The sequence below is a fragment of the Buttiauxella sp. JUb87 genome (assembly GCF_004361975.1).
In the GTDB taxonomy this organism is placed as follows: domain Bacteria; phylum Pseudomonadota; class Gammaproteobacteria; order Enterobacterales; family Enterobacteriaceae; genus Buttiauxella; species Buttiauxella ferragutiae.
Genome location: NZ_SNVY01000001.1, coordinates 980415 through 1038085 on the forward strand (window position 1 = coordinate 980415; position 57671 = coordinate 1038085).

Annotated in this window: 64 protein-coding genes, 1 tRNA gene and 1 pseudogene (2 of these 66 cut by a window edge); 17 read left to right on the top strand and 49 right to left on the bottom strand. The window is 49.3% G+C overall.

Translation table 11 applies throughout. From position 1 onward, the window contains the following. Both ttrR and ttrS read right to left on the bottom strand, forming a co-directional pair. Positions 1–506, bottom strand: partial view of a tetrathionate respiration response regulator TtrR gene (gene ttrR / locus EC843_RS04520; protein ID WP_064545596.1) — the 5' portion only. It extends 112 nt beyond the left edge of the window; only the first 506 of its 618 coding nucleotides appear in the window; the start codon lies at positions 504–506; its stop codon lies off the left edge, out of view. Between the two features lie 7 nt (positions 507–513). Further along, positions 514–2262, bottom strand: a complete 1749-nt coding sequence (ttrS, locus tag EC843_RS04525; protein WP_166642037.1) for a tetrathionate respiration histidine kinase TtrS — start codon at positions 2260–2262, stop codon at positions 514–516. A 178-nt stretch (positions 2263–2440) separates the two neighbouring features. Here ttrS and ttrB point away from each other — a divergent pair, with 178 nt between their 5' ends. From ttrB to EC843_RS04560, 7 genes are all read left to right on the top strand, one after another. After that, a complete protein-coding gene (ttrB, locus tag EC843_RS04530) occupies positions 2441–3175 on the top strand; it encodes a tetrathionate reductase subunit TtrB (protein ID WP_166642038.1) in 735 nt (244 codons plus the stop codon). Continuing rightward, on the top strand, positions 3176–4198 hold the full coding sequence (gene ttrC, locus EC843_RS04535; protein WP_133521731.1) for a tetrathionate reductase subunit TtrC: 1023 nt from the start codon (positions 3176–3178) through the stop codon (positions 4196–4198). Continuing rightward, positions 4191–7256 (top strand): tetrathionate reductase subunit TtrA, encoded by a 3066-nt coding sequence (gene ttrA / locus EC843_RS04540; protein ID WP_133521732.1) that lies wholly within the window; start codon positions 4191–4193, stop codon positions 7254–7256. Before ttrC ends, ttrA begins: the two co-directional genes overlap by 8 nt. A 577-nt stretch (positions 7257–7833) precedes the next feature. Beyond that, positions 7834–9294 carry an AMP nucleosidase gene (locus tag EC843_RS04545; protein WP_064545581.1) on the top strand — a complete coding sequence of 487 codons (1461 nt, stop codon included), beginning with the start codon at positions 7834–7836 and terminating at the stop codon, positions 9292–9294. Positions 9295–9304: 10 nt separating this feature from the next. Then, positions 9305–11083 carry an aminopeptidase P family protein gene (locus EC843_RS04550; protein ID WP_133521733.1) on the top strand — a complete coding sequence of 593 codons (1779 nt, stop codon included), beginning with the start codon at positions 9305–9307 and terminating at the stop codon, positions 11081–11083. A 132-nt stretch (positions 11084–11215) separates the two neighbouring features. Next, positions 11216–11291: transfer RNA gene (locus EC843_RS04555), tRNA-Asn, on the top strand. Between the two features lie 198 nt (positions 11292–11489). Further along, on the top strand, positions 11490–12206 hold the full coding sequence (locus tag EC843_RS04560) for a sulfite exporter TauE/SafE family protein (protein ID WP_208111305.1): 717 nt from the start codon (positions 11490–11492) through the stop codon (positions 12204–12206). Positions 12207–12209: 3 nt separating this feature from the next. Here EC843_RS04560 and EC843_RS04565 read toward each other — a convergent pair whose 3' ends face one another. The 4 genes from EC843_RS04565 to uvrY all read right to left on the bottom strand — a co-directional run bounded on the left by EC843_RS04565 (position 12210) and on the right by uvrY (position 16385). Next, positions 12210–13106: a LysR substrate-binding domain-containing protein gene (locus tag EC843_RS04565; RefSeq protein WP_133521734.1), complete on the bottom strand. Its 897-nt coding sequence runs from the start codon at positions 13104–13106 to the stop codon at positions 12210–12212. Between the two features lie 179 nt (positions 13107–13285). Then, complete coding sequence (gene pgsA / locus EC843_RS04570) at positions 13286–13843, bottom strand: CDP-diacylglycerol--glycerol-3-phosphate 3-phosphatidyltransferase (RefSeq protein ID WP_064545575.1); 558 nt, start codon at positions 13841–13843, stop codon at positions 13286–13288. Between the two features lie 57 nt (positions 13844–13900). Beyond that, positions 13901–15733 (bottom strand): excinuclease ABC subunit UvrC, encoded by a 1833-nt coding sequence (gene uvrC, locus EC843_RS04575; protein ID WP_133521735.1) that lies wholly within the window; start codon positions 15731–15733, stop codon positions 13901–13903. Continuing rightward, positions 15726–16385 carry a UvrY/SirA/GacA family response regulator transcription factor gene (gene uvrY / locus EC843_RS04580; protein ID WP_064545571.1) on the bottom strand — a complete coding sequence of 220 codons (660 nt, stop codon included), beginning with the start codon at positions 16383–16385 and terminating at the stop codon, positions 15726–15728. The genes uvrC and uvrY overlap by 8 nt, the downstream gene beginning before the upstream one ends. A gap of 420 nt (positions 16386–16805) precedes the next feature. On the opposite strand from uvrY, the gene EC843_RS04585 reads away from it, so the two are divergent. Next, positions 16806–17030 (top strand): DUF2594 family protein, encoded by a 225-nt coding sequence (locus EC843_RS04585; protein ID WP_133521736.1) that lies wholly within the window; start codon positions 16806–16808, stop codon positions 17028–17030. Between the two features lie 72 nt (positions 17031–17102). Here EC843_RS04585 and sdiA read toward each other — a convergent pair whose 3' ends face one another. The 8 genes from sdiA to EC843_RS04625 form a co-directional block, all read right to left on the bottom strand. Continuing rightward, entirely contained in the window at positions 17103–17825 is a 723-nt protein-coding gene (gene sdiA, locus EC843_RS04590) for a transcriptional regulator SdiA (RefSeq protein ID WP_064545566.1), read from the bottom strand. A gap of 116 nt (positions 17826–17941) precedes the next feature. Beyond that, on the bottom strand, positions 17942–18694 hold the full coding sequence (tcyN, locus tag EC843_RS04595) for an L-cystine ABC transporter ATP-binding protein TcyN (protein ID WP_064545564.1): 753 nt from the start codon (positions 18692–18694) through the stop codon (positions 17942–17944). Then, positions 18691–19359, bottom strand: coding sequence for a cystine ABC transporter permease (tcyL, locus tag EC843_RS04600; RefSeq protein ID WP_064545562.1), 669 nt, complete (start codon positions 19357–19359; stop codon positions 18691–18693). The genes tcyN and tcyL overlap by 4 nt, the downstream gene beginning before the upstream one ends. Before the next feature lie 72 nt (positions 19360–19431). Further along, positions 19432–20418 (bottom strand): D-cysteine desulfhydrase, encoded by a 987-nt coding sequence (gene dcyD, locus EC843_RS04605; RefSeq protein WP_133521737.1) that lies wholly within the window; start codon positions 20416–20418, stop codon positions 19432–19434. A 131-nt stretch (positions 20419–20549) separates the two neighbouring features. Continuing rightward, positions 20550–21350, bottom strand: a complete 801-nt coding sequence (gene tcyJ, locus EC843_RS04610; protein ID WP_064545558.1) for a cystine ABC transporter substrate-binding protein — start codon at positions 21348–21350, stop codon at positions 20550–20552. An 85-nt stretch (positions 21351–21435) separates the two neighbouring features. Beyond that, positions 21436–21987 (bottom strand): flagella biosynthesis regulatory protein FliZ, encoded by a 552-nt coding sequence (fliZ, locus tag EC843_RS04615; protein WP_064545556.1) that lies wholly within the window; start codon positions 21985–21987, stop codon positions 21436–21438. A gap of 32 nt (positions 21988–22019) precedes the next feature. Further along, on the bottom strand, positions 22020–22739 hold the full coding sequence (locus EC843_RS04620) for an RNA polymerase sigma factor FliA (protein ID WP_064545552.1): 720 nt from the start codon (positions 22737–22739) through the stop codon (positions 22020–22022). 163 nt (positions 22740–22902) lie between these two features. Then, positions 22903–24120 (bottom strand): FliC/FljB family flagellin, encoded by a 1218-nt coding sequence (locus EC843_RS04625; protein ID WP_121813814.1) that lies wholly within the window; start codon positions 24118–24120, stop codon positions 22903–22905. A 266-nt stretch (positions 24121–24386) separates the two neighbouring features. On the opposite strand from EC843_RS04625, the gene fliD reads away from it, so the two are divergent. From fliD to amyA, 4 genes are all read left to right on the top strand, one after another. Next, entirely contained in the window at positions 24387–25799 is a 1413-nt protein-coding gene (gene fliD, locus EC843_RS04630) for a flagellar filament capping protein FliD (RefSeq protein WP_133521738.1), read from the top strand. A 17-nt stretch (positions 25800–25816) separates the two neighbouring features. Further along, positions 25817–26227, top strand: a complete 411-nt coding sequence (fliS, locus tag EC843_RS04635) for a flagellar export chaperone FliS (protein ID WP_133521739.1) — start codon at positions 25817–25819, stop codon at positions 26225–26227. After that, positions 26227–26601 (top strand): flagella biosynthesis regulatory protein FliT, encoded by a 375-nt coding sequence (gene fliT, locus EC843_RS04640; protein WP_133521740.1) that lies wholly within the window; start codon positions 26227–26229, stop codon positions 26599–26601. Before fliS ends, fliT begins: the two co-directional genes overlap by 1 nt. Before the next feature lie 96 nt (positions 26602–26697). After that, complete coding sequence (amyA, locus tag EC843_RS04645) at positions 26698–28185, top strand: alpha-amylase (protein ID WP_133521741.1); 1488 nt, start codon at positions 26698–26700, stop codon at positions 28183–28185. 49 nt (positions 28186–28234) lie between these two features. Here amyA and yedD read toward each other — a convergent pair whose 3' ends face one another. Then, positions 28235–28657 (bottom strand): lipoprotein YedD, encoded by a 423-nt coding sequence (gene yedD, locus EC843_RS04650; RefSeq protein WP_133521742.1) that lies wholly within the window; start codon positions 28655–28657, stop codon positions 28235–28237. Positions 28658–29130: 473 nt separating this feature from the next. On the opposite strand from yedD, the gene EC843_RS04655 reads away from it, so the two are divergent. The 4 genes from EC843_RS04655 (at position 29131) to EC843_RS04670 (ending at position 31730) form a co-directional block, all read left to right on the top strand. Beyond that, the gene (locus EC843_RS04655) at positions 29131–29382 is read left to right on the top strand and encodes a hypothetical protein (protein ID WP_064545537.1); all 252 of its coding nucleotides are present in this window, start codon (positions 29131–29133) and stop codon (positions 29380–29382) included. Positions 29383–29626: 244 nt separating this feature from the next. Then, a complete protein-coding gene (yedE, locus tag EC843_RS04660; RefSeq protein ID WP_133521743.1) occupies positions 29627–30841 on the top strand; it encodes a selenium metabolism membrane protein YedE/FdhT in 1215 nt (404 codons plus the stop codon). Further along, on the top strand, positions 30838–31074 hold the full coding sequence (gene yedF, locus EC843_RS04665) for a sulfurtransferase-like selenium metabolism protein YedF (RefSeq protein ID WP_064545534.1): 237 nt from the start codon (positions 30838–30840) through the stop codon (positions 31072–31074). The genes yedE and yedF overlap by 4 nt, the downstream gene beginning before the upstream one ends. Positions 31075–31217: 143 nt before the next feature. After that, positions 31218–31730, top strand: a complete 513-nt coding sequence (locus tag EC843_RS04670) for a serine acetyltransferase (protein ID WP_064545532.1) — start codon at positions 31218–31220, stop codon at positions 31728–31730. 412 nt (positions 31731–32142) lie between these two features. Here EC843_RS04670 and EC843_RS04675 read toward each other — a convergent pair whose 3' ends face one another. From EC843_RS04675 to EC843_RS24785, 12 genes and pseudogenes are all read right to left on the bottom strand, one after another. After that, the gene (locus tag EC843_RS04675) at positions 32143–32523 is read right to left on the bottom strand and encodes a S24 family peptidase (protein ID WP_133521744.1); all 381 of its coding nucleotides are present in this window, start codon (positions 32521–32523) and stop codon (positions 32143–32145) included. Positions 32524–32607: 84 nt separating this feature from the next. After that, a complete protein-coding gene (locus EC843_RS04680) occupies positions 32608–33036 on the bottom strand; it encodes a tail fiber assembly protein (protein WP_133521745.1) in 429 nt (142 codons plus the stop codon). Between the two features lies 1 nt (position 33037). Next, positions 33038–33904, bottom strand: coding sequence for a phage tail protein (locus tag EC843_RS24775; protein WP_243739116.1), 867 nt, complete (start codon positions 33902–33904; stop codon positions 33038–33040). Between the two features lie 2 nt (positions 33905–33906). Continuing rightward, positions 33907–34545, bottom strand: a complete 639-nt coding sequence (locus tag EC843_RS04690) for a DUF2612 domain-containing protein (RefSeq protein WP_133521746.1) — start codon at positions 34543–34545, stop codon at positions 33907–33909. Positions 34546–34555: 10 nt separating this feature from the next. Next, positions 34556–35785, bottom strand: a complete 1230-nt coding sequence (locus tag EC843_RS04695; RefSeq protein WP_133521747.1) for a baseplate J/gp47 family protein — start codon at positions 35783–35785, stop codon at positions 34556–34558. Continuing rightward, positions 35782–36141, bottom strand: coding sequence for a hypothetical protein (locus EC843_RS04700; protein ID WP_121813315.1), 360 nt, complete (start codon positions 36139–36141; stop codon positions 35782–35784). The genes EC843_RS04695 and EC843_RS04700 overlap by 4 nt, the downstream gene beginning before the upstream one ends. Next, entirely contained in the window at positions 36138–36848 is a 711-nt protein-coding gene (locus tag EC843_RS04705; RefSeq protein WP_133521748.1) for a phage baseplate protein, read from the bottom strand. Before EC843_RS04705 ends, EC843_RS04700 begins: the two co-directional genes overlap by 4 nt. Then, a complete protein-coding gene (locus EC843_RS04710) occupies positions 36841–37725 on the bottom strand; it encodes a hypothetical protein (protein ID WP_133521749.1) in 885 nt (294 codons plus the stop codon). Before EC843_RS04710 ends, EC843_RS04705 begins: the two co-directional genes overlap by 8 nt. Further along, the gene (locus tag EC843_RS04715) at positions 37718–38020 is read right to left on the bottom strand and encodes a hypothetical protein (RefSeq protein ID WP_133521750.1); all 303 of its coding nucleotides are present in this window, start codon (positions 38018–38020) and stop codon (positions 37718–37720) included. The genes EC843_RS04710 and EC843_RS04715 overlap by 8 nt, the downstream gene beginning before the upstream one ends. 2 nt (positions 38021–38022) lie before the next feature. Continuing rightward, the gene (locus EC843_RS04720) at positions 38023–38853 is read right to left on the bottom strand and encodes a hypothetical protein (protein ID WP_133521751.1); all 831 of its coding nucleotides are present in this window, start codon (positions 38851–38853) and stop codon (positions 38023–38025) included. 54 nt (positions 38854–38907) lie between these two features. After that, positions 38908–39897 carry a phage antirepressor N-terminal domain-containing protein gene (locus EC843_RS24780; protein WP_133522060.1) on the bottom strand — a complete coding sequence of 330 codons (990 nt, stop codon included), beginning with the start codon at positions 39895–39897 and terminating at the stop codon, positions 38908–38910. A 405-nt stretch (positions 39898–40302) separates the two neighbouring features. Continuing rightward, positions 40303–40602: pseudogene (locus EC843_RS24785) on the bottom strand (HNH endonuclease); the annotation flags it as partial. Between the two features lie 44 nt (positions 40603–40646). Between EC843_RS24785 and EC843_RS04730 the strand changes: the two are divergent. After that, complete coding sequence (locus EC843_RS04730; protein WP_133521752.1) at positions 40647–41075, top strand: helix-turn-helix transcriptional regulator; 429 nt, start codon at positions 40647–40649, stop codon at positions 41073–41075. A gap of 70 nt (positions 41076–41145) precedes the next feature. Here EC843_RS04730 and EC843_RS04735 read toward each other — a convergent pair whose 3' ends face one another. The 22 genes from EC843_RS04735 to EC843_RS04840 all read right to left on the bottom strand — a co-directional run. Next, a complete protein-coding gene (locus tag EC843_RS04735) occupies positions 41146–41577 on the bottom strand; it encodes a type II toxin-antitoxin system YafO family toxin (RefSeq protein ID WP_243739117.1) in 432 nt (143 codons plus the stop codon). A gap of 20 nt (positions 41578–41597) precedes the next feature. Beyond that, the gene (locus EC843_RS04740) at positions 41598–42170 is read right to left on the bottom strand and encodes a hypothetical protein (RefSeq protein WP_133521754.1); all 573 of its coding nucleotides are present in this window, start codon (positions 42168–42170) and stop codon (positions 41598–41600) included. Positions 42171–42613: 443 nt separating this feature from the next. Further along, positions 42614–44476 carry a lytic transglycosylase domain-containing protein gene (locus tag EC843_RS04745; protein ID WP_133521755.1) on the bottom strand — a complete coding sequence of 621 codons (1863 nt, stop codon included), beginning with the start codon at positions 44474–44476 and terminating at the stop codon, positions 42614–42616. A 211-nt stretch (positions 44477–44687) separates the two neighbouring features. Next, positions 44688–45098: a hypothetical protein gene (locus EC843_RS04750; protein WP_121813306.1), complete on the bottom strand. Its 411-nt coding sequence runs from the start codon at positions 45096–45098 to the stop codon at positions 44688–44690. Beyond that, positions 45098–45532, bottom strand: coding sequence for a hypothetical protein (locus tag EC843_RS04755; protein ID WP_121813305.1), 435 nt, complete (start codon positions 45530–45532; stop codon positions 45098–45100). The genes EC843_RS04750 and EC843_RS04755 overlap by 1 nt, the downstream gene beginning before the upstream one ends. 11 nt (positions 45533–45543) lie before the next feature. Beyond that, complete coding sequence (locus EC843_RS04760; RefSeq protein WP_133521756.1) at positions 45544–47034, bottom strand: DUF3383 domain-containing protein; 1491 nt, start codon at positions 47032–47034, stop codon at positions 45544–45546. Then, positions 47031–47546, bottom strand: coding sequence for a hypothetical protein (locus EC843_RS24790; protein WP_243739118.1), 516 nt, complete (start codon positions 47544–47546; stop codon positions 47031–47033). Before EC843_RS24790 ends, EC843_RS04760 begins: the two co-directional genes overlap by 4 nt. Next, positions 47543–47914, bottom strand: coding sequence for a hypothetical protein (locus EC843_RS04770; RefSeq protein ID WP_133521757.1), 372 nt, complete (start codon positions 47912–47914; stop codon positions 47543–47545). Before EC843_RS04770 ends, EC843_RS24790 begins: the two co-directional genes overlap by 4 nt. Beyond that, positions 47889–48362 carry a hypothetical protein gene (locus EC843_RS04775; protein WP_133521758.1) on the bottom strand — a complete coding sequence of 158 codons (474 nt, stop codon included), beginning with the start codon at positions 48360–48362 and terminating at the stop codon, positions 47889–47891. Before EC843_RS04775 ends, EC843_RS04770 begins: the two co-directional genes overlap by 26 nt. A gap of 2 nt (positions 48363–48364) precedes the next feature. Beyond that, positions 48365–48748: a DUF4054 domain-containing protein gene (locus EC843_RS04780; RefSeq protein WP_243739119.1), complete on the bottom strand. Its 384-nt coding sequence runs from the start codon at positions 48746–48748 to the stop codon at positions 48365–48367. Positions 48749–48763: 15 nt separating this feature from the next. Continuing rightward, on the bottom strand, positions 48764–49090 hold the full coding sequence (locus EC843_RS24795) for a hypothetical protein (RefSeq protein WP_243739121.1): 327 nt from the start codon (positions 49088–49090) through the stop codon (positions 48764–48766). 3 nt (positions 49091–49093) lie between these two features. Further along, a complete protein-coding gene (locus EC843_RS04790; RefSeq protein WP_133521760.1) occupies positions 49094–50119 on the bottom strand; it encodes a hypothetical protein in 1026 nt (341 codons plus the stop codon). Continuing rightward, on the bottom strand, positions 50119–50607 hold the full coding sequence (locus EC843_RS04795) for a hypothetical protein (protein WP_133521761.1): 489 nt from the start codon (positions 50605–50607) through the stop codon (positions 50119–50121). Before EC843_RS04795 ends, EC843_RS04790 begins: the two co-directional genes overlap by 1 nt. A gap of 1 nt (position 50608) precedes the next feature. Further along, positions 50609–51718, bottom strand: coding sequence for a DUF2213 domain-containing protein (locus EC843_RS04800; protein ID WP_133521762.1), 1110 nt, complete (start codon positions 51716–51718; stop codon positions 50609–50611). 64 nt (positions 51719–51782) lie between these two features. Continuing rightward, positions 51783–52580 carry a phage minor head protein gene (locus EC843_RS04805; protein ID WP_243739123.1) on the bottom strand — a complete coding sequence of 266 codons (798 nt, stop codon included), beginning with the start codon at positions 52578–52580 and terminating at the stop codon, positions 51783–51785. Then, a complete protein-coding gene (locus tag EC843_RS04810; protein WP_133521763.1) occupies positions 52555–53958 on the bottom strand; it encodes a DUF1073 domain-containing protein in 1404 nt (467 codons plus the stop codon). The genes EC843_RS04805 and EC843_RS04810 overlap by 26 nt, the downstream gene beginning before the upstream one ends. Beyond that, a complete protein-coding gene (terL, locus tag EC843_RS04815) occupies positions 53955–55475 on the bottom strand; it encodes a phage terminase large subunit (protein ID WP_133521764.1) in 1521 nt (506 codons plus the stop codon). The genes EC843_RS04810 and terL overlap by 4 nt, the downstream gene beginning before the upstream one ends. Further along, positions 55429–55938 carry a DUF2280 domain-containing protein gene (locus EC843_RS04820; RefSeq protein ID WP_133521765.1) on the bottom strand — a complete coding sequence of 170 codons (510 nt, stop codon included), beginning with the start codon at positions 55936–55938 and terminating at the stop codon, positions 55429–55431. Before EC843_RS04820 ends, terL begins: the two co-directional genes overlap by 47 nt. A 31-nt stretch (positions 55939–55969) precedes the next feature. Next, positions 55970–56626, bottom strand: a complete 657-nt coding sequence (locus tag EC843_RS04825) for a putative metallopeptidase (protein WP_133521766.1) — start codon at positions 56624–56626, stop codon at positions 55970–55972. 170 nt (positions 56627–56796) lie between these two features. Beyond that, positions 56797–57024, bottom strand: a complete 228-nt coding sequence (locus EC843_RS04830; RefSeq protein WP_121813291.1) for a head fiber protein — start codon at positions 57022–57024, stop codon at positions 56797–56799. 117 nt (positions 57025–57141) lie between these two features. Then, positions 57142–57348, bottom strand: a complete 207-nt coding sequence (locus tag EC843_RS04835) for a hypothetical protein (protein ID WP_133521767.1) — start codon at positions 57346–57348, stop codon at positions 57142–57144. Positions 57349–57508: 160 nt separating this feature from the next. Beyond that, positions 57509–57671 carry the 3' portion of a KilA-N domain-containing protein gene (locus tag EC843_RS04840; protein WP_133522064.1) on the bottom strand. It continues 365 nt past the right edge of the window, so 163 of the gene's 528 nt are visible here — the last part of the coding sequence; the start codon falls outside the window, past its right edge; its stop codon occupies positions 57509–57511.

The following is a 57671-nucleotide window of genomic DNA, read 5'->3' on the forward strand; positions in this document are numbered from 1 at the left end:
ACTTCCACCGTGCGTACCGCAATATTCATGGTGCTGGCAATCTCACGGTTGATTAACCCATCTGCCACCAGCCCCGCCAGCTCCCGCTCTTTAGGTGTCAGTTGCTGATAACAGGCGACAATTTTTTGCCGTTCAAATGTCTGCTCAGAAACCAGTAATGCATGTTCCAGCGCCAACTGAAGGGGCTTTGCCGATACGGGCTTTTGCAGGAAATCGACCGCACCGCGTTTCATTTGTTCTACCGCCATCGGAACATCACCATGGCCGGTGAGGAACACCACCGCCAGCGTACTGCCGCGTCGCAACATTTCCTCATGCACGGCCTGGCCATCCATAACCGGCATACGCATATCCAACAACAGCACACCCGTCTGGTATAACTCTGCCTGCGAAAAAAACATTGCCCCTTCATGCCAGCAGTGAACTTCATATCCCAGGCTTTCAAGCAAAAAAGCACAGGCTTGAGTCACTGCCATATCGTCATCTAACAGATGAATTATCGCCATTGCTGTTTCATTCCTCCTTGCGCGTAAAATCTAACACCACCACCACACCCAACTGACCATCCGCGGCTTTTTGATTCTGGATACTGATCTCTCCCTGGCCATAACGGACTAAACGCTGGCATATCACCAGTCCGAGTCCCATTCCCTCGTCGCGGGTGGTCATAAAAGGCTGGAAAGCCTGGCGCAGTAACGCCTCATCAATGCCTCCGGCATTATCTTGTAGGGTAATTCGCGTGCCGCTGTCTTTATCGTCCACCATTAACCAGATCGTTGTGGCTCCCGCCTGAGCCGCATTCAGGGTCAGGTTGGTCAGCACTTGTTCAAGCAGCATTGGCGGCAGCTGCAAAGTCTGTGCGGAATTGACCTCCATTTGCAGTGTTAATGCCGGGAAATGCTGCTCCATGCGCAATAATCGCCAGACATGTAACATCGCATCGCGAATGCTGACTTGCCCCCACTCCTCGCTCATCACTGGGTTACCCTGCGCCTGGCTGACCCAGTGGCGCAGGTTACGCAAAGTGTCGGCTCCACGTTGTGCCTGCCGGTCAATTTCTTGCAGCGCCGCCTGCAGTGGATGTTGCTCATTCTGAGCCTCAAGGCGAATCAGGCATCCCTCGGCATAATGCCGAATGGCCGAGAGCGGTTGATTCAGCTCGTGGGCGAAACCAGATGTCATCTCTCCCAGTACGCTCATTTGTCTTGCCGTTTCCAGCGCCTGCTCCTGCTGACGCAGCAGCACATTATTGCGCTCTAGCTGCTGGCCACGCCGCCGTACCTGTAGCATCACCCAGATGTAATTTAGCGTGAGCAGTAGCAGGACCAACGCCACGGTGCCCATTGCCAGCTGATGTTGAATCAACCAGCTTTTGATATCCAGCCACAAACGTCGCTGTTGCGGATGCTGGCGTATGTCTTGCAACAGTGTTTCGACCTGGTTGGTCGAGGCCGGAGCCCCCCAACGAAAAGACGCGCTTTCTGGGGAATTAAGCAAAACCTTCGTGACCCGATCCGCCAGTTCATCACTGACCATCGGCATTGCGGCAAAAGACCAGTTGGGATAAAGCGGCGTGCTGGTTAAGCAGGGAATAGAGGCCGAATGGTTTAACAGCGCGATAAAATCTTGCTTATGGATAAGTCCCTCTTCCTCCATATTCTCCAGCAGGCAGACCGGCACAATCGCCGCCTGAATGGCTTTTTCCCGTAACAAATAGAGCAAAGCATCAGCCGGGAAACCGGTGAAACGCAAATTCAGGTCACGTTCCGGGCGAATACCGCTATCAATGAGCGCTTTATACCCCAGTAAATAGCCGCCAAAAGCCTGCGCATCAATGGCGCCAACCGTTTTGCCAATCAGCTCGTGTACCGAGGCAATACCACTATCACGACGGGCGAGGATCACACTGCCGATTACATTGCTCTCCGTTTTGCCACCACGAACAGAACGCAAAGAAGCCAGCCAACGCAGCGGTGAATGGCTATTGAGTTGCACAAACTGCGCCGGATTGGTCACCACAAACTGTACCGTTTTACGGTTAACAGCCTCCTGCATTTGAGGCAGATCGAGCGGTTGAATATGAAACGACTCGCCGGGAAGTTGTTGGTTAAGCGTGGTTTCCAGCGCTTGCCAGTGGCTGCGGGTCAACACCTCTCCACGCATCGCCAGAACACCAATGTTCCACGATTCCGCCCACGCAACACCGCTCATCATGATGGCTGACATGAATAACGCCAGACATCTCATCTGTGTCCCAATCACCGAATTATCCCTGTTGATTATGTTGTTTTAGATCAACAACAAGCTGGTTATGTGGTTAACCACAATAGAGCTGCCACTCCCTGATTTTTACACTGTAAATCATAGACATTTTTTATACATCACTAGCCGAACAATGACGTGACCAATGTTTTGTTGTTGCATCATGACGGGAGAAAATATGGACAGCAGTAAACGGCAGTTTCTCCAGCAACTGGGCATCCTGAGTGCAGGAGCCTCTTTAGTGCCACTGGCTCAGGCAAAATTCCCCTTCTCTCCTGAGCGACGTGAAGGTTCCGCACGCCACCGTTATGCCATGCTTATCGACCTGCGCCGCTGTATTGGTTGCCAGGCCTGCACAGTGAGTTGCGCTATCGAAAACCAGACCCCACAGGGTGAATTTCGCACCCATGTAAACCAATATCAGGTGCAAGTTGAAGGCGAGGAGAGCGTCACCAACGTGCTGCTTCCTCGCCTGTGTAACCATTGCGATAACCCTCCCTGCGTGCCGGTTTGCCCGGTTCAGGCTACGTTCCAGCGGGAAGACGGCATTGTCGTGGTCGACAACACACGGTGCGTCGGTTGCGCTTATTGCGTTCAGGCTTGCCCCTATGACGCACGCTTTATCAATCACGAAACCCAAACTGCCGATAAATGCACCTTCTGCGTCCACAGACTGGAGGTCGGATTGCTCCCCGCCTGTGTGGAGTCTTGCGTTGGTGGCGCACGTATTATCGGCGACCTGCAAGACCCAAATAGCCGCATCGCGCAGATGCTCCACGCCCACCACGCAGCCATCAAAGTATTGAAACCGGAGAACGGCACCCAACCCCATGTTTTCTATTTAGGTCTGGACGAGACGTTCACCACCCCGTTGATGGGGCGCGCTCAGCCCGCACTCTGGCAGGAGGTTTAAATGACCCATTCTCTGTTAGTCGAAGAAGTACTTACCCGGCCGCAGGAAATTAGCTGGCTTCCCTGGGCGGTGCAGTACTTCTTTTTCATCGGCATTGCCGCCTGTGCCGCTCTGTTTGCCTGCGTGCTTCACTGGCGTAAAAGCGATTCGGCAAAACTGGAAAACCTGACGCTGCTGATTGCCTTAACCTGTGCCATCACCGCGCCTCTGGCACTTACGGCGGATCTGCATCAAACCGCCCGCTTCTGGCATTTCTACGCTTATCCAACGCCGTGGTCGTGGATGCCATGGGGCGCACTATTTTTGCCGCTGTTCACCGCTTTTTTAGGCTTATGGTTTCTGGCGTTGCAGCTCAAACGCTTTACCAAAAAAAGCTACCGGGCGACCAAATGGCTGGCACTGGCAAGTGCACTGACCGCAGCAGGATTGCTGCTGTATACCGGACGTGAAGTCTCTATCGTACAGGCGCGCCCCATCTGGTTTAGCTATACATTTCCGGTGGCTATGTTTCTCAGTGCTTTTCATACATTTTTCGCGCTGCTTATCGTGTCGCTGCGCGGTGAACCGGCGTTACAGCGCAAACTGGCTCTGTGGCAACTCTGGACTTTAGGTGGACTTGCCTTCGTCGTGGTGTTTTGGGTCAACGGCGACACGCTCTCCGGCGTAGCTATTCGCGACTGGCTTACGGTGTCTGCATCGGCCAGGCACTACGCAGCTGGTTGGGCTGTACTTTGGTTTATCTCGCTGGGTCTTGGTGGTGTGGCGTTATTCCAGCCGCTAACGATGCCGTTACGCATTTTGCAGGCGTTAAGCGCCATGGCGTTGTGCTGGCTAATGCGCTGGACCTTACTGATTCAGGTGCAAACTGTGCCGAAATTCAACGCTCAATTTAACCCTTACACCCTGCCCGCGGGGACTGATGGCTGGCTTGCCATCCTCGGTACCTTTGGTTTGTGGATAGCGCTGCTCATTATTATCCGTGAAACCGTGAACGGATTCGCAAGGAGAATACAACATGGCTAATTTAACCCGTCGTCAGTGGCTTAAAGTCGGCCTTGCCGTGGGCGGAATGGTAACCTTTGGGCTGAGTTACCGGGATGTCGCAAAGCGGGCGATTGACGGCTTGCAAAACGGAACCTCCGGCAAGATAACCCGCGACCGCATCTTCGCAAATGCGCTCATTCCCGAGGCTCACGCACAACCGCAATGGCAACAAAACCCGCAGCAGGTGATCTCCATGACGCAGTGCTTCGGCTGCTGGACGCAGTGCGGTGTGCGGGTGAGGGTCGATTGCGAAAAGGGGAGAGTACTGCGCATTGCCGGTAACCCTTATCACCCGTTATCCCATGAACATCACATCAATTCCGCCGTGCCGTTTGCAGAAGCGATGGCGCAACTTGCCGGAGAAAGCGGCCTCGATTCCCGCTCCACCGCTTGCGCACGTGGCGCGACCTTGATGGAAGGCCTGTACAGCCCGCTGCGTATTCTGGAACCGATGAAACGCGTGGGTAAACGTGGCGAGGGGAAATGGCAACGCATCAGTTTTGAACAACTTATTGAAGAAGTCGTGGAAGGTGGCGACCTGTTTGGCGAGGGGAATGTAGAAGGTCTGCGCGCCCTTTATGCACCAACGACGCTTATCGACCCGGCGCATCCAGGGTTTGGCCCGAAGACCAACCAGTTACTGGTCACCAATACCAGTGATGACGGGCGCGATACCTTCCTGCGCCGTTTTGCGCTCAACAGTTTCGGCAGCAAAAACTTCGGTGCACACGGTGCCTATTGCGGCCTTGCCTACCGGGCAGGCTCCGGCGCACTGATGGGCGATCTTGAAAAGAACTCGCATGTTAAACCTGACTGGGATCACGTTGAATTCGCGCTGTTTATCGGCACATCTCCCGCGCAATCCGGCAACCCTTTTAAGCGCCAGGCCCGGCAACTTTCCAGCGCCCGTCTGCGCGATAATTTTCAGTATGTTGTGGTTGCTCCGGCGTTGCCGTTAACCACGGTTCTGGCTGACGATCGCGGCCACTGGCTGCCGGTTATTCCTGGCAGTGATTCGGCGTTGGCGATGGGCATGATTCGCTGGATTATCGAAAAACAACGTTATAACGCCGACTATCTGGCCATCCCCGACGCACAAGCGATGCAGCAAGCCGGCGAAAAAAGCTGGACCAACGCCTCGCATCTGGTGATCAGCGATGAACTGCCGCAACTTGCCGGTCAGCATTTGACGCTGGCGCATCTGAGTGAGGATGGCGCAAACGAACCGGTGGTGATGAACGAAAACCAGCAGATGGTTTCTGCCAGCCGTTGCCAGCGCGCACAATTGTTTGTCTCACAACAGGTCACGCTGGCGGACGGACAAGCCGTCACCGTGAAAAGTGGCTTCCAGTTGCTAAAAGAGTCGGCCAATAAACTGACGCTTACGCAATACAGCCAGCAGTGTGGCGTGCCGGAGGGGAAAATTGCTGCGCTGGCGGAGGCTTTCACCCAGCACGGGCGCAAAGCCGCCGTGATCGCCCACGGCGGGATGATGGCAGGCAACGGGTTTTACAACGCCTGGGCTGTTATGATGCTCAACGCGCTGATCGGCAATCTTAGTCTGGAAGGCGGTGTGTTTGTCGGCGGCGGGAAGTTCAACGGTGCGACCGATGGCCCGCGCTATAACATGGACAGCTTCCCAGGTAAGGTCAAACCGCAAGGGTTGAGTATCGCGCGCAGCAAAACGGCGTATGAGTCTTCAGAAGAGTATCGCAATAAAGTGGCCGCAGGGGTTTCCCCCTTCCCTGCCAAAGCACCGTGGTATCCGTTTGTGGCAGGGCAACTGACTGAACTACTTACCTCCGCACTGGAGGGTTACCCTTATCCACTGAAAGCGTGGATCTCCAATATGACCAATCCGTTCTACGGCATTCCGGGGTTGCGGGCCGTGGCGGAAGATAAGCTCAAAGACCCTAAACGCCTGCCGCTGTTTATCGCCATTGACGCCTTTATGAATGAAACTACGGCGCTGGCAGACTACATCGTTCCGGACACCCATAACTTCGAAAGCTGGGGATTTAGTGCGCCGTGGGCAGGGGTTGCCAGTAAAGCCACCACCGCCCGCTGGCCGATCGTTGCTTCAGCAACAAGCCAGACCGCAGACGGGCAACCGGTGTCAATGGAAGCCTTCTGCATCGCCGTAGCAAAGCGCCTGCAACTGCCTGGTTTTGGCGACCATGCGATTACCGATGTGCAAGGCAACAGCTACCCGCTCAATCGCGCGGAAGATTACTATCTGCGCATTGCCGCCAATATCGCATATATGGGCAAAGCGCCCGTCACGCCAGCGAATCATCAGGATGTGACGTTAAGCGGCGTGCGACGAATTCTGCCAGTGATTCAGCAGACGCTAAAACCGGACGAAGTGGAACGTGTGGCGTTCATCTATTCCCGTGGCGGGCGTTTTGCGCCGGACAGCAGCGGGCGCGCCGACAACAGTGTGGGCAATGTCTGGCAAAAACCGCTGCAAATCTGGAATGCCGATGTTGCTGTACATCGCCATGCGATAACCGGTGAACGCTACAGCGGCTGTCCGGCCTGGTATCCTTCACGGTTGTCTGACGGGCGCTCAGTTGACGACATATTCCCAGTGCAGCAGTGGCCACTGAAGCTCATTTCTTTTAAATCTAATACCATGGCCAGCGCCTCTACGGTGATCCCGCGCTTACATCATCTCAAACCCACTAACCTGGTGGCGCTGAATCCTGAGGACGGTAAACGTTACGGTTTGACCCACGGTGATACTGCGCGCATCACCACACCTGGCGGGCACGTTGAGGCACAAATCAGTTTGCTCCACGGCGTGATGCCTGGCGTCATCGCCATTGAGCACGGTTACGGGCACCGGGAAATAGGTGCCGCGCAACATTATCTCGACGGAGAAGCTATGGCGGTGGATACGCAGATAAAAGCGGGAGTTAACCTGAATGATTTAGGGTTTGCTGACCCAACGCGTAAGGTCACCAATACCTGGCTGGACTGGGTTTCCGGAGCGTCAGTCAGACAGGGGCTTCCGGCAAAAATCGAACGGGTGTAGTTCAAGAGCCTGCTAATTTAAGCAGGCTTGAGACTGATGACAAACTTATTCATAGGTCAGATAAGCGCAGCGTCATCCGACACAACGGCGTAAATGGTGGATGACGCTAGCGCTTATCCACCCTACAAAAACAAATCCTTATGAAACCTCGTAGGTCGGATAAGCGCAGCGTCATCCGACACAACGGCGTAAATGGTGGATGACGCTAGCGCTTATCCACCCTACAAAAACAAATCCTTATGAAACCTCGTAGGTCAGATAAGCGCAGCGTCATCCGACACAACGGCGTAAATGGTGGATGACGCTAACGCTTATCCACCCTACAAAAACAAATCCTTATGAAACCTCATAGGTCAGATAAGCGCAGCGTCATCCGACACAACGGGCGTAAATGGTGGATGACGCTAACGCTTATCCACCCTACAAAACACATTTATCACCCTTTGTCAGCAATCTGAAGCCTGCTAATTTAAGCAGGCTTTTTGCTTTACAGGCTCTGCCGCCCCCTTCCGTTCTCTCCCTCCGATGACATACTATCGAAACAGCCCTGCGTAAATCTGCAGGATAAGGAGATAAGATGACGCATCAGACAGCCGACACTGCCCTTACCCCGAACCAGGCCCTCGATAAATTAGAGGAGCTGTACGATGCTTCGGTCAACGCATTGCGTGACGCCATTGCCCAGTACGTTGAAAACGGCACCTTACCCGAAATACAAAAGCGTGCCGCAGGATTATTTGTCTACCCGGAGTTACGCGTCAGTTGGGATGGCACCATCAAACACCCCAACAAAACACGCGCCTATGCTCGCTTCACTCATTCCGGCAGCTATACCACCACCGTTACCCGCCCTGCACTGTTTCGCCATTATCTCGCCGAACAATTAACACTACTTTATGAAGATTATGGTGCGCAGATTGAAGTCGGTTTATCGCTGCATGAAATCCCGTATCCGTATGTGATTGATGGTTCGAGTTTGTCGCTCGACCGTTCGATGAGTGCCGGTTTACCACGCCATTTCCCAACCACTGAATTGGCACAAATTGGCGATGAAACAGCGGATGGCCTGTTCCACCCGACTGAGTACTACCCGCTTTCCCATTTTGACGCGCGTCGTGTGGATTTCTCGCTCGCTCGCCTGCGCCATTACACCGGTACGCCGGTTGAGCACTTCCAGCCCTTCGTGTTGTTTACCAACTACACCCGTTATGTCGATGAGTTTGTACGCTGGGGCTGCCAGCAAATTCTTGACCCGGAAAGTCCTTATGTTGCGCTGTCTTGTGCCGGTGGCGTGTGGTTAACCGCCGATAGCCAGGCTCCTGAAGAAGCCATTTCCGATCTCGCCTGGAAAAAACATCAAATGCCAGCCTGGCATTTGATTGATGCCAACGGCACCGGGATCACGCTGATTAACATTGGCGTTGGGCCATCAAATGCCAAAAATATTTGTGACCATCTGGCGGTATTACGCCCGGCGGCCTGGCTGATGATTGGCCACTGCGGTGGTCTGCGTGAAAGCCAGTCGATTGGCGACTATGTGCTGGCTCACGCTTATCTGCGCGACGATCATGTGCTGGATGCCGTGCTGCCGCCGGACATTCCGATTCCAAGTATCGCCGAAGTTCAGCGCGCTTTGTACGACGCGACTAAACTGGTCAGTGGCATGCCGGGCGAGGAAGTTAAACAGCGCTTGCGTACCGGAACTGTCGTCACAACTGACGATCGTAACTGGGAACTGCGTTATTCGGCTTCAGCCCTGCGTTTCAACCTGAGCCGCGCGGTGGCAATTGATATGGAAAGTGCCACCATCGCCGCGCAAGGTTATCGCTTCCGCGTGCCATATGGCACTTTGCTGTGCGTATCCGATAAACCGCTGCACGGTGAAATAAAGCTGCCCGGTCAGGCAAACCGCTTCTATGAAGGGGCAATTTCGGAGCATTTGCAAATTGGCATCTGCGCCATTGACCTGCTGCGAGCTGAAGGTGAACGCCTGCACTCGCGCAAATTAAGAACATTTAATGAGCCACCTTTCCGATAAGAGAAAAATAATGCAACCCACATCACCTCTGGCTGCGTTACGCAGCCTGCTAAAAGAACGTGAACTTGATGGCATGCTTATCCCTCGAGCCGATGCGCATCAAAGTGAGTACTGTGCCCCCTATGACACCAAGCTTGAATTTATCAGTGGTTTTGATGGCTCAGCGGGCCTGGCTCTGATTTTAGCCGACCGCGCGCTACTGTTTGTTGACGGGCGCTACCAGGTTCAGGCGCGTCAGCAAGTCAACCTCAGCGAGTTTGAAATTCATCACCTGCACGACGAACCAATCCACCTCTGGATACACGAGAATCTGCCTGCTGGTAAACGCATCGCGTTTGAGCCGATGCTGTTCGTAAACAGCCAATATGAACAACTGCGTACCAGCGGTTGTGATCTGGTTGCCGTCAATGATGATCCGATTAACGACATCTGGACAAATCGCCCGGCGGCACCTCGCGGGGTTATTCACCACATGCCGGATGACATTAGCGGTGAATCCACCGCATCAAAACGCGCGCGCGTTGCAGAAGCCTTGAAGCGTGAGGGCGTGGACTATCTGGCCCTGACTTTGCCAGACAACATCGCCTGGCTGCTTAATGTTCGCGGTTCCGATATTTCCATGAGCCCAGTCCCCCTCTCTTTTGCTTTGGTCAAAAATGACGGTGACGTGGAATGGTTTGTTGATGAAGCCAAACTGCCAAAGCTTGATAACACCTTGCTCGGCTCGCTTAAGATCCACCCTGCTGATGCGTTTCTCGCGCGTTGTGCGCAGCTTGCGGCGGGAAAACGCTTCTTGCTCGATGGTGACAATGCCGGGGTTGCCGTGCGCTTTGCGGTTGAACAAGGTGGCGGGGAAATCAAGTGGCAGGCGGATCCTGTTACGCTGATGAAAGCGAACAAAAACAGCACTGAGCTGGAGGGCTTCCGTGCAAGCCACGTGCAAGATGGCGCAGCATGGGTGAATTTCCTCGCCTGGCTGAGCCATGAAGTCCCGTTGCGTGAAGCGGCAGGTAAGCCGATTACCGAACTTGAAGCCCAGGAAAAGCAACTCGCTTTCCGTCAGGAATGTAACAACTTCTGGGAGCAAAGTTTTGGCACTATTTCCGCGTCTGCGAGTAACGCGGCAATGTGCCACTACCACAGTGCGCCGGAAACCAACTTTGCGATCACCAGTAAAGAGTTTTATCTCAACGATTCCGGCGGCCAGTATTACAACGGCACCACGGATGCCACGCGGACCATGAACTTTGGGCAACTGGACGCTCAACGCCGCCTGCATTACACCGCGGTGTTAAAAGGGTTCCTGTCGCTGATTACACTGCAATTCCCGCAAGGCACCCAGGGGCACCAAATCGATGCGTTTGCACGTCGTCCATTGTGGGAACTGGGTCTGGATTATGACCACGGTACCGGTCACGGTGTCGGCCACTGCATGCTGATTCACGAAAACCCGCATCGTATGGCGAAGAAAGTGAACCCATGGCCAATGTTGCCGGGTAATGTTCTGACCATCGAACCGGGATATTACCTCGCAGGAAGTCACGGCATTCGCATTGAGAACCAGGTTGAAGTCATCGCTTCACGTCCGGGTTTCTGTCAGTTCGCCTCGCTAACGCTTATCCCAATAGATTTAAGCGCGGTTGACTTGTCACTGCTGAACGAGCAAGAGATTGCCTGGCTTGATGAGTACCATCAGCAAGTACGCGAAACATTATCGCCACTGGTTTCTGGCGAAGCGCGACCATGGTTGATTGAAGCCACTGCGCCAGTCAGAACGCAACGCCTGTAAAAACGCCAAAGAGCCGTGTTTTTGCGGCTCTTTTCTTCTTTTTGCTGATTAAACCAGCAATCAATCATGTTTCATCTAAACAGCCTTTGACAACCCTGCGGCCGCTCGTTACTATGCGCCCCGTTAACCGATTCCTCTGTAGTTCAGTCGGTAGAACGGCGGACTGTTAATCCGTATGTCACTGGTTCGAGTCCAGTCAGAGGAGCCAAATTTAAGAAGCCCGCTTAGGAAACTAAGCGGGCTTTTTGCTTTATAGATCCGCGCTAAATCCTTCCGTTCCCTCAGGTCTGCATCTTCTTGTTAAATAAGTTTTTCCCTGATACATCCTCAGCTAAATACTCATATACAGAAATTACCGCTCAATTTAATATTTTGTTATCCAGTTTGTTATAACCGAGGGATTAAATTGATTACTATCATTTGTGTATTCCTGCTGGCTGGCATTGTAAAAGGTGTTATTGGTTTGGGTTTACCCACAATAGCAATGGGATTATTAACTGTCGTCATGACGCCCGCCAGCGCTGCGGGCTTGCTAATTTTACCCTCTCTGGTTACAAATATATGGCAGTTATTTACCGGGCCAACATTCATCAATTTAATTAAAAGATTATGGGGATTTATAGCAGGCATTTTCATTGGTACATTATTTAGCCTCTTACCTGGATTAACGTCTGCATCATCGTGGACAGAAACGGCATTGGGTATTGTGCTTATTATGTACGGTCTTTGGGGGCTTATCGCTAAAAGGTTGCCATCATCAGTTCAATCAGAAAAATGGCTATCACCTGTAGCAGGCTATATTACCGGTACCATTACCGCAGCAACCGGTGTTTTTGTGATTCCGGCAGTACCCTATTTACAATCGCTCCAGTTAAATAAAAATGATCTTATCCAGGCTCTCGGATTAGCCTTCACAGCATCAACGATTGCCTTAGCCATTCATCTGTCATTGGACAGTAAACTGGCTCACGTTGATTATTATCTGTCTGCCGTTGCGTTGATTCCTGCAATCGCAGGAATGTATGCAGGCCAGTACTTGCGTAAAGTGATCAGTGAACTCGCCTTCCGCCGCTGTTTTTTTATCGGGCTTATCGCACTTGGAATTTATATGACGATAAAATAACAGTTATGAATCATTCTGACGTTGTGTCAGGAAATCAACGAATTCTTTCGCGTATCCAGGCAGTTCAGTAAAATCCCGGGCACAAATGATGAGTTTGCGGTCAGCCCAGCTATCGGTTAAACGGATAATTTTGCTGCCATTCATGGAATTAAATCGCTCGGCGGCACGCCTCGGGATAATAGCAATGCCGACGCCACTGTCGACAATTTGCATCACGGCATCGAATGTTGTCATACGAACGCGATAGCTAATACGATATCCCAGCTTTTTGGCATGCCCTTCAATGTGATCCTGAAGCGCACTCCCCTCAGATAATCCCGTAAATTCAGCAGTGACAATATCCCGGAAAGCAATACTCTCGCTATCATGCCAATCGCTTTTGGCGGGCACAAACACCACTAATTCATCATCACGGAACGGTAATGATACCAGGCCGTTCAGCTCTGTTGAGTCAGCAACAATGCCTAAATTGGCCATTTGATTTTTAATAGCGGCGACTATGTCATAGCTGAGCATTTCTTTAACAGAAACAGAAATATTGGGTTTAAGGCTTAAATAAGAACCCAGCAACTGGGGTAAAAATTCGTTCTGCGCCGATGAATTGCACAGCAGGTTGATATGCCCGCGTAACCCTTTGCCGTATTGATGTAATTCACTGCGCATGTGCTCAACTTGTTGCAACACAATATTGGCATGGTTGACCAACGAAAACCCAGCGTCAGATAGCTTGACCCCTTTTCTGGAGCGGCTAAACAGCTCGACACCCAACTCCCCCTCCATACCACGGATACGCTCGCTTGCCGACTGCAACGTCAGGTTCGACAGCACAGCACCACCGGTGATGCTTCCCGCTTTATAAACGTTCAGAAACAGCCGTAAGTCGATAATATCAAACCGCATAAGAACACCTGCACCTTGTTTATTCTGACCTAAGCGAGATTATAGTCGGTAGTGTTGAGCGTGAATCATGCAGGACCGGGAGAAGGCACCAAAGGTTACCGTAGAGCGGAGTACGAGAGTTACCGTCAGGATAGATAACTCTCGTTAATTTGAAATGTGAGACTGGTTGCTGGAAAAGATTAAACGCCAGAGTTATCGAGCAAGTCTTTACTTGCCGCTTTCAGGTACTGGAACATTGACCAGAATGTTAACACTGCTGCGATAAAGAACAGACCAATCCCCGCGTATTCGATCCACATGTTTGGACGCCATAGCATACCAATCAGCGCCAGCATTTGCGCCATGGTCTTGGATTTACCAATCCAGGAAACGGCAACACTGCTGCGTTTGCCGATTTCAGCCATCCATTCGCGCAAAGCAGAAATAATGATTTCACGAGCAATCATGGTTGCCGCAGGCAGCGTCACCCACCAGGCATGGTAATGTTCAGCCACCAGCACCAGAGCGACGACCACCATGACTTTATCGGCTACCGGGTCAAGGAAGGCACCAAAACGTGTGCTTTGGTTCCAGCGACGCGCCAGAAAACCATCAAACCAGTCAGTGATTGCGGCAAACCAGAAGATAAACGCACACAGGAATGGCGCCCAGCTAAACGGCAGATAAAAAGCCAGCACAAAGAATGGGATAAGGATGATACGAAACAGAGTAAGCAATGTTGGGATATTAAATTGCATAGTGCTGGTTAACTGTCTGTCGTAAGTGGAAATTGTCTCTATGTTGCTACAGAGGCCTTAATGTTTCAACGAGTAGAAGATCTTTTCTGCCAACGCTTGCGAGATACCCGGCACTTTTGCGATTTCTTCTACGGATGCGTTCTTTAATGGTTGCAATCCACCCATATATTTCAACAACATCTGGCGACGTTTTGGGCCAACGCCTTCGATGGTCTCCAGCGCACTGGTATTTTTTACTTTTGCACGTTTTTTGCGATGCCCGGAAATAGCGTGATCGTGTGATTCATCACGAATGTGCTGGATGACATGCAGCGCGGGTGAATCTGGCGGCAGTGAAAACCCTTCCCCTTCCGGTTCAAAGAACAAGGTTTCAAGCCCCGCTTTGCGATCGGCGCCTTTTGCCACGCCCAGTAACAGCGGATGGTTTTTATCCCACGGAACATCGAGTTCTGCAAACACGGTTTTTGCCTGCCCCAACTGCCCTTTGCCACCATCAATCAGAATGACATCAGGCACTTTGCTCTCATCAATCGCCTTACCATAGCGACGGCGCAACACCTGGTTCATCGCCGCATAATCATCGCCTGGTGTAATGCCTTCAATGTTGTAGCGTCGATATTCAGCGCGCAATGGACCGTTGGCATCAAAAACCACACAGGAAGCCACGGTCTGCTCGCCCATAGTGTGGCTGATGTCGAAGCACTCCATGCGTTTGATTGCGGGCAACTCCAGTACGCTGGCTAAGGCTGCTAAGCGTTGATGAATGGTGGATTGCTGCGCCAGACGAGTCACAAGCGCCGTGGCCGCATTAGTACGGGCCAGTTTGAGATACCGCGCGCGGTCGCCGCGTGGTTTGGTCTGCACATTAATACGCCGCCCCGCCAGTTCCGTCAAAGAATCTGACAGCAAGGTTTTATCCGGCAAATTGAAATCAAGCAGGATTTCAGAAGGCAAGGTACGCATCTGGCTGCCTTGCAAATAGAACTGACCAACAAAAGTTTCGACGACTTCAGCGAGTTCTGTGCCGTTTGGCACTTTAGGGAAATAACTTCGGCTACCTAAAACTTTACCCTGGCGGATAAAGAGCACATGCACACATGCCATGCCGGCATCGAACGACACGCCAATCACATCCAGGTCATCGCCAGTATTGGAAACAAACTGTTTTTCAGTCACGCGACGTACCGCCTGAATTTGGTCGCGTATTCTCGCGGCCTCTTCAAACGCCAGGTTTTTGCTTGCCTCTTCCATTTTAGCGATCAGCTGATTCAGAACTTGATCGTCTTTACCGGACAGGAACAAACGGACATATTCCACCTGCTGGGCATACTCTTCTTCACTGACTAAGCCCGCCACACAAGGCCCCAGGCAGCGCCCAATTTGGTATTGCAAGCATGGGCGCGAGCGATTGCGATAAACATTGTTTTCGCACTGGCGAATCGGGAAGATTTTCTGCAATAGCGCCAGTGTTTCGCGGACAGCATAGCCATTAGGGAATGGCCCGAAATATTCCCCTTTGGCGTGTTTCGCTCCACGATGCATCGCAAGCCGCGGGTGAGTATCGCCACTAAGGAAAATAAAGGGATAGGATTTGTCATCACGCAACAGCACATTGTAACGCGGCTGATACAGCTTGATGTAATTGTGTTCCAGCAACAACGCTTCTGTTTCGGTGTGAGTCACCGTCACGTCAATATGCTGAATTAAGGCCACCAGCGCTTCTGTTTTACGGCTGGCAAGATTGCTCCTGAAGTAGCTCGACAGGCGTTTCTTCAGATCCTTGGCTTTACCGACGTAAATGACCGTATCACTGGCGTCATACATACGATAGACACCAGGTTTACTGGTTACGGTTTTAAGAAACGCTCGCGGGTCAAAGATTTCACTCACTACTTATTAATGTCTCCGCACTAAATAAACCATGACGAATGGCCAGGTGTGTCAGTTCAACATCGCCACTGATATTCAGTTTACTAAACATGCGGTAACGGTAACTGTTAACCGTTTTAGGGCTAAGATTAAGCTGCTCTGAGATCTCATTGACCTTTTGGCCTTTGGTTATCATCAACATAATCTGTAATTCACGCTCAGACAAACTCGCAAATGGCGTGTCTGTTTTCTCCGGTTCAATCTGGCTTAATGCCATTTGTTGGGCGATATCTGACGCAATGTAGCGCTGCCCGGCATTGACCGAACGAATCGCATTAACCACATCTTGTGGCGCTGCACCTTTACTTAAATATCCAGCGGCACCCGCCTGCATCACTTTTGCAGGTAGTGGATTCTCGGTGTGTATTGTCAACATAATCACTTTGATATCGTTTGAATATCGCGCGATTTTACGCGTGGCTTCCAGGCCACCAATTCCCGGCATATTCATGTCCATCAGGACAACATCAACCGGATGACTACGGCACCATTTTACGGCATCCTCGCCGCAATTTGCCTCACCTGATATCTTGATCCCTTTGATATCTTCAAGAATGCGTCGTATCCCTGCGCGCACCAGTTCGTGGTCATCAACAAGAAGTACGTTGATCAAGGGGACCTCTCCAGAATAGGGATTACGCTGCTAAAATTACTGAGCCATATTAACGGGTTTTCAGGTAACTTTAAATTATAAAAACAGATTTTCGGAATCTCATGCCGTGCTGGAAATTTAAATGTACAGTGGATACTGGACAGAAAACAGACTCATTTCATAGTTATAAATAGTAAAAACGCTTTTCATATTTAAAAAAACTATAATTCACGCCCATTAAAAGGATTAAATAAAGATCGTGGAAGTATTTTTTTTAACCAAAAATAAACAAAATTAAAACAAATACACACTTTGCACCGTAAGCATGTTACGGCCTTCACGTAACCACTAATAAAATGGTTTACGACTGTGTTATACTCCGCCGCCTTAAGAAACCGTTACACGAAACAACGGTGTACCAACCAAGACCGAGGAACACAAATGAGCACTCCTGATTTTTCCACCGCAGACAACAGTAGTGAACTGGCTATTGAAGTCACCTGCTTGAAAGCTATGCTGACTCAGATGCTGAAAGCCATGGGTCAGGCCGATGCAGGCAAAGTTATCATTAAAATGGAAAAGCAAATCGCTCAAATGGAAGACCCGGCACACGCAGACGTTTTTGGTAATACTGTTAAGCAAATTAAACAGGCTTACCGTCAGTAATCGAATCGCGACGGCTGGATGAATTCAGTTTCTCCAGCCGCTTCGTTGACTTCCCTCGTTAAAACTCGTCCTTCAAATTATCCCAATCGCTGCAGCATAACAGGCAATTTGCGTTTTATTTGGCGCATTAAATTTCTTCTGCATATTTTTCTGGTGAAAATTCACAGTATTTTCTGATATCGATAAAATAATGGCGATCTCTGATGACGTTTTCCCCTCGCCCGTCCATTGCAATATTTCTCGCTCACGTTTGCTAAGCTTTAATGGCATGGCGGCCATGGATGAATCATTAAGCCGCGTTAAAGTCATTAAACTCAGTTCGGCTAAATATTGCAGACGTAGTTGCAATTCATCGTCAGGCATAATTTTGCCTTTCCCCGCTGTACGCGAGACTGAATAAAACCCCAATGCACGATTAGGCGCCATCACGCACTGGCTTATACCACGCCGTAAGCCGTGATCCCGTGCCGCATCCCAGAAATCCTGAGTACCACTAAAAAGCTCGTCATTCCAGCGCAGATGCCCACGCATGAAATTTTCAGGACGCAAAACCGGGTCAATCGCAAAATAATTTGCAGCATGATAATGATCGAGCCACGGCTGAGGATATGTCGACCTTAATGACGTTTTGGGACGAGTAAATGGCACTGGGTGACGAATACACAGAGAGTAATAGTCAAATTCCAGCGACTCCGTTTGCTGATGTAGGATTTTAGTTATTTCGTCAGCCTGCGTAACAGACTGGAAGATATTCAGCGCATCCTGCCGCCAGCTAAAAAAGTTGCGATCATCCATTATGTCTGGCATTTCTCCTGACACTAATATCATTTCCAAATGTAATGCCAAACGCTATCACATTTATCAATATTATAAATATTTTAATAATGGCCCCAAAAGTGGGGCCATACGAATTACTGGGTGAGGAATTTTTCCAGGAATTGCTGAGTGCGTGGTTGTTGAGGATTAGCAAACAATTCACGTGCAGGCCCCTGCTCAACAATACGGCCTTGATCCATAAATATGGCACGGTCTGCAACATCACGCGCAAAGCTCATTTCATGCGTCACGATCACCATGGTGCGTTTTTCTTGCGCAAGCTGGCGAATCGTGCTCAACACTTCACCCACCAGCTCAGGGTCAAGCGCTGATGTCGGTTCATCAAACAGAATCACTTCCGGGCGCATCGCCAATGCGCGCGCAATGGCTACACGCTGCTGCTGGCCGCCGGAAAGACGACGCGGATAGCTGGTTTCTTTACCGCTTAGGCCAACTTTCGCCAGCAACTCACGCGCCCGCACTATAGCTTCTTCTTTCGGTTCGCCTTTTACAATCACGGGCCCTTCGATGATATTTTCAATCACCGTCCGATGCGGGAAAAGATTGAAGCTTTGAAACACGAACCCAACATGCTGGCGCAGTTCGCGCACTCGATTTTTCTGCTTACTCAATGATTGCGCCGCATCAATGGAAATCTCTCCGACCTTGATGGTGCCGGACTCGGGTTGTTCCAGCAAATTTATGCAGCGCAGCAAGGTGGTTTTACCGGAGCCACTTGGCCCGATAATCGCCACCACTTCGCCCGCTTTCACTTCCAGATCGATACCATGCAGCACGGTCTGCCCGTGGAATTTTTTGACCAGTTGTTTTACGTCGATTGCGCTCATTTGGGATCCCTGTCCTGGCGATTTAACTGATTTTCAAAGTAGTTCTGCAACGAAGAAAGCACCGTTGCCATTACCCAGTAAATCAATGACGCCGCGAGATACATGGTAAATACCTCGAGGGTACGCGAGGTAATAAGCTGCGCCTGGCGAAACAATTCCGGAACCTGAATAGTGGCCGCAAGGGACGTGTCTTTCACCAGACTGATAAAACTGTTGCTCAGCGGCGGCAATGCGACACGAGCCGCCTGCGGTAAAATCGCCCGACGTAAGGTTTGCCACGGCGTCATACCGATACTCGCTGCGGCTTCCCACTGCCCTTTTTCGATAGACGAAATCGCCGCACGCAAGGTTTCGGAAGCATAAGCCGCGGTATTCAGCGACAAACCGATCATCGCCGCAGGAATAGGATCCAGCTCAATACCAAACTGCGGCAGACCGTAATAGATCATAAACAGCTGCGCGATTAACGGCGTACCGCGAAAAATCGACACGTAAAAACGCGATAGCCAGGAGAACGGCCAAAACGGTGACAAACGCATCAACGCCAACATAAAACCGAGTATCAGCCCAAAGAACATGCCGCCAATACTGAGTTGCAGCGTAAAGACGGCACCTTTAAGCAGAAACGGTGCCGAATCCAGCACCAGTTGAATACTTTCATGCATACTTGAATTACACCCTGTCTGTCTTTTTATTCTTGTAATACACCCAAATGGGTGTCGCCCTTCAAAATCTCATTAAACATGTGGATGGTAAGCAAATAACGCAGGCGCACCACCGGTATGAATAAAGATTATCGGGCCTTCGTCTTTGAAACGCTTCTGGGCCACTCCATCAATTAACCCGGCCATCGCTTTGCCGGTATAAACCGGATCCAGCAAGATCCCTTCGAGGCGCGCCAAAATTTTAATGGCTTCAAGTCCTTCTTCATTAGGATGGCCATAACCCGGAGTGAAATAATCATCCCATAAATGTATTGGGTTTGACGTGCTGACACTTAGCGATTGCGCGACCGCCTGCCGCAACGCTTCCACTTTAGGCAACTGCTGGGCAACCGAACGCGAAACGGTGACGCCGATTAAATCAACATCAGGCATGACTTGCTCGAGGCCAACCGCCAGCCCGGCATGCGTCCCGGCACTTCCTGAAGCGACCACCACCGATGAAACATTGACTGCACCTTCGCACTGCTGCGCGATTTCCAGCGCACTTTCCACATAGCCCAAAGCGCCCAGCGCATTCGAGCCGCCAACAGGAATCACATACGGGCGAAAGCCTTGCGCTTCGAGACGTAGGGCAATTTCTTCCAGTTGGCTATCCGGCGAATGTAGCGCATCACACATTTCTATTTCGACATCAAACAAGTCGAGCATCAAACGGTTGCCGTTAGTGAGATAGTTTTCCGCCTGGGTACCAATTGGGTTTTCCAGCAGTGCGACGCACTTCAGGCCGAGTTTTGCCGCAACTGCCGCGGTCTGGCGCACGTGGTTTGACTGAATCGCCCCAGCGGTAACCAGCACGTCGGCACCTTCACGCAACGCATCTGCCGCCAGGAATTCAAGTTTACGCAGCTTATTTCCACCCATCGCCATCGGCGTGGCGTCGTCACGTTTAATATAGATTTCGCGGCCAAGGTAATCGGAAAAACGTGGCAAATATTCGAGTGGCGTCGGAGCGCCGATAAATTCCAGACGCGCAAATCGCGTCAGATTGTGCAGAGACATGAGCAACTCCATTACACTTTGAATAAAATCCAGATTTATTCATTATGCACCAGCCTGACAAAATGCTGGCAAATACAAATAAAAAAGGCGGATGTCGCTTACGCTAATCCGCCCTGGGCATCCCAAATTAATTATTTGGTGACGTCAGCACCAAACCATTTTTCGGAAAGCCTGGCCAGTGAGCCATCTTTCTGCATCTCAGCAATACCTTTATTAATCGCTTCGACCAGGTCTTCGTTGCCTTTACGCACTGCAACACCAGCTTCCTGACGTGAGAACGCATCGCCCGCTACCGCCAGGGTATCTTTGGTTTTCTTCACCAGGTCCAACGCGGCCAGGCGGTCGACCAGAATCGCATCAATACGGCCTACGCGCAGATCCTGATATTTCGTTGGGTCATCATCATAAGTACGGATGTCAACGCCCTGCACATTGGCGCGCAACCACTCTTCGTAGTTAGTCCCCAGACCCACACCCACTTTTTTGCCTTTCAGGGAATCCGGCCCAGTAATGCTGCCTTCGTTACCCTTTTTCACCAACGCCTGAATACCTGAAACGGTGTATGGCGTAGAGAAATCGTATTTCTTCTTACGTTCATCAGAAATGGTCACCTGGTTAATCACCACGTCGATGCGTTTAGAGTCCAGCGACGCCAGCATGCCATCCCATTTGGTCGGCTTCAGTGAGGCTTTTACGCCCAAATGCTGTGCCAACTGCTCAGCAAATTCCACTTCAAAACCGGTCAGTTTGCCGTCATCACCCTGAAAGCTGAATGGAGGATAAGTCCCTTCAAGCCCAACCAGCAGCGTGCCGCGCTCTTTGACTTTTGCCAGTAAATTTTCGGCGGCGAAGGTTTTAACACTCGCACCTGCAACCAATGCCACAGCCAGCACGCCCATCAGCGCCTGACGCCCCACCATTGCTAATTTCATAGTTACCCCGAATGTCGATATTATTGTTGTATTGTAGCGACTTAATATAATCAATCAAAACCACTGTGCTACAACTTATGCCATTTTAATATATATCAGAAGTTGATTTATTTTCCTGGTAATGGGCAGTGATATTTTGATTGAGGGTTTGAAATTGCCCGTACTTGCGCAGAGCAATACGGTAATTGTTGGTACTGGTTGGCGGCAACCACGCATCAAATGAGTCGTCGAGGTAAGCGGCAGGCGAAGAAGGCCGTGGAACGTTTTGTGAAGATAAATAGTTACCCAGACGGCGCAAGCGCACCACGTATTCACGGATGGTGCCATGGCTCATCTCGGTTTGTTCGAACAGGTATTCTTTAAAGCCGATAATATCGAAATAGTGATCCTGCTCTTTGCAGTATAAATCGCCGCAAAAACGGCACAACGCCGCCCAGGACGGGCGTTCAATCTGCCAGCTGTGTTCATCAATTAACGTATCAAGCTGCGCGATAGCCGTTTTACTGACGATCTCGCCACGATGGGTGAGCGTAATTCTGTCGAGCAATTTCGCACAATGAGCACAATGGGTCTGTGTGTGTTTAAAGTCTTTTAAATAGCGGCTTAAAGGACGCTTTTTTAAGTTCTGCACCGTCATGATGTTATCCCGGACGTATTATAATGTACGGCCTACAACTTACCGAGCTTGGTGCGTAAGCGTTTAATCGCCTGGCTGTGCAACTGACTGACGCGCGACTCCCCAACGTCCAGTACCGCGCCAATCTCTTTCAGATTCAGCTCTTCCTGGTAGTAAAGGGTCAGCACCATCTTTTCACGATCCGGAAGCGCCTCGATGGCGTCCATTACGCGTTGGCGTAGATTCCCTTCCAACAGTTGTTGTAGTGGATTCGCCTGCTGATGCTCTTCAGTAATCAGTTCGATACTATCGCCATGCTCTTCACGCCACTCGTCATAAGAGAAAAGTTGACTGTTGTTGGTGTCGAGCAACATCTGACGGTATTCGTTGAGCGGGATATCCAACCGGTCTGCCACTTCAGTTTCAGTGGCATTACGGCCCAGCTCTTGCTCCAGTTGACCCATTGCCTGCGCAACACCGCGAGCGTTACGCCTGACGCTGCGTGGCACCCAGTCACGGCTGCGCAACTCATCAAGCATCGCCCCACGGATGCGCTGCACCGCGTAGGTAGTAAATGCCGTTCCTTGCAGGGCATCATAACGGTCCACTGCATTCAACAACCCGATGCCGCCCGCCTGTAGCAGGTCGTCAAGCTCCACACTCGCGGGCAGGCGTACCTGCAGGCGCAATGCTTCGTGACGCACCAATGGTACATAACGCTGCCACAGCGAGTGTTTATCCATTACACCTTCAGAGGTATACAGTGAATTCACGATAAACAGCCCTGCGTTAGTTGAGTTATCGGCATGATTATCCGTTTCTGGAGGGTTTTTAATCGCAAGAATAGTGGGTGAAATGAGGGGTTATTTGCGGTTATGGATAACAATTAATACGAAAAAACCCTGCCGAGGCAGGGTTTGGTCAGGTATCAGGCGATTAGCCCTGCAGCAGAGACAGTACTTGCTGTGGAACCTGGTTAGATTTTGCCAACACGGAGTTACCCGCCTGCTGGATGATCTGCGCTTTAGACATATTTGACACTTCGGTCGCATAGTCGGCGTCCTGAATACGGGACTGCGCTTCAGACAGGTTAGTGGTGGTGTTGTTCAGGTTGGTTACCGCTGAATCCAGACGGTTCTGTACCGCACCCAGAGAAGAACGGAATTTGTCTACCGAAGCGATAGCAGCATCAAGTTTTGCCAGCGGATCAGTAGTAGAACCAGAAGTCAGGCTGCTCAAGCTCAAGGCTTTGGTATCGATTTTAAACGAGGCTTCTGTTGCTGTTGAAACATCGGCAGATTCAGGATCTACGGCAACATAAAAATCTTGTTGAGCACCGCTAGCAATATCGAAGCCATTAGCTTTCAAGTTGTTGCTTTCAGCCGCTGTGGTCGCCTTGACAGTGACTTTTGCAAACAGGTTGCCGTTATCATCTGCGTAAACATCATCAGCGAAAGTCGCGCCGCCAGCTGCCAGGCCCAGACGAGTAGAAAGGTCATTTGCTGCACCTTTTTCTGATACTTTAGCATCTACAACTTGAGTAGTGGCACCGTAATATTTGGTGAAATCAGTGACTGCAGTTGCAGTTGACGCTTTACCAAATTCACCCGCCGCACTTACCGGGCCAGTCACGTTAAAAGTATTCAGACCCAGTGTAGTAGAGTCGATTTTTTTCAGGTCGATATCGATAGTCTGGCCATCGTTCGCGCCAACCTGGATAGACATTTTGCCGTCTTTAGCCAGTACATTCACGCCGTTAAACTGAGTCTGACCAGATACGCGGTCAATTTCAGACAGACGGGATTTGATTTCATCCTGGATTGAAGACAGGTCAGAAGCAGAGTTAGTCCCGGTAGAAGCCTGAACAGTCAGTTCACGTACACGCTGTAAGTTGTTGTTGATTTCTGACAGTGCGCCTTCAGTAGTCTGTGCAACAGAGATACCGTCGTTGGCGTTACGAGCAGCCTGAGTCAGGCCTTTAATGTTGGACGTGAAACGGTTTGCAATTGCCTGGCCTGCAGCATCATCCTTCGCGCTGTTAATACGTAAGCCAGAAGACAGACGCTCAATAGAAGTCGACAGAGCAGACTGGTTCTTGTTGATATTGTTTTGAGTAATCAGCGAGAGGCTGTTGGTATTAATGACTTGTGCCATGATTTATTTTTCCTGTGTTTCAAGTCTACGGTTTATGGGTTGGGTTTCCACCCGTCGGCTTCGTTGCCGTTAAACCTGTTATCGTCTGGTCCCCCACAACCTTTAGAATTTTTTTACATTCACAGTAAAATTTTTAGCACCGGAAATACTCTCGCCCTCTACCGCTATTCTTGCCATTAAAAAAAAGAAATTAATCGTAAACTTTGTTTTTTCCAGGCCGATACTCCCGGTATTCATTTTATGCATCGATACATTAAGGAAATAATATGGCTAGTATTTCTACGCTGGGGATCGGGTCCGGTCTGGATCTGAGCAGCATTCTCGATAGCCTGCAGGCAGCACAAAAAGCGACGCTAACACCAATCTCAAAACAACAAAGTTCCTTTACAGCAAAATTGAGCGGTTACGGCACCCTGAAGAGCGCACTGGTCAGCTTCCAGACCGCCAACACCGCGCTCAATAAAGCCGATCTGTTTACTGCGACATCAACCAGCAGCAGTAGCACCGCGTTCAGCGCGACCACTACCGGTAATGCAGTGGCCGGGAAATATACGATTAACGTCACTCAACTGGCGCAATCGCAAACGCTGACTACCAAAAATACCCAACCCGACAGCAAGACAGCGATTGCCACCGGCGACAGCGTGTTGACCATTCAACAAGGTGGCGATAAAAAACCGGTCACCATTGATATTAGTGCTGCCAACTCCTCACTGAGCGGCATTCGCGACACCATCAATAATGCCAAAGCGGGTGTTAGTGCCAGTATTATCAACGTCGGCAACGGCCAATATCGTCTGTCTATTACCTCTGACGATACCGGTGGCGACAATGCCATGAGCCTGAGTGTCAGCGGTGACAGCGCCCTGCAAAGCTTTATGGGCTATAACGGCACCAGCACAGATGCCGCGAACGGTATGGAAGAGAGCGTTACCGCGCAAGATGCCGAGCTGACGGTGAACAACATTAAAATCACCAACAGCAGCAATACCATCAGCGATGCGCTGGAAGACATCACCCTCAATCTGAATAATGTCACCACCGGCACCCAAACGCTGACCATCACCAAAGATACTTCTAAAGCAGAAACCGCAGTCAAAGCCTGGGTCGATGCCTATAACGCCTTGCAGGACACCTTCAGCAGCTTAACCAAATACACTGCGGTTGATACGGGAGCCGATGCTCAAGACTCCAGCAACGGCGCACTGCTTGGCGACAGCACCTTGCGTACTATCCAGACGCAACTCAAAGGGTTACTCAACAATACCCAGAGCAGTTCATCATTTAAGACGCTGGCACAAATCGGTGTGACGTCAGACCCGAGCACCGGAAAGTTAGAACTCGATGGCGACAAACTGAAAACGGCGCTGAAAAAAGATGCGTCTGGGGTTCAGGAGATGATTGTTGGCGACGGTAAAACCAGCGGCATCACCACCACCATCGGCAACAACCTGACCAGTTGGCTCTCCAGCACCGGAATCATCAAGGCGGCAACCGACGGTGTGAGCAAGACGCTGAACAGTCTGACCGCACAGTACAACAAAGCCAGTGAACGTATTGACTCAGAGATGGCGCGTTACAAGGCGCAATTTACTCAACTGGACGTGATGATGAGTTCACTGAACTCCACCAGCAGCTATCTGACTCAACAGTTTGATACCAGTTCCAGCAAAAAATAATTAATCCAGGAGCAGATATGTACGGGGCAAAAGCGACTCAGGCCTATGCAAAAATTGAAGTGGAAAGCGCGGTGATGAGTGCCAGCCAGCAACAACTAGTGACTATGTTGTTTGATGGTGCGCTCAACGCGTTAGTCCGTGCGCGTCTTTTTTTGCAGGATGGCAACCTGGAAGGGAAAGGCCTTTCGCTGTCTAAAGCCATTAATATCATCGATAACGGGCTGAAAATCGGCATTGATGAAACCAGCAACGACGAACTGACACAGAATCTGCACGCTCTTTATACCTACATGGTGCGACGTATCTTCCAGGCCAATCTACACAATGATGTCAGCGCGATCGAAGAGGTCGAGAACTTGCTGCGAAATATTGCCGATGCCTGGAAAGAAGTTGCTCTGATGCCTAACCGGATTCAGGACGTAGTCTAATGAACCACGCACCGCAACTGTACATTCGCTATCAGCAATTATTAGAGCAGAGCCAGGTGATGCTAAACAACGCCCGCAAAGGAATGTGGGACGAATTAATCGCTAGTGAAATGGATTACGTTAACGCGGTGCATGAACTCACTCAATTCATGAGCGACATTAAGCTCTCCATGCTGATGCAGGAGCAACTCAGCCCTGTGCTCCAGAATATTCTGGACAACGAAAGCGAGATTAAACGCTTACTGCAAATACGCATGGATGAACTGGCGAAACTGGTAGGGCAATCTTCCATACAACAATCCGTGTTAACCGCTTATGGTAAACAGGGAGGCCAGATTCTGGCTCCGCAAGACAAACAAGACATCACTTCCTGATCTTCTATTCCTGGTGCGAGAACGACTGAGCTTGTCGCACCAGGCATTTCCAGGCATATCATCCATAATTGAGATCCCTCTTTATGGAGCCTGTACATGCGCAATCCAACCTTGTTGCAATTTTTCCATTGGTACTACCCCGGCGGGGGCAAGTTGTGGGCTGAAGTGGCAGAACGTGCAGCCACGCTCAATGATATTGGCGTCAATATGGTTTGGTTACCGCCAGCTTATAAAGGCAGTTCCGGTGGCTACTCGGTAGGATATGACAGCTATGATCTTTTTGACCTCGGTGAGTTTGACCAAAAAGGTTCTGTGCCGACTAAATACGGCGACAAAGCACAATTACTGGCCGCGATAAAAGCCCTGCAGGAGAATGAAATCTCCGTTCTGCTCGATGTGGTGGTTAACCACAAAATGGGCGCGGACGAAAAAGAACGTATTCGCGTGAATCGCGTCAACGAAGAAAACCGCAATGAGATAGACGACGGCGTGATCGAATGTGAGGCGTGGACACGCTACACGTTCCCTGTCCGCGCCGGTAAATATTCGCAATTTATCTGGGATTACAAATGTTTTAGTGGCGTTGACCACATTGAAAACCCGACGGAAGACGGCATTTTTAAAATCATCAACGACTACACCGGCGAAGGCTGGAACGATCAGGTTGATGATGAACTGGGTAATTTCGACTATTTAATGGGCGAGAATATCGATTTCCGTAACCATGCCGTGACGGAAGAACTGAAATATTGGGCGCGCTGGGTGATGGCAGAAACGGGCTGTAATGGCTTCCGCCTTGATGCGGTGAAACACATTCCAGCATGGTTCTACAAAGAATGGATTGAGCATGTTCAGGAAGTAGCGGAACAATCGTTGTTTATCGTCGCGGAATATTGGTCGCACGAAGTTGATAAACTTCAGGAATATATTGCTCAGGTGGATGGCAAAACGATGCTGTTTGATGCGCCATTGCAAATGAAATTCCACCAGGCCTCAAAGCAAGGCCGCGAATATGACATGAGCCAAATTTTCACCGGCACGCTGGTAGAAGCCGATCCGTTCCACGCCATTACCCTTGTCGCCAATCATGACACTCAGCCACTGCAATCCCTCGAAGCGCCCGTTGAACCGTGGTTCAAGCCACTGGCGTATGCGCTTATTTTGTTGCGCGAAAATGGCGTGCCAAGCGTGTTCTATCCGGATTTATTCGGTGCCAGCTACGACGACGAAGGTGGCGATGGCGAGACTTATCACATCGACATGCCCGTAATTGAACAGCTGGATGATTTAATTCACGCCCGCGAACTCTTTGCTCACGGTGTGCAAACTCTTTACTTCGATAGTCCTAATTGCATCGCATTCAGCCGCAGCGGTACTGATGAACACCCCGGTTGCGTGGTGGTGTTATCTAACGGCGATGAAGGCGAGAAAACCATTACGCTTGGCGATAATTACGGTGGCAAAAACTGGCGAGATTATTTGGGCAATCGGCAGGAGACTGTGACGACTGATGCCAACGGTAGCGCAACCTTCGCCTGTAACGGCGGCAGTGTCAGCGTTTGGGTGATAGAAGAAGTGTTATAAATGGGTCTGGAACCTCCCTCTCCAGTGATAAGGAGAGGGATACCCTACCCTACGGTAATTTGGTTTGCAGCGGGTTTTTCTGCAAATAATCAGCACATTCCTGCGTTGGACGCTCAACACGTTTCAGCGTCATCCCCGCATACTCCAGCGTATCTCCGAAGCGCTCTACGCTATAAACTTCACGCTTGTTCGTGACGTTATACCAATCGTCTGAACGCACTATCAGTTTACCCGGCAGAGCCATTACGCGCTGCCACTGACGGCAATCCAGCGTATCGCCCGCAGAAGTCACCACCAGCGTCGCTATCGCTTCGGGGCTGACCATCTCACTTTGCGGACCTTGTGACTGCCAGTACCCTGCAAGCCCTGCAAGCCCTGCAGGTGCTGGTGCTTTCACCACTTCGCGGTAATTTTCAACCTGCACACAGCCGCTCAACGCCAGCAACACTGTCAATAATGCAATCTTCTTCATCATCTATCCTGACCGCGGAGAAAAAATAATTTTCGCATTAAAGCACTTAGCTCGCCAGTGTTTCTCTGTTTTGGGAAGAGGCGGCGTCTGCCAATCTGCTGAAACGGCAGTTTGCACCGTCAAAAGCAAACTGAGTCTGGAGCGAAGACATCAGCCATGCTTATCGCTAAGCAAAAACCAATTTGAAAATGTGATCGACAGCACAAAAAGAGGAGAAAACAAACGATATGGGCGCTAAATTTCGCGCCTATTTTTTAGGGTAATCAGCGGAGTGACAGTAATGGAATGGATAATTGCAGCAATAGCAATCCTGTGCTGTGTATATGTCGAAAGCAGCGCTCGCAATCAGCAAAAGCGCAAAGAAATGAAAACACGCCCACTGAGAGGTGTTAAGACTCCTCGCTAAAGCTCACGCATATAAGAAAGATGATCACCAGGGTTACCAGAAATTTAACCAACCAGGAACGTGAGAAATGAAATGGATGATTGCTGTGGTTTTCTTGGTTGTTGTTGTGGTGGTGAGCGCCATTATGGTGGATAGCGAGGTTGAAGAATCAACGGAGTCTGTTCACCTTTATAGCCAGTATTTTCACACTGTACGACACATCGCTAAGTTTAATATTGCGAGTGACTGTGAAAAATACCGATCACAATCCTTTCAGACTGACGACTACGCAACGCGTTTTTGCTCCAACAAATCAGACTTGAGCACGAATCTAAAATAATCAAAAAGACAAAGACCCGCCCCGGCGGGTCTTTTAATGCTTATATGTATTAAATTATTCGAGAATGCATTTTTCAGCTGCATGGTTCGGGGAAAGGAATGGATCAGGCTGGTTATTTGATTGTTGTCATAAAAAGCAGGGGTATTTTGAAGAATAGTTTTGCAGAGGTTTTGGATAAAGGGAAAAGAGTATATATTTTAGCCCCTTATGCAACATATCACCTTCTGAGTTCAGAGGTAAGAAAATGTCCTGGCAACAATTCAAATTAAATTATCTGGTTAAGTTCTGGGCTCCGATGCCCGCCGTTATCGCAGCAGGTATTCTTTCAACTTACTATTTCGGCCTTACAGGAACATTCTGGGCTGTCACCGGCGAATTTACCCGCTGGGGTGGGCAGCTTCTGCAATTAATGGGTGTTCACGCTGAAGAGTGGGGATATTTCAAACTCATTCATCTTGATGGCAACCCTTTAACACGCATTGACGGCATGATGATTATCGGCATGTTCGGTGGATGTTTTGCGGCCGCATTGTGGGCCAATAACGTGAAACTGCGGATGCCCCAACACCGCATACGTATTATCCAGGCGGTGTTAGGCGGAATCATTGCCGGCTTTGGTGCACGTCTGGCGATGGGTTGTAATCTGGCGGCATTCTTTACCGGTATTCCCCAGTTTTCTCTGCATGCCTGGTTCTTCGCCTTAGCGACTGCGATGGGTTCGTGGTTCGGTGCAAAATTCACCCTTCTCCCGCTGTTCCGTATTCCCGTCAAACTACAAAAAGTCTCTGCCGCCTCGCCACTCACCCAACGCCCTGAGCAAGCAAAACGCCGCTTCCGCATCGGTATGTTGGTATTCGCAGGTATGGTTGGATGGGGCGCACTTACCGCGATGAATCAACCGAAACTCGGTATCGCCATGCTGTTTGGCGTTGGGTTTGGGTTGTTAATTGAGCGAGCGCAAATCTGCTTTACCTCGGCATTCCGGGATATGTGGATCACTGGTCGTACGCATATGGCGAAAGCAATCATTTTAGGTATGGCGGTCAGTGCTATTGGTATCTTCAGTTATGTTCAGCTTGGTGTTGCGCCAAAAATTATGTGGGCTGGCCCTAACGCTGTCATCGGTGGGTTGTTGTTTGGTTTTGGGATTGTACTGGCTGGCGGGTGTGAAACCGGCTGGATGTATCGCGCGGTTGAAGGACAAGTTCATTACTGGTGGGTAGGATTAGGCAACGTTATCGGTTCCACGATCCTTGCATACTACTGGGACGATATTTCACCTGCCCTCGCCACCCAGTGGGACAAAGTCAACTTACTCGATACCTTTGGCCCGCTCGGCGGTTTACTGGTCACCTATTTGCTTTTGCTGGCCGCATTTTTGTTCATTGTCAGTTGGGAAAAACAGTTCTTCCGTCGTAAAAACCTGCACAGTAGCCAGCCTATTAAGGAGAGCGTATGAGCCACAATTATGTACCAGATTTCCGCCTGGATATGGTCGGTGAACCTTGTCCTTACCCGGCAGTTGCCACACTGGAGGCCATGCCACAATTAGCGAAAGGCCAAATTCTTGAAGTGGTGAGCGACTGCCCGCAGTCAATAAATAACATCCCTTTAGATGCCAAAAACCACGGCTATACGGTGCTGGATATTCAACAAGACGGCCCAACTATTCGCTATTTGATTCAACGCTGAACACCAGAGCGAGGGATAAAACCCTCGCCATTCATCTAAAATGTGCAATGCTTATCAAGCTTAGAAAAGATTTCGCAAACTCAATGGCGAGTTAACAATTATGAATTAAGATTATTCTTATAATCCTAAAATGGAACAACGCCATGCGTGATTTCTTGTCGACATTAAAATATGACTTAAAAATCAACACTGCCAAATCTAAGCTCATTATTTTAATATTCAGAATGGCAACTATTCACGCCAAAACAAAGGCGCTGTACCCGCTTTCATTGATGTTTGTGATTCTCAATCGAGTGGTTAATGAAGGATTGTTTGGTGTCGAACTGAATTATCATTTAAAGATTGGTAAAGGCTTTAAAATATGGCACGGCAACTCAATGATTATTAACAGAAATTGTATTATTGGCGAGAATTTTACCATCCGGCAATTCTGTACCCTTGGTAGCAATAAAAATGGTGTAGATATCAAATTTAACGTGGGTAACAACGTCAATATGGGCGCCCATTCGTGCATCATTGGTGATGATATTGAGATAGGCGACAACGTGACCATTGGCGTTGGAACTCTGGTTTTAAAAAGCGTCCCAGCAAATAGCACGGTTATTTCCAGCAATAAAATGGTTATTCTCGAAAAACACGAAACCTTAACCATCTAAATATTATTCAATCCCATACTTTAGTTGTATTGACTTAATTCACAAAAGCAAATCCCAATTACCAAAATAGTTGGAATTGTATCAAAGCGGCAATTGAGTAAGTCCCGATGAGCTTACTCAAGTAAGTAATTATTCGGCCCATACATGGGCCTCACCCCTTCGGGGCGCTGCTAACAGCGTTCAAATCTGCTCCCGGCAGATTTGTCGGACGAACGAATGCAGCCAACACAGATACAATTTCAAGTATGAAGGGTAATTACACCTGCATATTCATCATATGAGGCTCTGATTTTGTAGAACACGGAAATACACGGAACATCACGCATTAAGACAGATGCTTAGCGCAAACTTTCAGAACAAAGGTCACAGTTCATGAGAGTTCGCGCTAATTTTTTGTCCCATCCATGCCCCATCACATCACCGGAACATCGTCGAACTCTCCACTCCTGGCATCGTTCAGTATCCACGTCACCACGCCGAACACTCCGTCATCCTCAAAATCATCCAGCAGTGAAAACTTATTCTCCGGATGGTCGATTTCCTCAAGATGAGGGTTCGGCACTTTCCGAAATCTCAATACCCTGAATTCACCCTGCACCGTACCCACGACAATCGAACCATCGCATGGCGTCTTGCTGCTATCGACGACGAGTAACGCACCGCTCATGATTCCTGCGCGCCAGTGCGTACCCGCAGCCCGCACAAGATACGTGGCATGCGGTACGGTGATGCAATGATCATCGAGACTGACGCGTTTTTCTGCAAAGTCGAGCGCTGGAGATGGGAAGCCCATGATTATACCTTCTGATTTATACTGTATATAATCACAGTATATTTTAACCAGAAGGTAGATCAAGGAGGTTTACACTAAACGTTCCTATGCGGCTGGTTTCTCAGGCCATACAGGCTTGGCTGGATCAACTTTCGTCACCGCGTAGCGGTATTTCTGCCAGGCAATCAGCACAGGAAGGTCAGTTTCATCTATATATCCACCGTCTTTTGCATCTAACAGCGGTGCAATAACATCTGATGCCTCTGCTATCAACCGTTTTTTCTTGGCTGTTGCTGCTACAGCCAGTTCTTCAGTAGTTAATGGTGGAAGATCTATCCATAATAGCTTTTCATTTACGAAGCCAAGCATCTTCCCGGATGGCTTATTCCCACCATTGAATTGTTTTACATCGCCTTCAGTTATGTTGATACCGTCTCTCGGCCACGTTCCCGCTGCGGAATACTCATTATAGAGTGCTGATTGATAAATAGCGTTCTCTGATGGGCTATATACACTGCTGATTATCTCTTTCATATTACCTCCCCATAGCCATATAAAATAAGTTATAACCGCCACTGCCTGACATTCGCGCAGTGAACCCTGTTCGAACGGTGCCTACAGAATTAACCCCTATAGCTGGCATGGTGGTCGGTGATAGCTGCGTCTCCTGAATATCAGCAAACGTCAGAATAATTGACTCAACCCTGCTAGGGAACGGGGTGGGAAATACCACGTCAGTACCAGTAGCATCAGGACCGAATCCGAACACCCCCCATTGCTCAATGACTCCATCCGGCCCCTTGCGCCAGCCAGCGCCAGTAACTACTGGTGTCCCACCACCGCCTGTCCATGCGCCTGTAAATGAAGACATGTCCGGGATTTGAGTCGCACCAGTACCCACATCACGCTGTGCTGCTGTTTTCAGTCCAAGGTTTGCAAGAGCTGCCGCCACAGCAGTAGATCCAGCGGCTGCAATTTCTCCAAGGTTGCTTGCGGTCTTGAGATAACCGGTTGTTACATTGAACCACCCGGCACCACCGGTGTTTGGATTTGTGGTGTTTGAATCTACAGTGTTCTTATATTGCGTAGTGCCATCGGTTCCGAGCACTACTGCGCCCATCGGATAGCCGCCAATAGCAGTTGAAAATGCAGCATCCCAGGCATTTGTTGCGCCTGAACTGGCCCATCGCGCAAGCGCTGAAAGCTCAAATAAAATCTGATTCATATCCTGACCTTTCGGAGGTAACCCGCCGGCAGATTTCAGGATCATGGTAATTGGCGGGAACCCATCCGAATAGGATGCTGTACTATCTCCCGCTGGAGTGGTTGGCAAAATTGGCTCACGCTGACCATTAACAGCGAACGGGGTTGACTGCTTTACAGGTGCATCGGTACGATTCATATTTATTCTCTGTAAAATGTTCCATCATTAAATGGATATGCATCTGAAGCGAATCCAAAATATGGACTCACGATCTGATTGATATTAATAAGTACACCGCTAGGGATGGGAACAACATCATAGTTAGTCATAATTGACTCTTCATACGGAGCCAGTTCAAACTCGAACGTTATCCCCATAGTCATATCTCGATAATTTACGCAATAAGCTCTCCCTCTTTCATAGAAGAGTATTTTAAGAAACTTATTAATCTCGGGTATGGTGGCAATGCTAATGTTCGTAAATGCCTTGCATAATATTAAAGTTCGATATGCATCGTCGCCTAGCCTTACATTAGTCGTCTCTTGAACGCCGCCAAAGAATGGAGATTCATTGAATGGCGTCGGGTAATCAGGATTTGCATCATCAGCCTCACCAAAACCAAAAGAAGTACTTTCAATAGGCGCAATTATATACCGGCTAATATTTACTATCTTTCCCCACACATCAAGACCGTAAGTCTCACAAGTCGTTAAATCCCATACTCTTGCGATAAACTCATCCGTAAAATCATCAAGACTGGTGGCCTGATCAAAGGTGCTAATTATGGATAGAAGTTTTTGACTGGCAGAGTACTGGGTAAGAACGGTGTCTTGCCACATGCCTCATCCCTTACGTTAATGTTACATTAATATCTGATTCCTGAATTGTGGGAACCTGGTCTATTCCCATTGTCACCGCTGGACCAAAAGTTGAACCATCCAGTGAAACTTCAAGGGAAAGTATTCCTACTGAATCCGGTGAAATAGAAATAACTGGCGCATAATATTTACCAGCGTTAATTGTTGCTCCAATTCTCGCCTTCCCGATCCCCTCATACCCACCATTAAATACGGTTACAATCATATTTTTAACCTGAGCTGTAATATCGCTTGGCGGATTTAGAGAGCTATCCAATTCAACTTTAAAGTAGACCCGTGTCGGAGTGGCCTTTAACCATTGCATATCATATTCAGGATACGGGGCCATATAGTTAATGTTGTCATAAATGGTGTAATGCGTTGTCCCATTCATGTTTGCGCCAGGGTTGTAAGTCTGGAAAATTGACTCAGCGACATCAGCATCAGCCCCGCCATACACGCAGATGAATAATGAATGGCCGAGTACAGGGTAATTAGTCGCGCCCTTATTGACGGTGTCCGCCGTCCGGTTAGACCATACATACGCATCCAACACCCCATCCGTAGCAAGAATGGCAGCCAGGGTGGAAGCATCCTGATTTCGACTGTTTCGGGCCACAGATTGTTTGCGCCGGGTTTCGAATGCAATTCTCGACTCAACATCGACACCAACAACACCGGGGCTTGTGTTTGTAACCGCATCCCATCCAGGTACAGAGCGATAAATTTGATTAAGTGCTCCGGCACCGCAGGCGATTGGGCCCATCGTGGTGTTGACGAACTGCACATCAATGGAGCCTGGTGCGGGTATAACGGCATTATCAATGTTTTGATAGATGTACCCATTCTCGTCTACCGCGGTGCTACCAGCCGGAATAGTGGTGCCAACCTTGCCAATGCACGTTGCTGTGACCACCGTACCTTGCGCTGAGATCCGCTCCTGAAAGTAGATGCGCCCTATTCCATCCTGAAACCTGCCTGTTGAGAAATCAGGGTTCATCTGGTTGAACAGGCAGAGCAACTTGTCATTTACCTGGGCAATAATTTCAGTGTCTGACTGAGCGATTTGCCCCTGTGGTGAACTTAATGACTGACTGGCACCACCACCCAGCGCAGTGCTCATGTCAGTGAGTCGGCCAGAAAGGATGTCGGAAACATCGGGGATAAGAAGGCCATTCTCCGTGATTGTGACATCCGGAACAGCGGTCGTTAGTGTCGTCATAAATTTGCCTGCGCTACATTCCCGTTTACGTCAGTGACGCGGATAGTCCCGCGCATGCGCCGAGTGTTTTTATCGAAAAAGACGTTCGCGATTGCCTGGTCAACAATGGGAAGTTTTTTGGCTTCTGTTTGCAGCTTCTGCGCCACATAGCTTGGCGTTGGCCGCTTACCTAAAACATCTGTTTTCCATGGAATGCCAAGTGTGTTGTCGTAATAGCACTCACCGAAGAAGACCAGGCAGGCGCTCGCCACATCCTGTGCGACGGAATAGGACTCATCAGCGATGGCAATGCTCCCGTTACCATCCAGCGTTAGATCCCATGTTGATGTATCTAATTGCATGGTTCTGTAGGTCATACCGGTTTGTCCGTTGTGTTGGATGTGACTGTAGAGCCGCCAGTCTGAACACCCGGAACAGGGTGCTTGTGCGCGTCGTAGTTATCGCGGAGTGTTTTAAGCGAAGCAGATTGCGTCCCGCTATTGTCCGTGATGTTCCCGCCAGCCTGAATGCTTCCACTTACTTTCAATAATGGCGTCGTCATCTCCACGCCGTCAGGAGCGGTAACGCTGGCCTTCGTGCAGGTGATGTTTACCGGGTTTGGGCTGGTGATGTTTATCGCGCCGTCTGCAAATTCGATGAACTGAGTCGGGATTTGATTGAGTATGCCGCCAAAATAAATGGCATCTGATTTACTGTGCTTTCTTTTGCTGCCTGGCACCGACTCTTTCAGATTGGCTCGAATTAAAGACGTATCACGGTCGCAAACACCAATAAGCCCAATATCACCAACCACAGGGTTCATGACTATTGCGCTGTTACCTCGTTGCAGCCTGAACACGGGCAACTCGTACAGTGTCGAATTGGCAATCATCGCGCCGGAGCGGTCTGTTCTTGAAAGCAGAGGAAGAACATCTACCACTAAGTTTGGTGCCTCTCCTCTAACTGCCTGCACCTTTGCTATTTCAATGAAGAAGCGGCCAGACATCAGCATTTCAAAAATATATTCCAGAGACTCGGATTCACTTACCTGGGCGCTCGTTGGAGTAAATAAATTATCATCCATTTGTTTTCTGAGCCTCCGCCCTTTCTTCTTTCGTTCTGTTTGCAGTGCAAATTGAATGCCATGAACCGCCTGGCATCCATGATGATAATTCATGCCTTACCGTCGATAATTGATATACCCCACTCGCCCACGGCAAGTCGGTTTCAATATTAATATATCGTCCGATACTAAGAAGTGATGAATATTGTGTCTGAAACATCATTCCACCCGATGAAAAAATCGGATAGCCAACAAGGCCGTAATCTCGGGATATAAAAGGCATTACTTCATCACGCTGCTCTGATGACGGCCAGAACTCTACTTTCTTTGGTGGAGTTACTGACATTGAAATCCCGTAGTCTGAGCACACCCGATTTAGCTGATCGAATACACTCCCTTCAAAATGAGGACTTCCTGATGTTGTCATTCCTTTCATGCCTTTGAATGCAACTTCGTATCCGGCAGCATTGCAAATTGAACTGATCACATCTGTTATATTTTGCGAGCCCTGAGCAGTGAATGGGCTTGCTGTCATGCTTTGCAGGTTTGCATTGGCTGTTGCAGAAATCATCAAGCTGCTTTCAGGTGCCTCGTTCATGTTGGCGATTGATGCCGTCATGCCTCCAGAAAAAACTAATGATTCATCTGCATATATTTCAACATCTATTTGCTGGTCATCTGTAATAATCCCTTGAGCGCGTCCAGACAAATCAGACATTCGTTTTAAACCAAGCCCAAAAAGCGAAATCTCTGCGGCAGCACCCAACCTTCCCGCTACAATTGAATTTAAAGAAACGGTCGATTTTATATTTCCAATGGAAATCTTATTATTTCCATTACCATCAAAGGATGATTTTTTATTTGTAAATTCAAATCGGAGTGCATGTTGCTTATACAAGTTCACTCTCCTCTATGTAATATAGTATATGACGCTTACCCAGCCCATCCCAATGGGGGTCTTGCTGACCGTCACTATCAAGGAAAACAAGATCACCTTTAAACCCAAGGTATGAATACCCAACCATTTTATTACCGTAGAGGCATGGGACGCCCTGCATGATTGGGTTACCATTTACCGTAAAGTCCATATAAATAAAACTTTCACGCTGAATCATTCGTATCACGCACTGCTGACCATCGAGGCTCACGGATATAGACTGGGATTTTTGCGGCTCAATTGAGATGGCTAACATTTCTATGCCCTCCCGGATCCGGTTATATTCTCGACGATGTTTTTGACTAGCTTTTCAGATTTCTGTACAGCACTATTGGTGACTTCAAGAACTGGATTTTTAACGGTATCCAGTGCACTTTGAAAACCAGCCGTGATAGCGCTTGAGGCATTTCCAGAAGCGTCGCTTATTGATGTTTTTAGTGATGACCATGATTTTCCAAGATCGTCTATGGTGGATGGCGATGCCCCACCATTTTGCAAGCTAGCTCCTGTGCCGGTTACTCCTTGGCTTATCTGATCATTCGTTGGTTTATTTTCTGATTGTGCTCCGGAAAGAATCACATCAACTTGTTGCATGACCTCTTGAAACTCTAGGTAAACAACCAGCAATGTGACACCCTTTTGATGATCTACTCCATAGGCATGATCTACAAGGTCATAGCTAACAAGTGTCTCTTTTGGGGTCTCAATGTCATACAATCCGGTCGTCTTGAGCATTACTTGAATAGTTCGTAACGCCTCAGACTGACTCGTAAGTGTTAGGTCGAATATATTAGGTATGCTTCCATTAAATCCTGTTAGGCCATTGATTATGATTGAGCACCGTACTCGGGATGGCTCTTTCACTTTGTTTATTGACTGATACTGCCCACCCTCAATCGGAGCGTTGGTTATTTGTGCCCGCCCACTCGGCTGGATAGACGCCAAGCCGCTGAACTCCAGTGCTACATAACCTGTGCCGCTATAGCGGATCACATAGGATGGGCTGAGTGCGCTATCAATGATAGATAGCGGAGAACCGCCGCCGATGGCGTTGAATATGTCTGCCGTGTTGAGGTCGATAATGCTCATGTTTCACCCATAAAAAACCCGCCGAAGCGGGTTTGGTTGTATTTGGTGATGCGCCTAGTTAATTACAATGTCCGCTTTGTTTCCGCGGAAGATGATGGTTTTATTCCCTGCCCGGTTACAGGCATCAGCAATGGCTTTCATTCCGTATTCGACATTGGCGAGATGCTTGCGGAGCGCAACAATTTCCGCTTTCGGTGCGGATACATCATACCCAGCCTCCTCAAGAATATTTATCAGGCATATGGCTGATGAAGTGCTGTTGTCACCACAGAGCATATCCATAGTTACATCAAGTGACGGAGTGCAGAGCGCCATGCCTTTCTTGCTTCGACCTATGTTGTGACGATTGCCGTACTCAACGGCCGGGTTGTTGTCTATCCACCACTGAACCGGGAGATTAATTGTCAGTGTTGGTGCCGGTAGTGCTTCCTGCTTGCCAAGAAACTCACCATCTAGTGGAAGGCGTGAAACCAGTGATAACGCTTCTGTGAACTGGTCTTCATCTATCTCCTTATAGGTGACACCGAACTTGTTCTTGATGGCCGACCACATGGTAATCATTGCTTTGGCCTGCTTCTCTTTTGGTAGAGGCTGCCCACGAGATTTAACCAGTTCTTTGATTGCCATCTGCTGGTCTTGCGTGATTTTTCCAGGCAAGGTTTTCACCTGGCGTGGATTGCTAACCTGACCTTTCGTCCAGTACTCGTAAAGAACGTCGTCGCATTCCTCTTGGTACTGAATAACGCGATCACGAATCTCTGGTTTAACTTTGTTTGGGCTGATGGTTTGAAGCCACCCATTAAGTTTTCGCAAAGCAAGGCAAAGCATTGTTTGCTCGCCCCCCTTTGTAGGTATCATGATTTCCATGACCCCTTTTCCAAAGCGTGATTTCAGCTTGTCCACCTGCCCCTGATACGTCAACCCCATACCGTCAATTATTGGCCGCATTGGAGTAAATGCCTCAGAGCCAACGCTGACTACATACAAATCGGCACCATGGAAAGGTACGTTGATTGTGGAGATCTGGGTTGCTATACTCTTCATTGTTAGTTTCTCGTAAGTTGCTGACAAATTAGAAACCTCAGTCGTTGGCGCGATTGGGGTTTCGTCGTATTTATGGGTCGCAGAGGTGTAGTCAATTACTTCTTGTTCACCCGAAAATCTGCGATAGATGGTATTGCAGTTAATGCGCAGATGACGCTTATATGATGCAGATGGCATCGGAATATCCTCTTCTGGCCAGCCAGCCTCAAACCGTTGGCTAAGTGTGGATTGATTGACCCCCATAATTTCCGCCCATTCACCAAGTTTCCTAATCTCTCCTTTAAACTCATAATATACAGTTCCAAAACTCTTGTTCGGATCTTGCTCTCTTCCATAGAAAGCCGACAGTGGTCTGTATCCAAGTCGTTTTCTTTTTTTGTTCGCACAATCAATGGCGTTATCCTGTGCTGTACCTTTAAAAAGATGGGCTGGGTTACAGCATGCTGGATTATCGCACTTATGCAGCACCCACCATGACGCTTCATCTTGCTTAATAACCCCGAAATTGAGTTCGTAGGAAACTCGATGTGCCGCCCAGGTCTTCCCTTCATGCGAAAGCTGCCCATAACCATCATAATTGCGTGAGCCGTACCACTCATGGCATCCATTCAAGGGGTTAACCTTAATTTTACGATTAAATTTTTCACGCAAACCTTTGACATCTTTGATTTGAGATATTGATTTTCGTTTCTTCAATTTAGTCATCGTTAGTATTTAAGTGTCATCAATTGTCATGTATAGTGAATGTTATGGTTCCACAATCAATATGTCAATACACTTCAATACTAATTATGATTAAACATAACGATATTGCCAGGCGCATGATAGAACGAAGAGCGGAACTTGGGTGGTCCCAGGAACAGCTTGCTAGGGAATCTGATGTTGCTGCGGCTCAGATATCTCGATACGAGGCTGGCATAAATAAACCAAGGGCTAATGTCATAGCCAAGCTGGCAAAGGGTATGATGGTTCCATTTTCATGGCTGGCGTATGGAGATACCAAGGACTTCATACAGGAGCCTATGCCTGAAGGAGAGATGGAATTCCATGTTTCTCTTCCTGTGGAAATCGCTCAAGCTATTGATAAAAAAGCAGCCGAAGCTGGAATTGAGCCGCACGAAATGGCGCGTAAACTGCTTCTTTTATATTATGAATATGAAAAAAATAAATCTGATTGATAATTTCTTTGGCATTACCAACAAAAAGCCCACCTGACCCCAGAAAGCAAAAACCCACCGAATGGTGGGTTTAGATTTGCATTGAAAATTTTCTTGCGTACTCGGCCAGGATTCTCATCCTGTCGTAGTCTTTCGCCTTGTTATGCGCAGATGGTGTAAAGACGGCAATCAATGAATAGCTGTTTTCATCAAACAACCCCTTTGCGTACACAAGAGCAGTATCAGATGTTCGGTTCCATTGCATTGTCTTCTGGTCAGTTGCAGTTCCGAACTTGGGGTTAACCTTGAATTTATCATCCCCCAAAGATAGATGAATATGCCACAACCCTGAGTCTTGTATGTCTTCAGGTCGGTCATAAGCAGTATCTCGACCAAAGTAGTCGGGTAGCTTGCCTGTAGCCTGATACAACTTAAAATCTTCCAGAAGCGTCTTTTCCAGCGAAGGAAACTGCACGAAGACTGGAGATAGATAGTAACCATAACTATCGCGATTATAATCCACAGTGATGTGCAATTTTTACCTCAGTGAAATTTACCGGATGCGAAGACGTTCGTTCCGTGTTTTGCAAGAGCCCTGAGTCCTTCCATGTCGATGTTACTTTCAAAAGTATCGACATGAGTGATCATCTGGCTAATCAGATGATTTAACTTAGCGGCAGACGCCCTGGCTTGAGCTGTTGCAATCAGAGCCGGCTTGACCAATTCGCTTTGTTCGCCAGAACACTTCGTATAAACGTTCTTAATCGCCCCTTCAAGACCACGAAGCTGAAGCTCGATAAGGTCAGTTTGTTCAGGGTCAAGTTTCTTGATGAAAGATTCCTGGTTTGACTCATTAGAACCCAGCAACACGGAGTACGCCTGATTTAGGGTCGCGGTCAGATCTTTGATGAATCCTACAGACTCATCCATCATAAGCCCCCGTATCTGGCTAGTTGTCTCATTGCTCAGATGATAGCTATACGGGTTGCTAGGGAACTGATTTCCTTCATGACAAGGCACGGACGACACTTGCTGCATAAGCAAGCCAACTACCGTAGCTGTTTTGAAGGTATCGAAAAATGGCATTTTATTTTTATCTACTTGAATAGTATGCATAACGTTCTCCTAGTGATGCAGGAGCACCTATGACACAAAACCAAAGATTGTGATTCTTGGTTAGGTACAACATGATGTTGTTAATAGCAGTTTAATACTATTACTCATATTTGAGCAAGGTGAACCGGAGTGAGCCTCCGTGACCTTACGTGAACTTGCATGAACAAAAAGCCCACCAGGGTGGGCTTGCTTTATCTTTCTTTCGTAGGCCAGAAGTGGATGACATGCACGATTGCGGAAGATATGACCACCCATAACACTGCGAGCGCCAAGTCATTACCGGCAATCAAATGACCAATTGGGCTCATGAAGAAAAACAAAAATGTAAATGTGTAAACAAAGAAATAGAGCAGAGACCGCCTCATTAATCGCACCTCACTGTGTCAATATTATTGGATATAATATCTACATTTAGAACCAACCGCCAATGCAGACCATAGGCGTTACTTCACAGCGCTTGCGAATGATGAATTGGTTGAGCTTCTTTGCGCTTGCTTTTTGATGCTTTGTGTTAAAGCGTCCACAGTTTGTGGGTTGCTATTAACGTTAACTGTATTGATATGAGTGCTGCTTGTTACCTGGGGACCGCCACCACTTGAAGACAGTTGATATGGCTTGCTGTCGGCCAGTCGACCTTGGGTTTCATAATAATTTCTGGCGTCACCCATGTATCCATGCACCTTGCCAGGGTAATCTTTGGTTTCTTTTGGCAAGGGAACAAATTCACCTTTTTTGTTGGTATATCCCTCTCCTCTCCCCTGATCTATCCATTGGTCAACATTACCCATCCCCCAGTTGTAAGCCATCAGGGAATCGTCGATATTGCCCTTGTACCTCTTTAAGAGCTGACTAATGTAAACGGAGGCCGCAGCTCGTGACTTTTCAGGGTCAAGTCGCTCATCAACCTGAGAATCAACACGAAGCCCCATGTCTCTGGCGGTGTTCGGCATGAACTGATAAGCGCCGGTAGCTCCAGATGCGTTGTATGCGAATGGGTCTCCACCCGACTCTGTCATCATTACGCCATGAAGAAGATCATCCATTCCACCTGGAGAGGACTTAGCCATCCTTGCAGATTGCGCATGCTGAGGAACTTCATCAGCACCGAATAATGCTTTGATTGAGTCCCAGGTCAGAAAAGGCGACTTATCTTCGTGGACTTTTTCATAAAGATATTGCCCCACATCTTTGTTCTTCCCGGCTGCATCCCTTTTGTCCTTATCTACAGCGTTAGCGGCTGCTGCGGCTGCCACTGCGCCCAAAACCAGTGGATTAGACCGAAGCCCCACAGCAAGCAGCAGGAGAAGTGCTGTTGCCCCTCCGACAGACTCGGTTAACTTCTTAATTGAGTCTCCTGCATCCCGAAAGAAGCCGATGATATTTCCTTGATTGTCTTCAATCCATTTTCCGAAAGCCTGCATGCCCTCTATTACTGCCGGGGCGAAAGCAACTGCAAGTCCCTGCGCTATTCGTTCAACCTGCGATCCTAGCTCACCCATTTTCACTAAAAGATCTTCCTGTTTTTTCACCTGTGCGGCGGTGATATTCGACTTCTTGGTTTCGGAATCGACAAGCGACTTCAACTCACCAGATTTAATTTTGGCTGCATCGGTGGGGTCGAATCCGGCGGCAGACATCACCTGCATCAGGTTTTCTTGTGAGTGAGATTTGCCGTACCGGGTAAACTCAGAGAGCGCTTTGTTGGGGTCGCCAAGTTTATTGATGTTCAGGCCGGTGCGAGCGCCCAGCACCATAAGGTTTTGAGCTGCACCGGTCAGACCGCCGAACACTGTAGGGTCAGCAATGTTAGCCAGGGCCATGCGGGCATTGCCGGAAGCAGAGATAAACGCATCACCGTTAAGCCCTGCCTGCTTAAAGCCACGCTGTACCCCGAACATCTTATTGACGTCAGAGCCAAAGAACTTAGCCTGCTGGCTGGCTCTGACTATCTCGTTTGCCGTAGAGGTGAATAGCTGCTTAACACCGTATAGCCCGGCACCAATCCCAAGGAATCCGGCCGCCGCCGCTGTAACGCCACGGAATGACGATACCGCCGCAGTGCCGAACTTCTTAGCGTCAAAGCCAGCGTCAGACAGAGACTTCCCTGTTTCTTTATTCGAGCGCTGAATTTCATCGCCAACTTTGACGATTTCTTCACCGGTGGTCTTTGCTGTGTCGCCAATCCCTTCCCACTCTTTGGTGACCGTATCACCAAGCTCCTTGGCACCATCCGCTACTTTCTTTTTACCATTCAGGAACTCATCGGCCTTGATGGTTACCTTATACGCCAGTTCCTGGATGATCATCGCTGCTCCTGATGCTTATGCCACACGCGCTGGTTAAAGTTCTCAACAGAGATAATCTCCAGCAGGTTGTACATATCCTTTACGGACAGGTTCTCCTGCAATTCGATGTACGTTGCTTTTCCAGCGCAGATGATGGCGTTGATAGTTTGGGAAATATTGACGGGAGAAACTAATTTCGCCGGAAGGGTTTCCTCTTCGAGAAACGGGTACTTTACCCTTCGGCGATTGTTAAAAAATCGAAGTTGGCCTTAAAGACTTTGTCCATCACCAGGCGAATGGTTGAAACCTCTTCAAAGTCGATGCCACCATTCACCTTGCGGACTTGCCTTTGCCCTTCATGCGTTATGGCAATTTGCACAGTGGACATAAGGCGATCGCGAAGAGTCCGGGCTACGTCAGGGGATGACGCAGAGAGCACGCTCAACCCTACAGTAGCAAGCCCGGCGCACCCCATCGCAATAACATCGGCCGGGATTTCAGAGAAGTTTGATTCACCCATTGCCCGGAAAATATCCTGAGCCAGCTCGTCAGCGTCCCATGCCGACATCTCGGTGATGATGAACTCCTTCCCCTTATCCCGATTGTCTTCCTCAATGATGAATGGAATCTCTTTGCGTGACATCAGATAGCGCTCCGTGTAACGGTTTCAAAGTGGAATACTGCCGGGCGAGGCTGTAAAACTCGTCGGCCCGGAGGTGCAGGCGTCCACGTATATAAAACCCCATTCACAAAGTTCCACTTCGCCCCCAGCGCTGGGACGGTCAGCACGGCGTTGCATGCAAAGGCAGAGATTGCTGTTCGCTCAGCGGCCAGCCAGTCATCAAGGAGACTGCCAGCATTGGAAGTCGCCATCAGGTTGATGGTGAACTCTGTCGGGTTGAAGATGAAGCCTGCGTGGTATTTACCGTCAGCAGACATCATGTCTTCTTTGTTTTGCAGCGCAGCCGTTTCAAACATGTTGTCTGCTGAGTAATCGTCTACATCAAAACCGCCAGGGTAGTAAGAAGGCACGACAATGCGCAACTTACTGTTAGCCGATGTAATGTCGATAGGCATGGTTTATTCCCTTATAAGATAGCGGTTGAAGACATGGAAATGGATTGGATCAACTGCCCATCCACGTAGTAGAAGATGACCCCCTTAAGGTCGCGATCAAGTCGTGCAGCGCCAGTTTGCGTCGGGATATACAGGTACCACCCTTGTGAGTAGAGCGTGGCTGAAATGTCCTTGCCCACAGTGTTATTCACAATGCGTATTTGTGCGGCATCAAGAACCACGCCTTTCTGAATTGCACCAAACGTTAGCCCCTGGTTAGCTACATCAATAACGGATGCTGAAATTGCTCCATATCCAGAATCATTAAACGGATAGGACTGGTTGTTGGTGAACAAATTTGCAAATGCACCAACCAGATTTGCATTGATCCACACTTGGTTGATAAAGCTATCAAGCCAAGCAAATTTACCGCTAATAGCGCCATCTGAGGCGTACTGCGCCATTGTTTTGTTCAGGCTGTATGAGCCGTAGAAGTTATAGCCGTTGGATTTAAGCGCCTGCGCGGTAGCGAGGTCAGTTACGTTTGGAGCCAGCCCAGAGAATCCACGGAACTTAAAGGAGATTCGCCCGTTAGTTCGAGCAAAATCGATGCTTGCAGAGTATGCGAGAGGCATCACGCCATACAGGTATGATCCATAAACGGGAACAATGCCTTCGTAGCCGTTGGCCACAACTACTTTCTGATAGAAGCAATCGGGATTGTTAGCCACTGTAGCTGCAGCAGATGTGTCACGGTATACGTAAACAAATCGGCTTTTCTGCGAGTTTGTCCACGCACATAACTCGGTGTTTTCGTTTTCATCGAGATCAATCAGAGACTCGAATGGGATCCAGTTCTGGTTGGTGTTGATGATGTTATTCATCGTCTCAGTCGGCGTTACAGCATCAGAGCCAGGTGAAACAGTTGCCGCGGTGGCCGCAGTCAGTAATAACCCTGTCGCCAGTGCGCCAGCGTTAGCATATGAAACCGCACTGTCATCTCCAGTTGTTGCAGATCGGATAATGAAGCGGTTAGCTACAGACAGCCACTCGACAGCCACTTTTGTTGTGCCAATTCCGGTCTGAAGCTTGCTTGCGATGTCAGTGAAGCTCGTCGCTGTAGACAGGTCAATTGAGGTACTGGTTACTGATGTGCCGTCAACGGTTAGTGTGATGGTTCCTGCCGGGATTGCTTTCAGCGTGGCCAGTGGCACACCTTTAAGATTTCCTGACAGCAAATACCCGGCAACATCTTCAGTCACGATGCGCGACATCAGCAATTCACCAGGGATTACGGAAGAGTTTTCATAGCCGTTAAAATACTGCTGCCCGGCGAGGAACTCCTTGGAATCACTGCCCATCAATGCAGAGATATCAGCAGCGGAAAAATAACTAACAACAGCGCCGACCGGCACCAGTTCATTGTCGGTCAGCATCAGGCCATTGGCGTCCACCGCATCACCGGCAGGCGTCACAACATTGGGCGTGATATTAAAATCAACGGATAAAGGGATTGTGCTCATGGGCGTTTATCTACCTGTTCAGTGGTAATTTCGGCGTCGTCGAAATAATCCTGCGGGAGCGACACGGTAATATGTGCCTGTAAAGAAAGTGTTAGTGTGTAGCGTTCCTGCCACTGGCTTTCCGCATCAATCATCGGAGCCTGAATCGCAGCAGTTGAGTTAAGCGGAGCCAGTCTTGAATCGATGGCTTTAATTTTGTCGTAGGCATGGCCAGAGGTAAAAACAGTCTCAAGCGCTATAGCCCGATCCCCTGCACCCTGACCATAGATATCTACCTGAATATCAGCCTGGCGAACCTCGGTGTAGCCCATCGCACTGGTAGCCGGAGAGCCGGTATCTTGCTTAATGTCTCTCGTCGTGGATAACCGGGTGAATCGCAAGGGGGTCAGGATGCAGAACTGTCCTTTTGGCATCGGCACCCTGTTGGCCTGCGCCTGTCGGCAAGTCCCGCCAATTGGTTCGATGTAATCAGCCAGCACATCAATGATGCTATCAATCGTAAAGTCGTTCATGTGCTTACCTGTAGATTAACCAGCAGGCGGCACCAGTCCGGCCACAGTTCGATGGGCTCAACTACAAGCCACGTCTCGCCATTGATCTGGAAGATATCGCCGCCCTGCTCCTTTTCTCGCTGGACACTGAAGTAGTTGCCATTCACATAAATCGACTTGACCAGCCCCTGCACGTTCAGCCCATCCACATGCTGCATTTCCCCCTTGCTAAGGGGCTGCAACTGGATGATGACATCCTGATCAGGAAGGTATGAGGGTTGCGGATTTCTGCCAGCCCCGATGACTTCACCGGCGTATTTCTTCAGGACGGCGGAGATATTTGGGTTAACGCGGCGAATGGCGCTATTGGCTATCTTGTGAAGATTCAATGTCGCTCACCTCATAGTTGACGTCGCCAATCATCACCTTCGTGTCTACAAGCGGCTTGGTTGATTCATTTGGCAGCACCTTCCTTGTTTTACGGATATGCAGCGTCACATCTGACAAGCGTGGGTCCATGAGCTGAGAAATTGACTCCTGAACATCACCTTTAATCTGCGCCCCCATTACTTCAAGAACCTGATCGGTTGGAATTCCCGCCCGAATCCCTCTTGCGATAGAGTCGGTCCAGTCCCCTTCTTTTTCGCTTATGGCATTGCGGAAAAATGGTCTTGGCGGCTGGTTATTTTCTGGCTGCCCGTATTCATTCCAGGCCGCCACCTGCGCGACAGAAGTTCCATCAGGGTAAGTTGCCCCATCAATGAACCCGACCTTCACCTGCTTCGATTGAAGTTCTCCAGCCGTCTTATTCAGGAAGTCCATAATCAGGTCAGCCATAATCAACACCCCGGATAGTAGTTAGCCATGCGATAGACTTTCGTAGCCTGCCAGTAGTCCATGCCATATGGACTCTGTGTATACCAGGCGTAACGAAACTCCACCGGCCCGATATCAGATGAAACCGATACGCTACCTTCTGAGGCTGAAGATATGCGACCAACCATTCCCGAGCCACCGTTACCATTGACATCCCCATATCGCACGTATGCCAAATGAGCCATTAGCAAGTAGAGCAATCGCTCACGCTTAATGACGTCATCAACCAGTGAAAAATCGGAGTTGTTCAGGTAATCGGTGGCCTGGTCAAACAGGAATGGAAGAAGCTCATTTGATACGTTGGAAAACTCGGGGAACATGGCGCGGAACTTTGTTATATCAAGCACCACGATCGCCATGGTTTATTCCTCTTTGTCTTCCGTCACACCGGCAGTTTCTTTGCTTGCCTGCTCAAGACCGGTCTTCTGTTTTGACCGCTCAAGAGTTGCATCTTGCAGAGACTTTTCATCAGATACGGCGAACACAATGCCATTTTTGATGAACTTCGAGTCCTTGTGATTCTTCTCGAATGCCTCCCATGCCTCTGCTGGCACGTCCTTTGTCATGCCGAAGCCATTTACAAGCACGGATGAGTTAGCGCCAGCCAGGGTGATTTTCTGGCCACCATGGCTGAATGACAAACCATTCGGTAATTTGCAGCCGATTACGTATTTGGAAGATTTAGCCATTTCTTACACCCCCAGCATTTGCGCAAATAGACCTGGCTGGGTAATCACCGCGCCGTAAGTAGTGCCGGAGTGCTTTTGCTTCCAGCTTGAGGTCATGGTGATAACCGGGTGTGCACGAAGCTTCTCGCTATACGCGCAGTAACCCACATCCTGCCCTTGGGCATTTTCAGCAAACATCTGCACCAGTTCGCCCGCATCCGTATCGTACTGTGGAGCGATTTCGATTCGCAGATTCGGGAAGGTGTCTTTGACCATCTTCTCGACTGTGTTGCCGAACACTTCGTTAGCACGCTTGAACCAGACGGATGCGTTAGGGCTCATCCCCAGAACCAGCGGAGAAGCCATGTCGATACCATCACCGATTGCACCGTTAGTGCGGGTAATTAGATCCTGATACAACGCCAGAATATCGTTGTAAATATCGACGACCTGCTTCGCTGACCACAACGTCGCACCATCTACGGTAGTCGGGGTAATTGGCGTTGGCAGGTCAGGGTCATTGAGGATGCCGAAGTTAAGCAGCCCTGATACACCATAGAAATAGAACTTATTCTGCGCCTGGTTGAGGGTCCATGCTGCAGCGCGTTGTTTTTCTGCCACGTATGGCAGCATCGCAAGGCCATAGCGCTCTTGCTCCAGTTCGCCATAGGTGACCATAGTCTGATAACGATAGACTTGGCGATTTTCCCAATGGGATGTTACCTGGTTACCACCTTGCTCGCTGTAATCGTCATACCCGGCGACATCACCAGATTGCTCAATGCGCTGGATCATCATGGTGTCCTGAGCCCATGAACCTTTTTTCTTCTCGCCCAGAATATCCACTGCTTTCTGTTTGGCGAAGATGGTGCGCACAATTTCAGGATCAATGAAGGTTGAGACAATCGCAGGAATACCACCGTTAGGAGCCATGCCAGGTTGAGTGTCAGCATCCATTGCAAAACGGGTTACAGTTGGTGGCAGGGAAATGCCGCGCGATTCAGCTTCCGCTTTAAAGGCCGCGAAATCAGCCTGAGTCAGTTGAGGCATTATGCTTTGCTCCATGTAGAGATAATCAGTAAATCACCGATAGCTGCTGGGCTTGCGACAGACCAGTCGGTTTCAACGGCACCGGAGATAGTTGCGCCCGCAGCACCGGTTGCCAGCAATCCAGTTGCCAGAACCGCAAACACTTTCTGACCAACGGTTGCCACTGTGGTTGAGATAGCCCAGAAGTCACCGCCAACAACCGGAGAAGCTTCGCGCCCGGCAGGAATGGTCATGCTGTTGCTCTGGAGATAACCAATCGTTGCATTGGCATTGTTCATCACGTAGCCGACCGGCTTGCCTGTACCGGTATTGTCCAATTTCAGTGGATTGGTCGAGTTGCGCCAGGCAAAGCGAGCCATGATCAGACCACTCGTCCCTGCCTGGTATGCGCCGGGACCACCTGCTGCTGCGATGATTGGGCTATTCGATGCTGGCTGGCCTGCCTGACCTACACCTGAATAAAGGCTTACGCTCTTTTGAAAAGACATATTATTTCCCCTCGAAGTAGGCTTTCACGGCTTCGCGTGAGCTGTGGTTGATGGAGGTGGAGTCGTTAGCCATTGCTGGACGGGAATAGGCTTTAAAAACGGACTGAAGTGCGGCAGATGGTAGCGATGCATGATCTGCACATCCCATCTGTTTGAGAGCTGTGCGGTAGACCTCTTCAGCAGTATCGCAAGCCAGTTCGCCAACCACCGGGCGAACATCACGCTCAGCCTGGCGAAGTGCGGCAAAACGCTGTTCTACGCCTTTAATAGCTGAGTCCATGGCTAATTTACTGTCATTTGCCATCTTCTCTTTTTCGTTCTTATCGTCCTCATCCTTCGCCAACTTATCTTTCTCGGCCTGTTCCTCATCCTCGGCGAGTTTTTTCTTCTCTTCCTCGGTGAGTTCGTCTTCGGCTACTTTATTTTTCTTGCCGTCATCGTCTTCATCTTTGATGATTTCCCCGACCTTTTTTTCCATCTCTTCAGGGTCGGCATCGTTAGCCAGGTGAGGCTTAAACAGCGCCATCAGTTTTTGGATTTTTGACATCAGCTTGAGTCCTGTAGGTAATGAGTCATAAACAAATACATCCGGGCCAGCCCGGCCACTTGGCACTATTGCCACGTGGTTACAAACGATGTCACGCATAACGCCATCGTATGGTTCTCCCTCGTACTCGCCCGGCGTCATATCGAGCCGGTAACGGTATGAAGATGAGATTTCACGCTGCTGCTTGTTCTCTACACCAATAATGGAATTCACATCCCAGATGACGAGCGAGTTTTTCAGGTAGGTGCCGTCGAACTCTGCGCTTTCACCGGTAGAGCCAATGATCGCTTCCTTCGGTGGCGCAAGGACTGATACTGCGATATGGGTATTTAGCAACGGTTGGTTATTGAATGAGTCTGCTGCCTTGCGTAGCTCTTCAGGGTCACGCAGTAGCCGATACGCTTTATCCGGGATGAGCCCTAACTCTTCCCATTCGGGGATCTCTTTCCCGTAGTAGACACAGATGTTGGCTTTACTGATGGGAGTGAGCTCAACGTGCAACTTCCCGTCTGCGTCATAGGTGCGTACGCTCGCCTTATCAAAGGCAAACTTCACATCTTTCATGTTTTTACCTTTCTTCAGGTAATAAAAAAGGCCGCACATGGCGACCTGTTCATTTTGATATTTATTAAAACGGTAACACTGGTTTCCATGTGCACCCGCAATGAGGCAGTTGCCCAGGCATGATGTATTCGCCATCAATCAGACAGCCTTTGGAGAGATCGAAGCGCTTTCTCTCTTTACCCGCCTTCACATGGCTGTGGCGCGGCTGATTACCTCCACCACTGTGTACCCACTCACCTTCTCGGATCCCTGCTGCTTGCTGTCTTGCTGCTGATAGCGCACTGGTTGCTTTCCTCGTCTGGTCTTTCGCAATGAACTCAGCTCGTCGACGGGTGATGCCGAATCTCTTCCCGAAACTTGCCTCAATCTCATCAGAAAGCGTTTTACGATCACCGCCTTTCGCCATTGACCGAAACACCATTGATTCAACTTCAGTGAAGTATTGGGCGGGGATAGAGCGTATCAGTGCGACATTCTCAGAAATGATTGCCTCCTGCTTTTCCAGCATCGCAGGAGTCCATTGCATGTTGATTGTCATTGAGTCTTTACGCGCTGATGCGAGTAACGACCTGTCCGCTGCCGCTGTCGTTTTGGCTGTGAACTTCGCTGCTATTGGCAAAGACTCTTCCACAAAGCGAGCGATCCATTTCTCAGCAAGCTTCTGAAGCGCATGCCTGACCAGTTTCACCGGGTTGGCATCCATTGCCATCGGATTATCTTCAATGATGGGCATCACGCTGGACTTCACATCAACCTGCATCTGGCTGACCAACTCCATCATCTGATGTTGATACCAGATCATGTTACCAGCGTTATAGTTGACTGGTCTAAGCGTCTTACTCTTCGCCTTCTTCTGACTCATAGTCACCTGCCAAATTTTCGAAGCCAGCGCCTTCAATAGACTTCAGGGCATCTCGCCCCTCTTCTGAGCTGACCAGTTGAGAGTCAGATGCAGTAGTTACGGTGCGAACTTTAATTTCGTTTATTTCGGCCTTCTCTTTCTCGCTCAGTTCATCAAGCGGACGGAACTCGAAATAAATATCAGGCTTTAGCTCACCAAATTCTGACAGCTGGATGATTTTGAAAATGTTCTCAATAGCCCGACGATAGTCCAGTTCCTGAGAGCCGGATATCGTTTCATGCCATGTTTCTATCTCTGAGTCACCGCTGGCGTTAAGCCCTGCTGGCGCGTTACCAAACATCTTCAGGTTTGTTGTGCGCGACGGGATGCACAGTTGTTCCTGGTAGTTTGAGAGCAGGTTGGAAAGCTCGCTGAGAGAGGTCTGCTGATGAAGCAGGTCTTCTTCAGTGTCCAGAGCCCAAATCCCGAAGTTATCCTGATATTGCGTGAAAAGCTTAATGCGTTTATCAAACTCTCCTGGCATCTGAAGTCGTGCATCCATATCCGTTTTCAGCGCCCGCATACGAAGCGTTCTGAGGATTTTAATGACGTTCTTCTTGGCTTCGCGCCAGTCAATGACGTAGTCCTCCATCAGCTGTGTCATCGACAATCCACCAAAGTTATACGATGGCTTGAGGATGTCTGGTACCGGGCGGCTGACAATGTCGATAAAGCGCGACTCATGGACTGTATTGCCCATAACAAACCATGCTTGCGGCTTATAGAAGTCAGCACGCAATGGCTTGTTGGTATTGTACATTGCCGGGTAAACCCAGTTCGGGTCGACACATCTGAACCCTTCCAGGCTGCCTTTCACAATCTTTCGCGGGTCAATGAAAAGCGGCGCTTCGTTCTCTTGGTCGCTGGCACCCATATCAATAAAGATGTGAGCCACCCCATACTGCGAGTCCTGTTTAACGGCTTCATGAATGAGGCGCTTGATATCGTACTTAGTCAGAGCTTTGTCCATGGCATCAACATCAGGATCGCCCTCCTTCATGCTCTTTATTTCAATCCAGTTGCGCGTCATCTCATCAGCCATCATGGCGTGAGTGTTTGCGTATTCAACCTGTTGAGACATCGCAGCCAGTTGGGGATATCCTCGAAATCCTGAATACTCATCACCGATGGACATGCTGTTAAGCACATCGTAAGGAGTTGCATCCATCGCTAATGCTGACTCTCGCCTTTCCTTTGGAATGACGCCGGGCAATGGCTCATACCGTTTAAATTCAGCGCGCGGTTTCTCGTCATTTGCCGCAGACGCTTTATCAATATGCGCCTGCGTTATCTTTGCCACTTCCCGGCGAGGTGCCTGCGCGGCTTTACGTCTTGTCATTGAAGTATCTCGTCAGGGATGTGGAACAGGATGCCAGCTTTAGCTTTCATCTCGGTGATGGCGTCCATCATCGGGTCGAGCTGATCATCATGTGTATTAAATTCAGGATTAATGGCCTCCATCTCAACGAGGAAATCATTAATGAATGGCTTGTCAGCAGGTAACTTGATGTAACCGGACTCAATGAATCCTTGCGTATCCATCAGGCGGGTGTACTTATCCTTGTCGCGCTGAATGGCCTTTACGGGGCATAGAGCGTCTTTCCTGATGCTCTGTATCAGGCCAGTGCCGGATGCCTTGTCTTCTATCGCCATGTGACGAAGAGGGCCGTTCTTTTGCTGCTTGCAGGAGTTCCAGAATGCTATAGCCCTGCGCTTCAGCTCATCTGATTCCCACTTGCCGCGGATCATGTCGATAAGGTACATGTAGCCGTCAACGCCGAGCCCCCAATGTTCGAACACGGAGAAGTCGTTAACCTCTTTGGTTTTTTGCGCTGTATCGCCGTACACAGCTCGCCACTTCATGACAGGCAGTTCGCGATACTCACCGAACCATTCCGATTTAATCAGACCGCCGCCTTTGGCTGTTGGTCGCTGCTGGTACAGGGCGTTCCACACTAGCGACCCACGCTGCTTGGCTTTATCGACGAACTCTTGCGGCATGCGCTCGGGGAAGAGGATTTCACCAGGCTTACGCAGAATGTACTTCTTGCCGTTCAGCTCATGAATTTCTTCTTTCTCCGCTTCCATCGGGAAGCTAACCACGCGCCACTCCTCACCGCCTTCCTCGGCTTTTTTCAGCAATTGACCGGCAAGGTCATTCTGGTGCCAGCGGGTAAGGATGATGATGATCCCGTTAACTTTTGGGTCTGCACGGGTAAAGAAGGTTGTGTCATACCAGTCAATAACTGCTTCCTGATACGTTGGGGATGATGCGGTTTTGTAATCTTTGGCCGGGTCATCAATAATACCGATATTCATACCCTGACCGGTGATGCCGCCATTTACGCCTGCTGCACGATAAGCCCCACCATGTATTTCACCACTGGCGTTTACCACTTCCCATAGTTCTGCCGTGCGGATTGCTCCACCTGCGCCGCTCCTTCCTGAGGGTAGTGACGTGCCAGGGAATACATCTGCGTATTTCTTCGACCCAACGATACGCTGAGTGTCGCGTGACATGCGGTTGGCCAGGTCTGAAGAATACGAACAGGCGATCACATTCCAGTCGGGGTGCTTACCCAACACATAAGCAGGGAATCTTCTGGACGCCTTTTCACTCTTACCAGAGCGTGGTGGCGCGAATATCATCAGTCGGGGCATCTTTCCGGCTTCGACATCAGCCAGGAACTGGTCAAGCTCAGCAGACAGCAACTCATTAAACCAGCCAGTTTCGTACAGAGGGTTGGTGTAGAGCGTGAACCCCATCAGGGATTCTCTGGCTTCTGCTATAGCTCGGCGCTTAAATGCCTCAAGAGTCTGCCTGTTTCTCAGTGAGCTGCGATCGGTGGCGGCCATGACCCAACTCCTTCAATCTCTCTTCAAGTTCTTCGGCTGAAATGTCTGAATACTTGATAGGCCCACCGTCAGCACCAGTGTTTTCCACCTTCAGCTTATTGGTGTAAGCATCTCCGCACTCCTTGGCAGCCTGCTCCATGAGAGAGGCTGCAAGCGCCATGTTTCTCATCCCCTCAGCTTTCACCGTCATCCTGTCAAGGACTCTCAGGCGGTATGCCTTGTTAGCTATGGGGATGCCTGAAATATCACTTTGGAATCGGGCGCGTGTTGCGTGGAATAGATCTACCCACTTCTTAGCCAAACTCACGCCAGCAGCTTTTGTTGGATCGTGTGACGCCACATGCTGGCGGGTTATCTGAATAGAGAATTCATTTTGTACGGCTTCGACTATTTGAGAGGGAGTGTCAAAGCACGCAAGCTGCTGGACGATGAAGGCTTTCACTTCTGGCTTTAATGCAGCCATGCTTCACCATCCGTATAAACGAGTATAAAAGTTAAGCCACTTTCATGAGGCAGGTGCCACATGCTCTGGCTATATTGATTTTCGCCACTTCGGCGGGATTACTTGCTGCGTTGACTAATTCCTGCACATCAGCGCTGGCACCGTATCTGCGAACCACGCCAACAAACTCTTCGACATCGTGACCTCGCATGCAAAGCTTTGGCAATCCGGATTCTTTGTAGAACTTAGGCGCACCAAATTCATCGGACTCTTGAGCTATGTGGTAAAGCTCATGCTCTATCAGGGCACAGAATTCCAGGTCAGTGCATTGAGAGCAGAAGTCAGCGGCTAGCGTGATGATGTAAGCTGGTTGATGCCCAAACCAGTCATTCATCTGTTGCTCCATTCTTGCCTTCTGCCAACCACCGGCGCGAAACATAACCTCTTCGGCCTGACCTAGCACCGTCCGACCTTTTTTGGTGAAACCGTGCTGAGCCCAAAGGAAAGCAATGTCTGATCCATCGAGGTGAGCGTGATCTGGGTTATGGATAGCTCCAGTGTTGGATATGATGTTCTGGTGCACCCAGTCGTAAACCCCATCGGCGGGAATCAGTCTGTTGTATGGATGAAACTCAGCAATGAAAACTTCACCCGGAAGCGGTCTTGACTCACGGGCAAACAGCTCTTGTTTGTCGGTGAGCTTTGCCATTTATTTATTCCGGAATTTGTAGTTTTCGTATGCATCATTTGGCGATGCTCCAGTTCCCTCGAACCCACAACCAGTACATAACCAATATCCTTCACATTCTAATATTGTCATTTTCAGCACATCCCACTTTTCACTCTCGGAGGATTTCTAACCCAGCGAGATATTTATCTTTAAACAATGACACCAGCAGCACGTAATGATGCTATCAATGCATTCAGCTGAGTGCCTGCGCTTGTGCCATCAGCGGCCACAGTGCAGTTTGCTACCGTGGCAGCCTGCTTTACGCCACCAAGGGTTGCAGGTGCGGCAGGCGGCAATGTATATGCTTCACCATCCACATCATCCATGGTGGCTACTTCTACGGTCTTGCCAGATTGAGCAATTACACGTTTTGGCATTTTGATTTCCTCGGGTGTTTAATCGTGGTTACAGCCATTAAAAAAGTCACTCGAAAGTGGCCTTTGTGATGACAATAAAAAACCGCCCGGAGGCGGTTAGCTAGAAACCTTAAACTATCAACCTTTTAAAGCAGCCTGAATCGCGTCCGCAAGTCCAGAAATTCCTTCTTTAGCGGCAGCCAAATCGTTGTACATTGACCCTCCCGCCGCGGCTGAGGAGGACGCTGACGCTTTAGTAATTTCCAATGCAGCCTGAACAGCAAGCAAGCGCTGTGTTTTTTCATCAGTAACAAGCGCGCCATTTTTGAAATAATTTTCTAACATAATAATTCCCTTTCAGACCCAGCCGGTATGGCAGGTTACACAATGTAAATGGGGATTACGTTATAGAATTCAAGGCCATTATTAAACCCACCCGCAGATGAGCTTTGTAATGGAGAGCCGTTGTGAAAGTGGCTCTCTTTAATCAGCAACTTTCCGCGGGTTAAGCAACCTTTCCTTCCATTAGTGCAACCATGTCCGGATCCATCTGATCGATGATTCGGTCTCGCGCGCAGTTGAGTAACTGCTTGCGACCACCAACACCCCACTTGTTCATGGTCTTCGCACAGTTGCTCACTTCTTTTGTTTCGTTCGCGATCAGCAAG

Coding starts and splice junctions, on each gene's coding strand:
- ttrB (WP_166642038.1), top strand. CDS start 2,441: ATGGACAGCAGTAAACGGCAGTTTCTCCAGCAACTGGGCATCCTGAGT.
- ttrC (WP_133521731.1), top strand. CDS start 3,176: ATGACCCATTCTCTGTTAGTCGAAGAAGTACTTACCCGGCCGCAGGAA.
- ttrA (WP_133521732.1), top strand. CDS start 4,191: ATGGCTAATTTAACCCGTCGTCAGTGGCTTAAAGTCGGCCTTGCCGTG.
- EC843_RS04545 (WP_064545581.1), top strand. CDS start 7,834: ATGACGCATCAGACAGCCGACACTGCCCTTACCCCGAACCAGGCCCTC.
- EC843_RS04550 (WP_133521733.1), top strand. CDS start 9,305: ATGCAACCCACATCACCTCTGGCTGCGTTACGCAGCCTGCTAAAAGAA.
- EC843_RS04565 (WP_133521734.1), bottom strand. CDS start 13,106: ATGCGGTTTGATATTATCGACTTACGGCTGTTTCTGAACGTTTATAAA.
- pgsA (WP_064545575.1), bottom strand. CDS start 13,843: ATGCAATTTAATATCCCAACATTGCTTACTCTGTTTCGTATCATCCTT.
- EC843_RS04585 (WP_133521736.1), top strand. CDS start 16,806: ATGAGCACTCCTGATTTTTCCACCGCAGACAACAGTAGTGAACTGGCT.
- sdiA (WP_064545566.1), bottom strand. CDS start 17,825: ATGGATGATCGCAACTTTTTTAGCTGGCGGCAGGATGCGCTGAATATC.
- tcyN (WP_064545564.1), bottom strand. CDS start 18,694: ATGAGCGCAATCGACGTAAAACAACTGGTCAAAAAATTCCACGGGCAG.
- tcyL (WP_064545562.1), bottom strand. CDS start 19,359: ATGCATGAAAGTATTCAACTGGTGCTGGATTCGGCACCGTTTCTGCTT.
- dcyD (WP_133521737.1), bottom strand. CDS start 20,418: ATGTCTCTGCACAATCTGACGCGATTTGCGCGTCTGGAATTTATCGGC.
- tcyJ (WP_064545558.1), bottom strand. CDS start 21,350: ATGAAATTAGCAATGGTGGGGCGTCAGGCGCTGATGGGCGTGCTGGCT.
- fliZ (WP_064545556.1), bottom strand. CDS start 21,987: ATGACGGTGCAGAACTTAAAAAAGCGTCCTTTAAGCCGCTATTTAAAA.
- EC843_RS04625 (WP_121813814.1), bottom strand. CDS start 24,120: ATGGCACAAGTCATTAATACCAACAGCCTCTCGCTGATTACTCAAAAC.
- fliD (WP_133521738.1), top strand. CDS start 24,387: ATGGCTAGTATTTCTACGCTGGGGATCGGGTCCGGTCTGGATCTGAGC.
- fliS (WP_133521739.1), top strand. CDS start 25,817: ATGTACGGGGCAAAAGCGACTCAGGCCTATGCAAAAATTGAAGTGGAA.
- fliT (WP_133521740.1), top strand. CDS start 26,227: ATGAACCACGCACCGCAACTGTACATTCGCTATCAGCAATTATTAGAG.
- amyA (WP_133521741.1), top strand. CDS start 26,698: ATGCGCAATCCAACCTTGTTGCAATTTTTCCATTGGTACTACCCCGGC.
- yedD (WP_133521742.1), bottom strand. CDS start 28,657: ATGAAGAAGATTGCATTATTGACAGTGTTGCTGGCGTTGAGCGGCTGT.
- EC843_RS04655 (WP_064545537.1), top strand. CDS start 29,131: ATGAAATGGATGATTGCTGTGGTTTTCTTGGTTGTTGTTGTGGTGGTG.
- yedE (WP_133521743.1), top strand. CDS start 29,627: ATGTCCTGGCAACAATTCAAATTAAATTATCTGGTTAAGTTCTGGGCT.
- yedF (WP_064545534.1), top strand. CDS start 30,838: ATGAGCCACAATTATGTACCAGATTTCCGCCTGGATATGGTCGGTGAA.
- EC843_RS04670 (WP_064545532.1), top strand. CDS start 31,218: ATGCGTGATTTCTTGTCGACATTAAAATATGACTTAAAAATCAACACT.
- EC843_RS04675 (WP_133521744.1), bottom strand. CDS start 32,523: ATGGGCTTCCCATCTCCAGCGCTCGACTTTGCAGAAAAACGCGTCAGT.
- EC843_RS04680 (WP_133521745.1), bottom strand. CDS start 33,036: ATGAAAGAGATAATCAGCAGTGTATATAGCCCATCAGAGAACGCTATT.
- EC843_RS24775 (WP_243739116.1), bottom strand. CDS start 33,904: ATGAATCGTACCGATGCACCTGTAAAGCAGTCAACCCCGTTCGCTGTT.
- EC843_RS04690 (WP_133521746.1), bottom strand. CDS start 34,545: ATGTGGCAAGACACCGTTCTTACCCAGTACTCTGCCAGTCAAAAACTT.
- EC843_RS04695 (WP_133521747.1), bottom strand. CDS start 35,785: ATGACGACACTAACGACCGCTGTTCCGGATGTCACAATCACGGAGAAT.
- EC843_RS04700 (WP_121813315.1), bottom strand. CDS start 36,141: ATGACCTACAGAACCATGCAATTAGATACATCAACATGGGATCTAACG.
- EC843_RS04705 (WP_133521748.1), bottom strand. CDS start 36,848: ATGGATGATAATTTATTTACTCCAACGAGCGCCCAGGTAAGTGAATCC.
- EC843_RS04715 (WP_133521750.1), bottom strand. CDS start 38,020: ATGTTAGCCATCTCAATTGAGCCGCAAAAATCCCAGTCTATATCCGTG.
- EC843_RS04720 (WP_133521751.1), bottom strand. CDS start 38,853: ATGAGCATTATCGACCTCAACACGGCAGACATATTCAACGCCATCGGC.
- EC843_RS24780 (WP_133522060.1), bottom strand. CDS start 39,897: ATGAAGAGTATAGCAACCCAGATCTCCACAATCAACGTACCTTTCCAT.
- EC843_RS04730 (WP_133521752.1), top strand. CDS start 40,647: ATGGTTCCACAATCAATATGTCAATACACTTCAATACTAATTATGATT.
- EC843_RS04740 (WP_133521754.1), bottom strand. CDS start 42,170: ATGCATACTATTCAAGTAGATAAAAATAAAATGCCATTTTTCGATACC.
- EC843_RS04745 (WP_133521755.1), bottom strand. CDS start 44,476: ATGATCATCCAGGAACTGGCGTATAAGGTAACCATCAAGGCCGATGAG.
- EC843_RS04750 (WP_121813306.1), bottom strand. CDS start 45,098: ATGTCACGCAAAGAGATTCCATTCATCATTGAGGAAGACAATCGGGAT.
- EC843_RS04755 (WP_121813305.1), bottom strand. CDS start 45,532: ATGCCTATCGACATTACATCGGCTAACAGTAAGTTGCGCATTGTCGTG.
- EC843_RS04760 (WP_133521756.1), bottom strand. CDS start 47,034: ATGAGCACAATCCCTTTATCCGTTGATTTTAATATCACGCCCAATGTT.
- EC843_RS24790 (WP_243739118.1), bottom strand. CDS start 47,546: ATGAACGACTTTACGATTGATAGCATCATTGATGTGCTGGCTGATTAC.
- EC843_RS04775 (WP_133521758.1), bottom strand. CDS start 48,362: ATGGCTGACCTGATTATGGACTTCCTGAATAAGACGGCTGGAGAACTT.
- EC843_RS24795 (WP_243739121.1), bottom strand. CDS start 49,090: ATGGCTAAATCTTCCAAATACGTAATCGGCTGCAAATTACCGAATGGT.
- EC843_RS04790 (WP_133521760.1), bottom strand. CDS start 50,119: ATGCCTCAACTGACTCAGGCTGATTTCGCGGCCTTTAAAGCGGAAGCT.
- EC843_RS04795 (WP_133521761.1), bottom strand. CDS start 50,607: ATGTCTTTTCAAAAGAGCGTAAGCCTTTATTCAGGTGTAGGTCAGGCA.
- EC843_RS04800 (WP_133521762.1), bottom strand. CDS start 51,718: ATGAAAGATGTGAAGTTTGCCTTTGATAAGGCGAGCGTACGCACCTAT.
- EC843_RS04805 (WP_243739123.1), bottom strand. CDS start 52,580: ATGAGTCAGAAGAAGGCGAAGAGTAAGACGCTTAGACCAGTCAACTAT.
- EC843_RS04810 (WP_133521763.1), bottom strand. CDS start 53,958: ATGACAAGACGTAAAGCCGCGCAGGCACCTCGCCGGGAAGTGGCAAAG.
- terL (WP_133521764.1), bottom strand. CDS start 55,475: ATGGCCGCCACCGATCGCAGCTCACTGAGAAACAGGCAGACTCTTGAG.
- EC843_RS04820 (WP_133521765.1), bottom strand. CDS start 55,938: ATGGCTGCATTAAAGCCAGAAGTGAAAGCCTTCATCGTCCAGCAGCTT.
- EC843_RS04825 (WP_133521766.1), bottom strand. CDS start 56,626: ATGGCAAAGCTCACCGACAAACAAGAGCTGTTTGCCCGTGAGTCAAGA.
- EC843_RS04830 (WP_121813291.1), bottom strand. CDS start 57,024: ATGCCAAAACGTGTAATTGCTCAATCTGGCAAGACCGTAGAAGTAGCC.
- EC843_RS04835 (WP_133521767.1), bottom strand. CDS start 57,348: ATGTTAGAAAATTATTTCAAAAATGGCGCGCTTGTTACTGATGAAAAA.